This is a genomic window from Allomuricauda sp. NFXS6 (assembly GCF_040148835.1).
Classification (GTDB): Bacteria; Bacteroidota; Bacteroidia; order Flavobacteriales; family Flavobacteriaceae; genus Flagellimonas.
Genome location: NZ_JAGEMG010000007.1, coordinates 173014 through 230560, shown reverse-complemented (window position 1 = coordinate 230560; position 57547 = coordinate 173014). Strand labels below are relative to the sequence as shown.

Sequence of the window (57547 nt, the reverse complement as noted above, 5' to 3'; positions counted from 1 at the left end):
CTTCATACGCATATAGCACTGCCATGCTAGCAGGTTGGTAAATGGACTGATCGTTTTTGCAATATTCGGCGTAAGCTGCAATAAGCCGGTCCGCCTCTTCTTGGAAACCCATTTTTTCGTAAGTAAACCCAACTTTTATATCCTCTTGTGGATAAATGTTCAATCCCTTGGATTTTTTTATTTCATTGAAAGGTTTGTAATAATGGTATGCGCTATCAAATTCTTTCTGAAAGTAGTGCAGTTTTGCCACTTCCTGTAAAATGTCCAATCGGGTGGTGTCTTTCCGAAGTTCTCGTTTTACGGCATTCAATGCCTGTTTGATGTCCTTGTTTTTCGCATAGCGGATATAGGCTTTAAGATATGGAGCGTATGGGTTTTGTGGAAATAGTTCAAGTGATTTGTCTATATATTCCAAAGCCTCATCCGTAAACCCAGATTGAATCAAGGCATTGCTCAAATGCAGGTAAATATAGCTCTTGTTGGTATCATTGTCCACCACATCCAATTGAATGCCCCTTAGAGCATATTCCAAATATTTTCCCGTATCGGGCAGTGCATTGGAGTAAATGGACGATAAAATATTCACCACGCCCGAAGCATTGGGGTTGTATTCCAAAGCTTTTTCCAAGTGCGGAACTGCCAACCTATAATCACCGATGTGCATATAATACAAGGCCTTTGCAATTAAGCTTTCTGTCAGTTTGGAGTCATGCAGCAGGGCCTTGTCCGCATAATTATTAATAGTTTCAGTGTACTTTTTTTCTTTTTTATAGAGATCGAGATAATAGTAAGTTATGGCCAAATCCGCATAGACCAGTGCAAACCCAGGATCTTCTTCAATGGCTTTTTCAAATAAAGGAATAGCTTCTAAAAGGCCTTCTTCCGTTTCTCGATTAAAGGGTTCTTGGGCCTTTAGGTAATAATCGTAGGCCACAAGATTCTCGGTTGGCTTTTTATCGATTTGTTCCAATTCCGAAGGTGTGACCCTTGCCTCGATAGCGTCGGCAATCTTTTTGGCCACTTCTTTCTGTACGGCGAAAACATCGACTACTTCGTGTGTGTATTGTTCGCCCCATATTCGGGTATCGGTAACGGCATCGATCAATTGAATGTTGAGCATAACCTGGTCGCCCACTTTTTGACCGCTACCTTCCACAATATAGTTTACATCCAGTTCTGCGGCAATTTCACTGATATTTTGATTGGAATTACGGTATTTTTCCACCGATGTACGACTGATCACACGCAAATCCTCAATTTTTTGTAGGTTGCCCAAAGATGCCTCCATCAAACCATTGACAAAATATAGGTTGGTGGAATCGTTGCTCTCATTTTTAAAAGGAAGCACCGCAATGGATTTTTCCAAACTTATTTTTTGTGTAACACCAGCAGTAGGAGGGGAGGAGGGCATCCATAGATAAGCAACACCACTTAAAATCAATATCGCCAAGGCCATGATGGCCCATTTGTATTTGTTTAAAAAAGAGTTTGACGCATTTTCATTGGATGGTTCAAAATCGGCTTTGCCTACTTCACCAGGAGGATGGCCATAATGCTCCCGGAAACACTTGATAAAATATGAAGTGCTGCCAAAACCTACCCGATACGATACCTCCGAAACCGTAAGATCGGACTCTTGGAGCAATTCCATGGCTTCTTCCAATCGGATTTGCCGTATAAACTGACTGGCCGATAACTGTGTCTGTTTTTTGCATTTGCGCAGCAGACTGGAACGGCTCATGTGCATGGCATCTGCCAATTCGGAAACGCCAAAGTGCTCATCGCTTAAGTGATCTAGGATGATGGCCTTAGCCTCATCGGTAAATTTCTGCCCTTTTGGTTTGTCTAGCATTTTGGTTTACAGATTGGTAGATATGCTGTTGCAAACAAATATAAGCGATTCCTTTCCATGGTAAAAATACCTGTATTGCCGCATAATTTATATCGATGCATCATAATTTTTATGGACCGTACAGGACTTATATACAACGCGGCATAGCTGATTAGTGCTGCATCAGGATTTGGGGAATCTTTGTACCATAAAATTTATTGTTCAACACTTAAAACGAAAAGTCATGAAAAATTTTAAAGACAATTCAATGAAACATCTAATGTATGCAATGCTTATTCTAATGATGAGCCTATCCGCCTGCGGGCAAAAAAAATCAGGACCAGATACGAAAACAACTGCCAAAACCGAAGTAAAGGCGCCGGATATGGCACTTTCAGCTGCCGTGGTCACCGGAAATTTGGAAGTGGTGGAACAACACATTGCAGCAGGAACGGACATCAACGAGAAAGACCCTTTGAGCGGCTCAACACCTTTGATTACCGCCGTAACCTTTGATAAGAGGGACATTGCGCAGGCCTTGATCGATGCAGGAGCCGATTTATCCGTTAAAAACAATGACGGTTCCACCGCTCTGCATGTGGCCGCATTCTTCTGCAAGGTAGAAGCAGTTCAAATGCTGATGGATGCCGGTGCGGACAAGAATGTGAAAAACAACTACGGTGCAACCGCGCGAGAAACCGTTGTTGGATCTTTTGCCGAGGTAAAACCCATCTACGAAATGATGCAACAGCAATTGGGCCCCATTGGCCTGCAGTTGGATTTGGAAGAAGTTGAGAACACCCGTCCAACGATTGCCGTAATGTTACAATAATTCATCAAGAAAACGACAGAGATCATGAAAACAGCACGTAGAAACGATATTGATTGGTTACGGGTAATTACCATTGCCTTGTTGCTGATCTATCATATTGCCATCATTTTTCAGCCTTGGGCCATGTTTGTGGGTTTTGTACGAAGCGAGCAATCGCTTGAAGGTTTGTGGACTCCAATGAGCATGCTCAATGTATGGCGTATTCCAATCTTGTTCTTTGTATCGGGAATGGGTCTCTTTTTCGCCATGCGCAAACGCAACTGGAAACAATTGATAGGGGAACGGGCCAGACGTATTTTGTTGCCCTTGTTATTTGGGATAGTGGCCATTGCTCCGCTGCACATGTTCATTTTTCAAAAATTCTATAAATTACCATTGGGATACTATCCACACATGGGCCACTTATGGTTTTTGGGGAATATTTTTGCCTACGTGCTGTTGTTTTTACCTATTTTCTATCTCTTAAAACAACGCGTGGGAGGAAAATTCCAGCAAATTTTGGACAAGTTGATGTCCAACCCGGGTGGACCGCTGTTGATCTCATTGTTTTTTATGTTGGAGGCTATACTTGTGAAACCTCAGATTTATTCGCTTTATGCGGAGACCTGGCACGGGTTTTTTCTAGGGGCATTGGCTTTCTTTTTCGGGTATTTGTTCGTGTATAGTGGTCAACAATTTTGGAACACTGTAAAAAAGTGGCGATGGGCCTATTTAGCACTTGGCCTGGTGCTGTTCGCCATACGCTATTTGGAATTTCAACTGGAGGCACCGGGGTATCTTATGGCCTTGGAATCCAATTGTTGGATTTTCGGTGTCTTTGGACTGGGATACCGTTATTTGAACAAACCCAGCGGTCTGTTGCGCTATTTGAGCCAAGCGGCCTATCCCGTGTACATCATCCATATGTTTGTGATGTATTTGGGAGCTTGGTTGATCTTACCTTTGAAGATCCACCCGGTATTACAGTTTGTAGGCGTTACAGCATTCACTTTTGCCATGTGTTATCTGATGTATGAGTTCTTGATCCGGAGGATATGGTTTTTGCGGCCTTTGTTTGGTTTAAGGAGTAAACAAAAGAAAGAAATAGAAACCAAGGTATTGGTGAGCGAATCATAACTTGAATCCATCACCCTGAATGACGTTCTTTGTTCAGGGTTTTGTTGTTTTAGTTCAAATTACGTCAAACCCCTAAAAATCAACAACTAAATCCATGGAATTTTTAAGGTATTGCAGCAACTGGGTCTTCCTATAAATCAATATATTTAAGTGTTTTTATTGGATTGGTTTAATTGTTGTACATCCGTTCCCCACAATATTTAGGTTCAAAAGGTTTCCCGTATATAATGTAGAACATCTTTAAAACGAAAATTATGTGGTACACGGATCTTAGACCGGACGAAGAGCTCAATACCAACCGCTACTTTCTGGTAATGCTCGACAAATATAACAACTACGCCCGGTTGTTGGATAACGAAGGTAAGCAACGCACCATCAAAGGACTGCTACAGCTAAAGGAAGGCCTCCTCAATAAGGTGCCGCCGAAAGGGGTGGACAAAAATCTGCTATTGGCCTCTTGGAACATCAAAAATTTTGGCAGATTAAAGGATCGAACAGCGGAATCCCTTTTTTATATAGCGGAAATCATTAATGCTTTCGATATTGTTGCGCTGCAAGAAATCAATGGGGACTTGGATCATTTCGACAAGATCATGAGCCTTTTGGGAAGCGATTGGAAATATACCATTAGCGATGTAACCGAAGGCAGTGCGGGCAACGAGGAGCGTTTTGGTTTTATTTACGATTCACGGCGGGTGACCCATTCGGGCCTCTCGGGAGAACTGGTGATTCCGGATGAGTTTATTACCGCAAATCCCATCATAAAACAACTGAAACGTACCCCTACCTTCACGGGTTTTGAAAGCGGCTGGAAAAAATTCTCCATTGTCAGCTTGCACTTGCACCCAGGGGATGGTGCCAACGACCCCGGCGAACCCACGGACAAAGAAATCCGAAAAGAGGAAGTGCGACTCTTGATGCAGCTTTTGGAGTTGAAACTGAACCGCTCCTCCTTCGAAGAACGAAACTTGATCGTTTTGGGCGATACGAATCTATATGAAGAGGACGAGGATATTGTGGAATTAATGAACGACAAGGGTTTTTTTGAGAGCGATGGCCTCAAAGGCAAATACACAAATACCAGCCTCAACCAGATTTATGACCGTATCTTTTTGCACGTAGATAAATATTTTAAGATCGGCATAGACGAAAACGGGCAGGAGCGGGGAGGAGTTTTTAAACTGTTCGACTACGTGTACCAAAACACGCCTGGCGCCATTTCAAAATACCACGAGTTGATGTTGAGCCATAAAGATGACCCGTCCACATTGACTTCCGATGAAGCGTTCCAAAGCTATTTTAACCGCTATTGGAAACGGAACCAAATCAGCGATCACCTGCCCGTTTGGTTGGAAATTGAAACCGACAGCACCCAAAGCTTTCTGCAGAACAAATTGGAGGCTTTGGAGTAGCAAAAAGGTGTTAAACCCTTATTAAAACCCAGCTTTTTGGGAAACGAATGGGCAACTCCTTCGTTAAACCATTTTATACCTTATATATTTGCAACGTTTTGATTTTAAAACTATAAACAAAAATTATGAGTAAAGTAAAAGAGAATGACACTGTAAAGGTACATTACACGGGCAAGCTAACTAGTGGACAGGTATTTGACAGTTCGTTGGAAAGAGAACCGATGGAAGTAGCCTTGGGTCAGGGTCAACTTATACCAGGTTTTGAAAAAGGACTTATTGATATGGCCGTGAACGAAAAGAAAACCATTACCATTGATAAGGAAGATGCGTATGGAGAGGTCAACGAAGCACTTTTTCAGAAAATCTCCAAAACACAATTGCCCGAAGACCTTAAGCCAGAGGTGGGCATGGGGTTGGTAGGTTCCAATGCACAAGGGCAAGAACAACAGTTTCGCGTCGCTAAAGTAGAAGCAGAAGAAATCATCATAGATGCCAACCACCCGTTGGCGGGCCAAGATTTGGTATTCGACCTAGAAGTGGTTGAGATACTGTAATTATCGATTTACATATAAAATCGGAAAAGCCACCCTTTGGGTGGTTTTTTTATGGAAAGCAAAATATGCTTAAGGAAATTTCAAAATCAACTATTTCTTGAATAGTCTGGAAAGTTGTATCCACTATCGTTATATTTAAAGGTGAAAACCAATTATTAAATCCAGTCCAAGTATTGAGAATCCTTGGACTCGATGGATAACTACCTTAAAAATTGAAAATGAAACTTTTATCAACCTTTATTGTCCTGCTCACTTTCGGAAGCGTGCTGAATGCCCAAGACCGATTGACAGGTGAAACCTTTACCACGCGTTCTGAAGTTTTGGCTCAAAATGGCATGGCGGCAACAAGCCAACCCTTGGCCACTCAAGTCGCTTTGGACATCTTAAAAAAGGGAGGTAGCGCCATGGATGCTGCCATAGCGGCCAATGCGGTTTTGGGACTTGTGGAGCCTGCCAGTTGTGGTATTGGCGGCGATGTCTTTGCTATAGTTTGGTCCGCCGATGAACAGAAATTGTACGGTTTAAATGGCAGTGGCAGGGCACCGAAATCCTTGTCCATTGATTATTTTATGGACAAAGGGATGAAATATGTTCCCCTTTATGGCCCCTTACCAGTATCGGTTCCGGGTTGCGTGGATGGATGGTTCAAATTGCATGAAAAATTTGGCAAGTTATCCATGCAAGATATTTTGCAACCCGCTATAGATTATGGCAACAATGGATTTCCCGTATCAGAAGTCATAGCTTACGAAATGGCATCGAGTTATGAAGGGCTAAAGGACCAACCCGGTTTTGCCCAAACCTATATGCCTGCTGGAAGACCTCCCATTAAAGGCGAAGTATTTGTAAATCAAGATTTGGCCAATACCTATCAGCTAATTGCCAAAGAAGGTCGCGATGCCTTTTACAAAGGTTCCATTGCAAAGACCATTGATAGTTACATGAAAAAACACGGTGGGTTTTTGAGCTACGAAGATTTGGCCGATCACACCTCCAATTGGGTAACGCCCGTTTCTGTGAATTATCGAGGATATGATGTTTGGGAACTCCCGCCCAACGGACAAGGTACCGCTGCATTGCAGATGCTGAATATTTTGGAAGGATATGATATCAGCGAAATGGGCTTTGGCAGCGCCGAATATTTGCATGTGCTCACCGAAGCCAAAAAGTTGGCCTATGAGGACCGAGCCAAATTTTATGCAGACCCCGAATTCAACAAGATTCCTTTGGAAACACTCTTATCCGATGAGTATGCATCGCAGCGTAGAAAACTTTTGAGTCTGGACGAAGCTGCCGATAACTATCCTGCAGGAGATATGGAAATAGAAACAGGGAATACGACCTATCTGACCGTGGCCGACAAGGACGGCAATATGGTTTCTTTCATACAAAGTATTTATTCCGAGTTTGCATCGGGTATGGTGCCTGATGGTTTGGGCTTTGTGCTTCAAAACCGTGGACAAATGTTCAATGTGCAAGATAGGAGCCATGCCAATGCATTGGAGCCTGGAAAACGACCGTTTCACACCATTATTCCTGCATTTATCACCAAAGATGGAAACCCTTGGGTAAGTTTTGGTCTCATGGGCGGAGCAGTCCAACCTCAGGGCCATGCACAGATTGTAGTGAACATCGTTGATTTTGGAATGAATTTGCAAGAAGCCGGGGATGCACCAAGAATGCGGCATCGTGGCAGTTCGCAACCCACGGGGTCCAAAATGACCAATGGGGGTACCTTATATCTTGAAACCGGTTTTGAACCGGAAACCCTAAGGGAATTACGAAAAAAAGGCCATCGTATTGGCTTTGGTGTGGGAATGTACGGTGGGTATCAAGCCATCGGTGTTGATTTGGAAAACAAAGTATATTCCGGGGCTTCGGAATCCAGAAAAGATGGTCAGGCTGCTGGATATTAAACCAAAACTATGAAACCTCGATTTATATCAACCAGAATCCCAGTTTTAATTGGCTTACTTTTTCTATGCGCGTGCAACGGGCAGACGAAGAACAGTGCGGGGGATTATGTGTATAAGCAAGGAGACCCAAACGGTATCGGAAAATGGTATATGGGTCGTGAAATAGCCCACGTCATGGGTTTTCAAGGAATGAACTGGTTGGAAAGACCAGAGCGTGAGGAGGAGGAAAACACCGCTATTCTACTCAAGAACATGAATATAAAGCCTACGGACATCATTGCCGATATTGGTGCGGGTTCTGGCTATCATGTCTTTAAAATGGCACCCATGACAAAAAGAGGAACCATTTATGCGGTAGATATTCAGGATGAAATGCTGGAGGCGTTACGTGCAAAAAGAGAAGCCCGTAATATCGAAAATATCAAAATAATTAAGGGTAGTGAAAAAAGTGTGAATCTTCCGGTAAATAGTGTGGACAAGGTGTTGATGGTAGATGTCTATCATGAATTCAATTACCCAAAGGAAATGATCGCATCAATAAAAAATGCTTTAAAACCGAAGGGTAAATTATTTTTAATAGAGTATCGGGGCGAAGATAGGACGGTGCCCATAAAGGAATTACATAAAATGACCGAGGCACAGGCTGTCAAGGAAATGAAGGCCGCCGGTTTAACCTTGCAACGAAATGATGCTAACCTACCTTGGCAGCACTGCATGGTTTTTAGTAAAGAGTAGTGGAACCATCTAACTCTGAAAATCGTGCTTAATTGGTTTCAAATACTTGTGTAGGATAGAGCCAAAAAAAGCCAACCTTAGGATTGGCTTTTTATCTATTACTTTCTGCCGTCTACAAATAGGCTTGCAATACTTGGCTGCGCGAACGTTTTCTAAGAACCCGTATCGCTTTTTCCCTAATCTGCCTAACACGTTCCCTGGTAAGGTCAAAAAGCTCACCAATTTGTCCTAAACTCATTGGGGTTCGTTAGCCAATACCATAATAGAGCCGTATAATTTCACTTTCTCTTTGCGGCAGTGTTTTTAACAATTCATCGATATCAGAACTAAGGGATTCTTTGATCATGTTGGCATCGGGACTTGTTGATGATTTGGATTGTATCACATGGTACAAATTTGAAGACTCCCCCTCATTAAAAGGGGCATCCATGGACAAGTGTTTTCCCGAATTCTTCATGGCCAATTTTACCTTGGCTGAACTCATATCAAGTTCATTTGCTATTTCCACCGCACTTGGCGGTCTTTGATGCGTTTGCTCCAAAGAGGAAAAGACTTTCTTTATTTTACTGATTTCCCCAATCTTATTCAAGGGCAACCGCACCATACGGGAGTTTTGTGAGATGGCCTGTAGGATGGACTGTCTGATCCACCACACCGCATAGGAGATAAACTTAAATCCTCTGGTTTCATCAAAGCGCTTGGCAGCTTTCACCAAACCAATGTTTCCTTCATTGATCAAATCGGAAAGCCTTAAGCCACTGCCTTGGTATTGCTTTGCTGCGGAAACAACAAAACGCAAATTGGCATTTACTAACTTATTTAGGGCAACCTGATCTCCTTCACGTATTCTTTTGGCCAGTTCCACTTCCTCCTCAGCGGTAATTAAATCAATTTTTGATATTTCTTGAAAGTACTTTTCCAAGGATTTAGTGTCTCTGCTTGTAATCTGTTTGGTAATCTTTAGTTGCCGCATATATCTTTTTTAGTGTTACATTCTCTATATAATAAGTTAATCATATTTTGCAGAAATCCTAGTAAAAATGGATTTTCTTTGAAAATGTTCTATAAAAAAGTACGTTTTCACCCTATTTTGTATTGAAAATTTAGCGTTTACCCCATTTTCTTGTCAAGAACACTGTCTAACATCCATTAAAAATGGAATAAAATACGGTTTTGCGGCACCAGTGCCTGTCCTGAGCGAAGTCGAAGGGGAGTGGGGGCTGAACGCTTTTGATTGGGTGAAAACCCCAGAATTTTTAAGGATTTCGTGCAATTATTTTTCAGAGATATGGGTTATCTTGTTGGTCTCCAAGTTATTGACTTCCTACGAGTTACTTTCCCCCGTTGAATACCTTCATATGGATTCAAAGTTTATGGCAAGAGGATTTTATTTAAATCAATCAAAATATGCCACTATGAAAACTAAAAAAAGAAAATACTGTTTTGCTTATAGTACTTTGCTAGTTGCTTTATTCTTATTATGTGGAACAGAGATGTTTGGTCAGCTACCAGCAATAAGGGAACAACGAAAACTACCGTTACAAGATAAATCAGTAAATCAGAGTGAAAGTTTTTATTATAGTAAAGCTAAGTTAAAAGAAAACAGTGATTTATACTTTGGTAGAAAGGACTATCTAAAAGTTATGGAGTCAAGTGAGGACATCGATTCAATAATTGAGGCTTTTTCTGTTGATACTAGTTTAGTTAAAAAGGATTTGGAATTTACGCGTCGCCTGCAATTATTCAATAATGCTTTTACATTTTTTGAAGATTCTGATAGCGTGCTTATTAACCCAGAGGTGGATGATGAGTTTATTCAGGCATTGTTGGAAGAAGTTAAAACGCCAATTGATACTATTTCTAATTTTTACTACAATTATTATAATAGGCAAGTTCAAAGGTTAACTAGTGAAATTAATTTATTAGAAGAAGACGCAAATGGGAAAAATTTAGAAGAATTGATTGCATTGGAAAAACAGATCATAAGGAAGAAAGAATCACTTGATGACTATAATGGTGCAATAGAAAAAATTGAGAATAATTTTAAGGACCCAAAGGTTTTACTTCCAACGTTTAAAGGAGAGGAAGAGAAAGAGCACGCTTTTAATCGTATTTATTCAAAACGGTATGATAAATCTATCTATCTAGGAAATAGTGCCGCGTTGCAAATCAATGGAACAGGTGCGATAATAGAGGCAGAGTTATTGTCGGCTTTCATGTCAGGTTTAAGAGTTTCTTTTGGGAGTTTGATTACGAATTCAGATGTTGATGAATCTGAAAATGGAGAGGATAATACAGAAATAACGACTTCTAATACTGAAGCTTTCCAAAGACTTTTAGCAGGAGGTGGGAACCTTTATTTAGGCGTTGAATTACCCCTTCTTTTTTATCAAGATAAAAGGTTTTCCTTTTATACAAATACCACCGGAAGGCTTAATCTTGAAGTTTCTGAATTTAGCAATGAAGTGGACTCGTCCACCGGTAATGGGAATATTAGAATGAATTTTTATACCAGTATTTCAACTGACAATAGAGAATTTACATTTTTCGGATTATTTCAATATGGACTTTATTTTGGAAGCGATGCATTCTATGAAAACCTTCTTTTAGATGATAAAAAAGAGTTTGCTTTTGGGGAGTTAACCGCAGGATTTACAATAAATAACAGTATACGAGTAGCACTGATATTCAATACATTCAGTTCTGAGGAAAATTTGCGAAGCGGCAGGGTTACAATCGGAACTCAAATTCTTTCTGGACTTTTTGATTGATAATTATACAAATAAAATTTTTACGAACCCCTAATACGAGGTTAAGGTGATATATTGTTTGTTAATCACATTTATTTTGCTCAATATGGATTTTGATGACAGCTTCTTTTAGCTCATTAAGCACATGAGAAACATTTTGCCGCTCAATTTCTGAAAAAGTATCTGTCGGAAGGTAATGGAACATATAAATGGCCTTGTCCAACCATTGTGTAAAGGAAAGTATATCTCCCTCATGGCATTCTTCAAAGTAGGAGAGTAGGGGGAGTAGGTTAGTATTTGTCATTAGGTATAATAAATTAAGAATAAGTATTCCGATAATCGGAACAAATATACTTAAAAACGGATATAATTCATTGATTTAGTTCTGTTTTTCAGATAAAAGGTTCATAAAATCTAACTTTATTGAACGAAAATCAGATAAAAATGACTGAATTAGGCTTGTTTTTGGCTAAGAAATCTGTAAACCGTTCAGAGGTGGCTAGAAAAACTGGAATAAGTAAAACTCGTTTAAGCGAACTTTCAAATAGTAAAAAAACAAAGCTTCGCGCTGATGAGTTGTATTTGATAGCATTAGCCATTGATGTTGATCCATGTGAAGTTTTAAATGAAGTATGTAAAGGTTTAAAACTTAAATGAATTCATTTATGAGGTACGATATTGTGAGTATTATAATTGCAGCAGCAGTTGCAATCTTATTATTGGTTTTTAATGCCAGTTTAAGTAAAGACGACAAATACTTTATGTCAGCTATAATTGTTATTTTGATTCTTACTGGATTATATTTTTCAATTAAAGATACCAACATCAAAAACAAGGATTCTGAAACACAGAGCGTGAAACTTGACACAACAATTACAAACACAAAAATATTAAAAGAGAAATCAGATTTTATAATAGCCGATTTAAATCAGAATTTGGACAGAGTAATAAAAATAAATGATGACTTAAAAGGGTTTAATGGTCAACTTCAATCAATTGAAAAAGAAGTTGAAGAACAAATAGGATTACTTAGAAATACATTAAATCAAACCAAAGTTTTTGAAGAAAAAGTATCTGAGCAGCTACGTTTGGAAAAGAAAAAATTTGCACTTGATAGACCAATAATTAAGGCATGGGTTGATGGGTTTGTGCCAGCAATTAAAGAAGGAAAACTAGGGATTAAATACTCATATATAAATGCAGGTAAACGTGGGGCCATAGATAATATAAACAATCATATGGTCCTTTATTATAATTCAAAAAATGGAATTTACCATAGAATTAAAAGAGTTGGTGAGAGTAGTAAAATGGTTGATTTAGTAGCTGGGGGAGGCAAGACAAGTTTCACTTTTAATACCGATATCGATGAAGAAATTTTAGGGAAAGAAGTTGAAGTTTTAGTTCTAGTGTTAGTAGTAGAATATAAAGATGAAGCTACTAAGGATATATACTATGAGACCTTTACATTTTATTGTAATAATTTAAAATATGGTGATAAAACTTTTAACGTGGCAAATCCCTCTTTTATTGAAATATCCAAAACATATTTAAAAGATAACGGCTTCACGGATTTTTACAAATAATGAAATCATCATTTTATAAATAGTGCTAAAAAGCAGAGCCAAGAAGAAAATGCGGGCGAGCGTCTACGTTTATGTATATTCATTGTAATTAAATTTGAACTTCGAAACTTCATATGTGTGAAATTTTGAGTGATTATTCGTTAGCGAACCCGTTGTGGTTAGGTATTTTGATCGTTACTGGCGGATTCGGATTATGGTTAGGCTACGATAATAACAGACTCAAATTATTGAGAAGGCTCTATCAATATGTATTCTAGTTCGATTGTTCTATAATTTACATTATGTAAAATAGTATATTTCAAAACCCACATAACTATCCCCCAATCCCTTATTTCGGCAAAATCAATAACGGCACCTTTATTTTTCGAATTACAGCCTTAATGGGATTTGCTTTAAACCAAAATCGCTTGCTTCCTTTTTTGGGCACACACAACAACTGTGTATGGGTTCGTGACACATAATTTACCAATCCATCCATGGCATTGGTACTTTTACCGAATTTATAGGATACCGTTTTGTTCCAGGGAAATATCCGTTTTTGTGATGTATCTTCCGAAATCTCAAAATGACGCACCGGTTTCTCGCTGTCCCGTTGTAAATCTTTGATTACCTCTAAATCCGATTCCTCCAGCTCCGTTCCAAAAAAGCCAAGGTTAATATCCTTAAACGTATGGAATTTATCATCCTCGCCCAGTATCAGGACATTGGTGTTTCGGGTCTGGTTGATGACAAAATCCGTGATACTTTCAAAAAACAAACCCATTCTAGGCCTGCGTTTACCTAAAACCAAAATATCCGGTTTTTGCAATGCCAGATAATCCCGTATTCGGTGTTTTACATGGCCATATTCCAATTTATACGTAATCGGCAGCTGTCTCTCCTCTCCCATTTGGTTGATCATTTCTTGGATTTCGGCCTTAGTGGATTCAAAGTTTGGGTTGGCTTGGCGGATGGCTCTTCCCGGTTTTACATGAACAACCTCAATGGTACCATCCATTTGTTTGGCCAATTCCACAGCACTGGTCAATACAAATGCCGAACTTTTGGACATATCCAATAATACCGCTATGCGATACTTTTTTTGTGTGGCTTCCATAGGCGTTTATTTAATGGTCACTTCTAAAGTTAGCATCAAACTACCTATGCGTCAGGGATTTAACTTTTGTTTAGCAAATAAATGTGATTTTGTTAAATACCATGCTCAAAAATTGACGTATTAGCAACGAATCAGAATAAATGTTTGATTTTTTTAACCAAACTCAACGAAAGATTGTAAGGTGCATAACGCAGTGGAGGGTCCAACCAGGTGCCTCTTTTGGCTATGGATTTATGGTGAGAGAACAGGTCAAAGGTGTGTTTTCCGTGGTACCCCCCTATCCCCGAAGCACCCACACCGCCGAAGGGCAAATTTTTATTGCTGATGTGCACCACGGTATCGTTAATGGCCCCACCACCAAAGGAATAGCAACGCATCAAACGTTTTTGAAACTTTTTATCACTGGAGAATACATAAAACGCCAACGAGTTTGGGTATTTGGAAATATACTGGTCCAGTTCGCTTTCATCTTCATAACTGATCAGTGGTAAAATGGGACCAAATATTTCCCCTTCCATAATTTCGCTGTCCAATGTGGGCTCATCCACTAAAGTGGGCGCCAAATAGCGGTCCTTATCGGTAAAAGTGCCCCCGAACAATACCTTCTGTCCTTCAAGCATTGCTTTAAGCTCCTCGTAATGTTTGCTCGTAGCGATTCGGGCAAAATCGTTGGAAGCTTCCATCGCCTCCCCGTAAAATTCCGTGATATGTTGTCTAAGGCTGTTTACCAAAGCATCCTTTACGCTCTTGTGTACCAAAATATAGTCCGGCGCAATACAGGTTTGCCCTGCATTTATGAATTTCCCCCAGGCAATCCGTTTGGCAGCGAGTTTTATGGAAGCTGTTTCGTCCACAATGCAGGGGTTTTTGCCGCTCAGTTCCAAAGTAACCGGTGTTAAATGCTCCGCAGCACTTTGATAGACAATTTTACCCACCCTTGTGCTACCCGTAAAAAAGATGTATTCCCATTTTTCGGCCAACAATGCTTGCGAGGCCTCTACGCCCCCCTCCACCACGGTAACATATTCGGGCGGAAATACCTTGCGAACGATCTGCGCCAATATTTTGGAGGTATGTGTACTGAACTCGGAAGGTTTCAGTATCGCCGTGTTGCCGGCGGCCAAGGCACCGATCAAGGGGGAAATGGCGAGCATAAACGGATAATTCCACGGTGAAATAATAAGCACTTTGCCATAAGGCTCCTTCTGAATCCATTCTTTGGAAGGAAAATTGGACCACGAAGCCGATACCCTATTGGGCTCGCTCCACGAGTCGATATTTTTTATGGTATGCTTCAGCTCTGCCAGCGCAAATTGGGTCTCCGTGGCCAGACTTTCAAATTTCGGTTTTTTAAAATCGGCATATAGGGCATCACAAATAGCATCTTCCTGATCTAGAATCTCTTGTTGCAGCTTTTTGAGATACTTTTTTCTGTATGCGACATCTTTGGTTTTTTGTGTGGCAAAAAAGTCATTCTGAGCAGCCACCAATTCCTTTACCATAAATAGTTTGTTTCATTAAATATAACCAAACAAAATAGGAATTATGGTAAAATAAAAACTTACTGAAGAGACAAGCCTCGGGGTATTACCCTCCCAGAATAAACCATGTCATCAGGTCCTCCCTTAATCCCTCCAAAGGAGGGAAACCTCTCCCCCTAGGGAGACCGGAGAGGGGACCATCCATAAATTTATAGAAAGTAACTACAATAAAACCTGACTGCCGTCAGCTAAGTTTACAGGCTTTTAGCCTTTAACTAGATAATAAAGAAACCGTCCAAAAAGCAACAAAATTTTGATTTGTCAGGTTGAGCCTGTCGAAACCGATATTGATTATCGGTAAGTTGAAAATATTTCGACAAGCTCAATATGACATCACCTTACTTTTTAGACCTCCCTTCAGTTATATTTTAAAGGTATTACAAAGTAATCTCCTCGGTAGCTCCGTTTGGATAGATAATCGTTGCCACATCGTCGCAATCTCCATTACCAAAGTCAACCGTAACGGCCAATCCATTTTTGGACACGACCATAGTTCCACTGGTAATGTTTTGGCAAGTGGAATTTCCTTGAAGGCCATCCAAGATTTCCACAGCATAGGTATTTTCATCGGCTTCCACAGTCCATGTGCCAGTAAGGGTGAATAGGGTGCTTTCCGCATTCTGATCAAAGCTGATGGTCAATGTTTTAGTGCCCATTTCGGTAATTGTATAGCCATCCTCCAGTTCGATGGACATATTGCTGGTTACCGTAAAAGAACCCGTAGTCTCGGTACTATTGGCTGTTATTTGGTAGGTTCTGGTGCCATTTAGTTTGATGGTTCCAACATAAAAGTCCGTAAACGTTGCTGTAAAGGAAGCGTTCCCTTCACCGGTCTCGTAGGTTACGTTTACAGTTCCATTTACATTATCTGTTCCGTTGAGCACACAGTTGTTGAACGTTGCGTCAAACCCAGAATCGGTATAAGTTGCACTGTAGCAATCATCTTTTGCTGTTGATGCATTTTTAGCGGTTGTATTTCCATTGTAGAGCTCTGCTATGGCAAAATCCGCAACCCCTCCAATTTCATCGGTAGTTAAAATAGTTTGTAATTCAGTTTCCGTAATGGCTTCGCCTTCACCGGGCATACCATCTTCACTACAAGATTGCAAACCAATGAGAGCAGTCGCAACAACAGTGAAGGATAAGATTCTTAGGCTAAGTTTTTTCATAATTATTTAGTTAAGTAATTTTGATAAAAAACGAAACATGAGGTTTTTTAGTGTGGTTAAGGGGTCTTAATCGATGAAATGCATTCGGATTTGAAGCATTATTCTTGAAATTATGTTATTTTCATCCAATTATAAATTGTGGTCCCATGAAAAACATCAAGTTACTTACCTTTTTGATTTTACCTTGTTTTATGATGATTTCCTGCAGTGAAGACGGGGATGATGGAGAATCTGGGTTCAGCAGCGCCGAGCTTGTGGGCACTTGGAACTTGGTTGAAGTCAATCTAAGTGCCAATGTTGATATCGATGGAGATGGAACATCATCTGCCAACCTATTGGACGAGTTGGATTGTGTTTCTGGAACCCTTGTATTAAATGCTGATACCACTTATCAATATGAACAATCCAACTTTACCATAACCGCTATCACCAACAACCAGTATTTTGCCGATTGTAATGGCACCAATTTGGCAACTGGAGCCTGGGCCAGTGATGGTTCCGAAGTTGCTTTTCAAGGGAGCAGTGTTTTGCGAGGCAGCTTTCAGTTGATGGGCAATAGAATTATTTGGAGCGAAGATGAGGAATTGCCCGGGGTGGAGTCCTTTATCTATGAAAAAAGGGAGTAGGCACCCTACCCTTCTTCTGATTCCGAACCTCAAATTATGGGCAAACTTTCTGTTTTAAGAGATACCATCAAAGCGCATTTATTGTTGCAGATTCAAAACGGGGAATTACAAGTGGGCAAAACCATTAATTTGGCGGCACTTTCCAGAGCTACAGGGATAAGTGTGACCCCTATCCGAGAAGCGTTGAGCCAATTGGAGCATGCACAAGTATTGCAGGCTGTGCCCAATCGCGGCTTTGTTGTCGCCAAACTTTCCAAAACCGAAGTCAAAAACCTTATCGAAATCGTTGCGCAATTGGAAGTGATGGCCTTAGAGCACGTTGAGTTCAATGCCGATGAGATGGATGTTTTAGGTCAACTGCAATCTAAAATGGAAATGGTGGATAGTTTGGCCGAAGGGCTCACGGCTCGATTCCATTTTCATAATCATTTAGTGCAGCATTGCACCAATAAAGTGCTTTTGCAAATCCTAAAAGACCTTAAACTTAGACTTCACTTTTACGAATACGACTTTATCCAGGATTTTGATTTTTTCAAAAAGCTGAGCAACCAAACCCGCTCTGTAGTCGAGGCCATCGAACAAGATAATGTACCTACTGCTGCACTGATTTTACGCATGCATTGGATGTCCATTTTAGAGCATATCGAAGGACAAATCAATCTTAAAAAAGGTTAATCTTCTGATTGTCAAAATAAAATAATAGTAATTTCGTTTTAGGTAAAATACTTTTCCAATGAATTTTTTAAATAAGGAAATAGCATCACGTACCAAACGAAAAAATTCAAGATCATTGGTCAAAAGACAAATTTCGTGCGGAACCTTCCAAGACCTCGAAACTTTGGATTTGGACAATCATAAAAGAGCCAAACCAAGAAACTAGCCCCTCTCCCGCTCTTCCAACTTCTTTTTTACAACATCATGGTCTGATGGTGAATTCGCATTGAACAGCACCTGCGCATCCTTTGAATGGACCAATTTGATATCCGTATCCATCAAAAACCTTTTTGGACTAGGATTATTTGTGTTTTCCAGAAACACCAAGGCTTTATCCAACCCTTTGGACTCCCAAATACACACCAAAGGCTCTGGTTCACCCGTTTCTGAATTTGCAAAGCTCGTTGCGGACTTTTCAGGATTCCGTTGTTCAATCAATTCCTGCAATACTTCCAAATCTATAAACGGGAGGTCACAGGCCAGCACTAGCCAAGCTACATCTTTATAAGCTTCGTGTGCACTTAAAATGCCGTTGAATGGTCCTTTATACGTGTTTTGGTCCACTATGGTTTTGATTCCAAGCGGAACTTCATCAAGCTGTTTTTCCTGAACACTCAGGAATACATCGTCACAAACCTTTTTTAAAAGTTGATATAAATGCTCCCGTTGTGGCGCTCCGTGATAGTTCAACAGTCCTTTGTCCTCTCCCATTCGTGAGCTCGCACCACCCGACAATACCAGTCCAAACAATTTGGATGATTTTGTGCCAGATATTTTGGAACTTGGTTTCACGATTTAGATTTGTTCAGTACATGCATCAAATTCTCGGTGGTGGAATCAAGGCAATTTCGTCGTAAGAATTAATTTTTTCATTGTCCGTTGCATAATTTTGATTCACGGCAACGGTCACCTTGGAAATGGATTTGAGTTCTGGGTATGTATTTTCAAGAAATTTTTTGAGTTCCCCTACGGTACTTGGGATTTTTCGGCCCGTCAAGCTTGCTGTTGGAACCGATAAGGTAGGTGTTCCAATAATATCTTTGGTAGCTCCGAACAAAAGTATAGTCATAATATCAACCTATTAGCGTTATTGTTTGTTATTGGTTTTGGTTAGATAGGTTGGTGTGTTTTGTTGGAGTGAAATTATTAAAAATTGCTTGGACCCCCACTATTTTAACAAGCCAATATTTCTTTTAACTTTTCTTTAGTTCAATTCTTTTGATTGTGAATACTTTTCGACCAAATTAAGCGTTGTGGATGCAGAACCTTAACTTTATATGAAAATGAAACGCATACTTCAATACACATTCCTTTTATCCTTTAGTCTTATTTTATTTTCCTGCGGAAATGCAGATGATGATGTCAATTTTGACATCAATGACAGTGAACTTGGACTTGGTGGCGAGCCGGATGATTGTTTGGGTTTTGGTGAAAACGAGGTGCTATTATCCATTCAAGATGAGTTTACGACCTTGCCAGGTAAAGTTTCCGTGCTCTTTAGGGTTTCGGATTTGATGGGCAATCCAATTTCAGGATTAGCTGCGGATCAATTTTCCATTTATGAACAAGGACGAAACGATGATTGTTTCAATTCCATATCCCCTTCGGAATCTTTTGCGCGGATTTCCCCGAACACACAAGTATTCAACAATAACACACTTTTAGTATTGGATTTGAGTAATAGTGTATTGGAAAGCAGCTTGGATGAATTAAAGGCGGCTACCACCAGCTTTATCAGCAATGTAATGCCGACACCAGCTAATGAATCTTTCAAAATGGCGATTTATTGGTTTGATGGTGAGGACGAACTTCATTTATTAAACCCATTAACGTCATCTGCAACCGAATTGACAGCCTCCGTAGATGGTATCACAACGGATATCAGCAACGACCCTTCAACAGATTTGTACGGGGCCGTGATCAAGTCAACCAACATTGCCGAGGATTTGCTCGATGAAAATTCAGAAGTAATCAACGCGGCATCATTGGTTTTGTTCACCGACGGTACCGACCAAGCTTCCCGATACAGGGAATCCGATGCATTAAAAGCTGTAGAAAAAGCCGATAGAAATATTTCTTTTTTCACGATTGGACTTGGTGCGGAAATAGATACCGAAGTTTTAGAACAAATCGGTAAGACTGCCAGTGTTTTTGCCAGCAATTCGGAAGAACTGGAGAACACCTTCAACGATATCTCCGAACGTGTAGAGGAGCAAGCCGGAAGCTATTACCTATTTGAATATTGCACTCCAAAACGTGACGGCAGTGGTGAAAGCAATTTGGTAATTCAGTTGACGCACAATGGACTCCAAGGTGCCGTGCAGACCAAATTCAGCGCCAACGGTTTCACGGGTGGTTGCGAGTAGATCCAAGCACTTTACCGATCAGTTAATTTTTGGATTATACGTATCTTGTTCTGCAATAAAACTAAACAGATATATGATGACCCAAAGAAAAACGATGTACACTTTCGTTTGCACCTTACTTTTAGCTTTTACAAGTAGTCTTTATGCACAGCAAATTAGTCCTTTGGAGGGCAGATGGGATTTGGAAATGGACTTTATGGGGAAGACCTCCCCGTCTTGGTTGGAAATCAGACATTCGGGAACCGCTACGCTTTTAGGCCGTTTTGTCTTCGCTTTTGGTAGCGCAAGGCCCATCGCGGAAGTGGAAACCTTCGGAGACAACAAGTTTACCTTTAGTATTCCCAATCAATGGGAACCCAAGGGCAGCGATATGATTTTTCACGGCGAATTGGATGGCGATGCATTAAAAGGGACATTAATTTATACAGATGGTTCTATCATCAACTGGACAGGCGTAAAAGCCCCCGAACTGGAATATACCGAAAACCCAAAATGGGAAAAAACCATTGAAGTATTCAACGGAAAAAATCTTTCTGGATGGCACGTAGATGGTGAAAATAACCAATGGGTGGTAAAAGATGGTATTTTGACCAGTCCTGAGTCTGGCTCCAACCTAATTACCGACGAAAAATTCCAAGATTTTAAGCTCCATGTAGAATTCCGTTACCCAGAAGGAAGTAATAGCGGCATCTACCTACGCGGACGGTACGAAGTACAAATTGTGGATAGCGAAGGTTTGGAGCCTTCTGATATTTATTTAGGAGGAGTTTACGGCTTTTTGGAACCTAATCAAAACGCTTCCAAACCTGCTGGCGAATGGCAGACGTATGATATTACCTTGATTGGACGAAGAGTAACGGTAACCCTAAACGGTAAAACTGTTATTTCCGATGCTACCATTCCCGGAATTACAGGAGGCGCATTGGATAGCAAAGAAGGAGAGCCCGGTCCATTTATGATTCAAGGCGATCACGGCCCTATTGAATATAGAAGCTTTGAAGTGACTCCGTTGAAAAATTAGGGGTTTGAAAAATATGTAAGAGGCCGTTTGAAATCGTCTTAAACGTCAACCTGAACTTGTTTCAGGTTCTCATAGCGCTTGTACGCAATATGATGAGATTCCGAAACAAGTTCGGAATGACGACAATCCAAACAGCCTCTTTTTATTTTAGTCCAAAGGAACCAGTTCTATGTTTCGCCATTTTACGCGAATACCACCTCCATCGTGTATTTGGAGGGCAATGGCACCTTCACCTTCGCCTATTTTTTCATCTTCCAGATGCACCATTTCCACATCGTTTAGCCAAGAAGTGACTTCAGGACCTTCCACTCGGATTTTCATCGTGTTCCACTCCCCCATTTTCAGGGCCTTGTCTTTCTCGGGATTGGGTTTTATCAACCAACCTCGCCCGTAAGACTCATAAATTCCGCCCGTATCTTTGCCTGGAGGGGCTACTTCCACTTGCCAGCCCGTTACTTTGGTGCCTTCAAAGGTGGAACGGATAAAAACACCACTGTTGCCGTCGGCTTCTTGTTTAAATTCTAAAGTCAACTCAAAATCCTTGTAGAATTTATCCGTGGCTAAGTATCCATACTCGCCTTTTGGGCCACTCTCACAAATTAATAAACCATCTTCGACAAACCACTTTTCTTCTCCGTGATTGATCCAACCGTCCAGATTTTCTCCATTAAAGAGTTTAACGGTTTCTTGTGCGAATGTCAATTGTGCTGCCAACAGGCATAATCCTACTAAAATTTGTTTCTTCATTGTTATGTGCTAAAAGGGTTATTTACTTGTTTTAATAATTTTATTTGCCATTGATCAGTCCATTGCCCGTATGCTGCTGGTTCAAGGGTTTGGAAAGGTCAATCAAAAAACCATTGATTACGGCGTGCGTCAACTTGCCATCTTTCTTTAAAAAGAAGTTGGGGTTGATACCAGGTTGTATGCTAAAGTTTTTCAATTCAAATCCATCATTGACCAAAACCAATGGGAAATGAACAAACTCACTGTTATTGGGCTTTTCTGTTTTTACATAGGCCACACCGTTCCTTAATAAACTCATGGGCTTTTCAATACGTTCCACTTTTGCCACCTTTGGTGGAACTATGGTGTACCCCTTGGCATCAAAGGTTTTGTATGCATAATAGGTGGATAGATCACCTTGGTCCGCCACGGTACTTTTGTAATAAAATTCATTGTGATTTTTTAAATCGACTTCTTGGTTATAAATGCCAAGGTCAAGAATGTAGGCATCGCCCAAAAGTTCGTAGGTGACGTTTTCAATTTTTAAATCGAGCAGCATTCGGTCGTTGCGTGGAATTTTTTCGTATTCCTCTATTGGAATATTCTTAAAAGATTCATTGGCAATGGTATACAAAGCAGACAGGATTGAAACATAGTTCAATTTTCGGATTTCCTGCTTCTCCGGGTCACCCGGATATCCGCCAGATTCAATCAAAATTAAGCTGGTGCCCCATTTGGCAATATTATCTCCAAAAGCGCGAGGTTCAAAATCGTCGCTGTACCGCCCTACTTGTCCAGGAGCATAGTTTTGAATGATTCTATCCATAAACACAATGACCTTCATCGCATTGGCGCGCACTTCGTTAATGTCTTTTTCATAATTGTAGGCCGTGGCCAAATAAGAAATGGTAGCGGGCTTGTTAGTACGTTCGGCATTGTAATATTTGCTTTGGTCGTGCAGGTTAAATCCAAAATCGGCATCCAAACTGTCTCGCAGCCTTTTTAAGGTCTGCCCTTCTGGAGATTGTAATCGCAAAGCATCACGGTTAATATCGATGCCCAAGGCATTTCTTCGGGTAAACACTTCTGCCCCATCAGGATTGAGCATGGGTAAAAAGTGAAGCTTCAATTTGGAGAGTATGGCCTCCTTTTCTTCTTGAAACTCCGGTGCATTCAAAAAATTCAGGATATCAAAAATAGCTTGGGTGGCTGTTGGCTCATCGCCGTGCATTTGAGACCACAAAAATATATTGCTGTCCCCCGACCCAATACTGATCAAATGTAAATCCCTGCCTTGAATGGACTCCCCTACTTTTTGCACTTCAAACTTTGGATTGGCCTTTAATTTTTGGATTAACGGCTGAATATCAACGTGTTTTATTCTTCGCTTACCTATGCTCGGCTCTTTGTAATTCTCATAAGTTTCATACAAGTTGGAGGTCAATTCATCTTGTGCGCGCATGGAAAATGCAAACATTAACAAGATTGCGAAGGTCATTGATTTTTTTATCATTGCTATTGCTTTGTTGGAACAGGCTTAAAGTTAAATTTTTTAGTGGCTTTTCGCACCTTTTCCACAAAATCCATTCCCGGGTCTGTTTTTTCGGTTCGATAGCCATCATCCACTTCTAACCATAGCGGATGCCCTTCAAATGAGGTGTATTCTTGATGCCCAATCACGTAATCGATATCATATTTTGAAGCCAGGTACTTCACCAAATAAATATTGGATTTGAGCTGTTGTTTGGTCAATGGAGTTTCTTCCGTACCGCCAACATTTTCAATGCCAATGGCACAATGGTTCAACCCTATCGTGTGACGGGCCATGGTGGTTTCGGGTATCAATCGGTAAATGGTGCCGTCTCGGTCCACCAAAAAATGTGAGGATACGTTCAAACCGCTTGCGCTCTCAATATTGGGACGCCAAATGGGCAGTGTGGAACGATTGAACACTTCAAAGGACTTCTTCAACGATGGGGTGGCGGTCCAATGCAGCACCACCATTTTCGGAGTGATTTCGGGAGTATTTTGGTCCAATCCATATCTGTTCAATAGATATTCCTTGGTCAACAGAATGCGTTGTGTATCAAAAATAATGGGGATGTCCACAATTTCCTTTTGCGTGGAGCATGCTCCCAGAGCTAAGGCAAATACTAGTAAGCTAATTTTCTTCATCAGGTAAATTTATTGAACTCGCAGTGCATTAAATAATTTTTTATTTTGAACACAGTCAATTCGAGTGAAATTTTGCAAAAATTTTGTATCGAGAATTAAGTTTTCAAAGAAAAAGTGCTGTTCTCGATACTCATTTTCTACACTTTGTTTCGAAAATAAACTCGAACTGACGAGTTTTTCATTAAAATCTACTATTGTTTTATTGTGTCAATTGGAACGGCATAGCAAATAATAAGTCTTTTTTTGCCCCATTCCCGAGCTTTTTTCACGTCTTTCCCCATATAGATGTCTATTCGGTTGCGCCAACGTCGATGCATTTTATCCTTTACATAAAAAGTATCTGGAAAGGTATCGATTCGAACCATGGTATTATGGGTCAACCCCATTTTTATAAGATCTCGGGAAACGGCTATACTTTTCATACCAGGTTTTAAGGTGTCTCCCCAAGCGGCTACGGATGGGTTTATGCTATCCGTTTGCCAAAAAACGGAATTGTATGCTGATGCGGTTACCTCATGGCCATACCACTTGTATTTTGGGAACGGTTCCACCGGCTTTTCATTTTGGGAACACCCCATCAAAACTATAAACCCTATGAAAGTCCACTTTTTCAATACAATACGTTTTCCAAGACCATGATATCCACATTATTGTTCTTCCAACGTTCGGTCAATACTTTGGGAACTGGAGTAAAGCCTAAAGTTAAGGAGCTTAAGACAATATCCTCATCGCCATCATTATCAATGTCCGAAGCATCCATTAAAAACCAGCGTGCTTTGGAGGGGTCTTCCAAAATATTGGTAGTAAAGGTGTAATTCTCGGAATTCTGATTTTCCAGAAAAACAAAACTAAGCTCTGGAAACTCTTGATAATTGGGAAATGTGCTGATCAAGGCAAAATCCAGGTCTCCATCTTGATCAAAATCTCGAGAGAGTACCCGAGTCGCCCCGTACATGGGGTAAAAGAAAGCTTTGGAATAGGTATGGTCCCCATTATTGAGATAGATTCGCATACCATGATAAGGTTTGTGCACATAGGAAATATCCGCGTTATCGCCCTGCACCGTAATAATATCCTCGAGGCCATCACCATTGTAGTCTACCAATTCAAACCAACTAGTTCCAAAAACAGGACTGAACTCCAATATATTTTTGGCCTCAAAAACCAAATTTTCCGTTTGATAAAAAACAGTAATGCTCTCCCTGCTTTGGGTCATTAAGGCCACAATATCTTTTTTTCCATCATTGTCCATATCCCTGACCACGGTTTTAATGGCACCTGGAAGATTTAGCAATACTTTTTTGTAGTAGCCTCCGGAATCATTCGCTACCATAAGTGATAGTTGTCCCGACTCATTGCCAAATTCACTGACGACAAGTTCATTTCTGCCATCATTGTTCATATCCTCCAAAAGTGTATGCACCGGTCTATGAAAATTATGGTCCATTGTGAGGGTGTCATCACCTATTTTTTGAATCATTTTTCCCTGGACTGCTTCAGAAGGACGAATAATGCCCACTTCACTGATAACTTCCATGGAATCCTTTTTACTGTACCAGGTTACCGGACTTTTTCCTTGGTAAATTGCGTTTGATTTTTCTTCACTAAAATTATAAACACCCAGGTTTCCTGAAAGGTCACCATAATAAATTTCGTTATCCTTATCCAAAAATTCCAGATAAGTGATCATAGCCCCGTTTTTATCATCTACGGAATGGGCTTTTGCTTTAAATTGCTTTAGGGTATCGGCCTGCTGAATGGTGATCGCCTCCAAATATTCAGGAGCATTGGAAACGATATAGTTTTCCAGCTGTACCCACTCTTGAAGGGTTATTTTTGGCCTAAAACCATTTTGAGAGGTATTGGAATCTTGGTACAAGCCTTCCACTTCCATACGCTCCATCATGGCAGGAAGCACCGAGTTTTTCCAGACATTCTTGGGCAATGCATCAATTTTGGGCGGTAGGTGGCAACTCGCACAGTATTTGGTGTAAAGTTGGGCTTCTTTGGTGTCTGGTTTTTCCTTTTTGCAGGAACCCATCAAAATAAAAAGCACAAAAGAGAATAAGGGATAAAAAACTACCGGTCTGTTTGGCATTGGTCGGTCAGGGTGTCGAGGTTTTTGATTCGGATTTAGTTGGGCAATGGCACATAGGTGTCATCGTTTTCCATCATCACAAAGGTTTTATCGGCCCAAGCTTTTTTGGCCTGATCCAATTTTTCTTTGCTGGAAGAAACGAAATTCCAATAAATATAACGTTCCTCGGGAAAAGGTTCGCCCCCGAACAGCAATAAATGCGTATTTGGTTGTAGTTTGATGTTGCAGGTGTCCTCGACCTTGGAGACCAAAATGTTTCCCTCCCCCACCGTTTCTCCACAAGCTTCAATGCTGCCTTCCACGATGCAGATACCGATTTCGCCTTTTAAATTTCCATTGACATTGAGGGTGTAGGATTCCTTGGCTTTCACTTCTACCATAAAAAGATTGGAATGCACCGGCACGGGTGATTTTTTTCCGTACCCATCCCCGGCGACCAATTTAAATTCGGTACTGCCATCGGCCCATTTGGGAATGTCTTTTTCATCAATATGATGGAATTGGGGCTCCATATCCTCCAGTTCCTTTGGCAGGGCTACCCAAATCTGATAGCCATGTGCGGTAAAAGTGTTGCCATTGCGCATATCTTGTGGAGTACGTTCGGTATGGGTCACTCCCTTGCCTGCGGTCATCCAGTTTACGGAACCGGGTCTTATCCGTTGATGGGTGCCAAGACTGTCCTCATGGATAATTTCTCCTTCCAGCATAAAGGTCAAAGTGGATAAACCCATATGCGGATGCTGATTCACATCCATATACTTTTCAGGCCCTAACCGTGTGGGACCCATATGGTCTATAAAAATAAAGGGGCCGATCATGCGCTTTTTACGGAAAGGAATTAGTCTTCCCACTAAAAAATCGCCAATATCTCTACTTCGCTCTTCAATGATCAATCCGATGTTGGACATGTTTAAATGTTTATATTTAGATGCAGAAAGTTACAAATACATCCTATACCATGAAACTACTTAAGCGTATTTTGCTGCTCCTCCTTGTTGTGATCGGAGTGGTCGTTTACCTGAATTACCCTAAACTGAACATTATTTCTGGTTATGCTGCCAAAAATGCGGCTTCTGGGGTCTTTGTGGCCGATCGTTCAGCGGCGAGTATGAACCAATATGACAATAGCGCCCCATTGATCGAATTGGCTTCCACAGAAGTTAACCAAGCAGAACAATCAGCATCATCGACCGTTTATGGTTTGATGAAGCGTACCGCTGTGTATCGTGATGGATTGGGTGCGGTTTTGATAAATGATGATTACGACCCCGAGGCATTGACCATTAGACCGCAAAGAAATCAACCTGCGGATACCATTCCCTATCCCTATGGGCAAGCTGCTCCAATGGATACCGTATTGCCGGAAGTGGATATGGATCAAATCAACAAAGCGATGGCAATGGCATTTTCCGAGCCCGAAACACAAAAGACACGGACTATGCTCATTTTGTACAAGGGGCATTTGATAGCTGAAAAATATATTGATGGCTTTGATAAGGACACCCCCATTTTGGGTTGGTCCATGACCAAAAGCGTGCTGGCCGCCTGTTATGGTATTTTGGAACATCAGGGCAAGTTAGAAATGGATTGGCCTGCTCCTATTCCTGAATGGAAAGATGACGAACGCCAGAACATTACATTGAACCATTTGTTGCGTATGCAAAGTGGGTTAGAATGGGACGAGGATTATTCGGGCATATCCGATGTTACCCGTATGTTGTTTTTGGACAGTGATATGACACAGGCGCAGCGCAATAAAAAAGCAGTTGCTGAACCAACCGAAATTTGGAACTATTCCTCGGGCACCACCAATCTATTATCTGGAATTCTACGGCAGCAGTTTCGAAGCCATCAAGAATATTTGGACTTCCCCTACTCCGCCTTGATCGATAAAATTGGAATGTACTCTATGATTTTGGAGGCTGATATTGCAGGGAACTACGTGGGGTCTTCCTATGCATGGGCCAGTACTCGTGACTGGGCTCGTTTTGGGCAATTACATTTGAACAAGGGCAATTGGAACGGAGAGCAACTATTTGATTCTACTTGGGTGGATTACATCACCAAGCCCACGATTAATTCTGACGGTACTTATGGCGCACACTTTTGGCTCAACGCCGAAGGAAAATATCCTGATGTGCCCAACGATATGTTTTCTTGCAATGGTTTCGAAGGCCAACACGTATTTATGATTCCTTCCAAAGATTTGGTCGTTGTACGAACAGGTTTGGCCGAGGAACCGTATTTTGATGTGAATGGCGTGCTGTCAAACATCGTAAAAGCAGTACCATAAATCGATGGGATATACTAAAACTCCCGAAAAACCACAGAATTAGGACACTTCACAACAATAATTTCGTTTACGGGAACACTCGTGGTAGTTTTATAATGTAATTAAAACGAAAGTAATTTTTTCATTTTCATATAGTGTTCTCGTAAAAGAGTCCTGACCCAAGTGGCAGGGCTCTTTTCAATTTAGGACTATCTGTAACAGTTGGCTTGACACGAATTTCACGAAACACACTAATAGTTGTCATTCTGAGCGCTGCGAAGAATCTCACGATTGCATCAAAAGCCAGAAAACCGCATAAGGTGCTTAGTGTCATTTCGAGCGCAGTCGAGAAATCCAGATTCTTCAGTCGCTTTGCTCCTTCAGAATGACAATTAACTTTAATGGATACAATCTTGGTATTGATTGACACGAATTCCACGAAACACACTAATTTAATCCGATGTCATTTCGAGCGCAGTCGAGAAACCCAGATGCTTCAGTCGTTCCACTCCTTCAGAATGACTACGCCAGGCAATAATTGACCAAGAATTACAAGAAACACCCCGCTGACAACAGTTGACAGCTACTTCACAACAATAATTTCAACAGCGCAGAGTTGCAACCTACATTTACATTGTAATTAATCAGAAAGTAATTTTTTCATTTTCATATAGTGTTCTCGTAAAAGAGTCTTGACCATAACGGCAGGGCTCTTTTCTATTTGGGGCTATCCGTAACAGTTGGCTTGACACGAATTTCACGAAACACACTAATAGTTGTCATTCTGAGCGCTGCGAAACATCTCACGATTGCATCAAGAACCAGAAAACCGCAGAAGGTGCTTAGTGTCATTTCGAGCGCAGTCGAGAAATCCAGATTCTTCAGTCGCTTTGCTCCTTCAGAATGACAGTAAGTAATTGTAAATTGTTTATTGTAAACTGACTACTGATTTACGGAATCCACTTATCCTTGCCAAAATCGGGCTTACGCTTTTCCAAAAACGCATTTCTACCCTCTTTGGCCTCTTCGGTCATATAGGCCAATCGCGTGGCTTCACCTGCAAAAACCTGTTGCCCCACCATACCGTCGTCGGTAAGGTTCATGGCGAATTTGAGCATTTTTATGGAGGTCGGTGACTTGGCCAAGACTTCCTGTGCCCATTGATAGGCAGTGTCTTCCAGTTCGTCGTGCGGAATTACGGCATTTACCATACCCATTTCGTACGCTTCTTGAGCAGAGTAGTTTCTTCCCAAAAAGAAAATTTCACGCGCTTTTTTCTGTCCCACCATTTTAGCGAGATAAGCTGAGCCGTAGCCACCATCAAAACTGGTCACATCGGCATCGGTCTGTTTAAAAATGGCGTTTTCTTTGCTGGCAAGGGTCATATCGCATACCACATGCAGACTGTGCCCGCCCCCAACGGCCCACCCTGGAACCACGGCAATCACCACCTTGGGCATAAAACGAATCAATCGCTGTACCTCCAAAATGTTCAGCCGGTGATAACCATCATCCCCTACGTAGCCTTTATGACCGCGTGCCTTTTGGTCCCCACCACTACAAAAGGCCCATTTGCCATCCTTGGACGACGGCCCTTCGCCAGAAAGCAGCACCACCCCAATGGAGGTGTCTTCCTGGGCATCGTAAAAAGCCTTGTAAAGCTCGCTGGTGGTTTTCGGTCGGAATGCGTTGCGTATATCGGGACGGTTAAAGGCGATGCGTGCCACGCCGTCACATTTTTTATAGGTGATATCTTCAAATTCCATGGCGGTTTGCCAGTTGGGTGATTCCATACTAATAGATTTTGCGGTATCACAAAATAACGGAAATTCTTCGTTATGGCCATTTCAACTAGGCCCCTGAGCGGAGCCGAAGGGGCTCTTTCTTAAATAACTCGATATACCTCAACACTTTAGTGTTGATAACAGCTTACAACAATTGTTGGTTGTGAACGAAATTTCTACGAACTTGGCTTTATTGTTACCATTTATTCTGAATAAAGAACAATTCAAAAAAGCATAACCATTTGAAAACGACCAACCTCCTTCTTCCTTTATTAGTACTACTTTTTTTAAGCTGTCAAACCGAAAAGAAAGAAGAAAGCACTCAAAATCAAACCAAAACCGAAAATTTCACTTCCAACGATTATCAAGGTTTAGTTGCATTATTTAAAACATGGAGAGCATTTGAAAATCCACCGCTGCTTGAAGGGGCACCTGATTATACTACAGAAACCTTTGAAAAGCGTTGGCCACGATTTAAAGAGCTACAGTCAAAATTACAATCCATAGACACCACCAACTGGTCCTTGGAGCATAAAGTGGACTGGATGATTGTTTGGGCGGAAATGAACGGTTATGATTTTAACCACCGTATTTTAAAACCTTGGGTGCGGGATCCAGCATTTTACAAAAACGTTTGGACCTATAAAAGCGATGTGCCCGCCCACGAAGGACCAACCAATCATAGTACAACGGAACTATGGACCTACACATTTCCGCTATCTTCGGAAGAAAGGTCTAGACTCTTATCCAATTTAAAGGTGATTAGACCGCTCAATACGCAAGCGAAGAAAAACTTAACAGGCAATGCCAAGGATTTATGGGTCGCAGGAATTCGGGATATTCAAAATCAGAGTAGCGTGCTTACTGAATTAAAAAACAGAACTTCCGTTAAAGATGACGCTGAATTGGTTGCCGTTATTGATGATGCCATAGCTTCCACCGATGATTTGGTTTCTTGGTTAAAGGCCGAATCTGAATCAAAAACGGGCCCCTCGGGCATTGGCAAGGATAATTATACTTGGTATTTACAAAATGTACACCTCGTGCCATTGACATGGGATGATGAGGTGATGATTCTTAAACGTGAGCTTGCCCGTGCTTGGACGGCGTTAAAATTGGAAGAACATCGAAACAGAAATCTACCGGAATTGGTTGCTGCGGATTCCCCCGAAGCCTACGATAAAATGGCGGATGAAGCTGCCAACAGCTTAATGGATTTTTTGGACCAACAGGACATTGTTACCGTAAAACCCTATTTTGAACCCGCCCTACGTGAACATTTGGGCGAATATATCCCCAAGAAAACCCGTAACTTTTTTGTGATTGGCGAACATTACGATCCAAGGCCACTATATTCCCATTTTTACCATTGGTTTGAACTGGCCCGTATGGATACCGAGCCCCACAAAAGTGAAATACGAAAAGGCCCTTTGTTGTATAACATTTGGGATTCCAGAAATGAGGGAACGGCCACCGCGGTTGAAGAAATGTTTCTGCAAGCCGGATTATACGATGATAGTCCAAGAACAAAAGAGATTGTGTACATCATGATCGCACAGCGAGCTGCACGAGGTTTGGGATCCTTGTACGCCCACGCCAATGAAATGACCATGGAGGAAGCGGGGGGAATTCACAGCGAATACACCCCTCGTGGTTGGATGAAAACCGAAAAAGAGCTGCTCATTTTTGAACAACACCTGTATTTGCGCCAACCAGGATATGGAACCAGCTATATTACGGGTAAATACTTGTTGGAAAATGCTTTGGCCGACTATGCCAAACTAAAAGAATCGCAAGGCGACCCATTTGTGGTAAAAGATTTTTTTGATACCCTGAACAGCATCGGAAGCATCCCAATTTCATTGGCACATTGGCAAATGACAGGCGCTAATGATGATTTGGAGATTATTTATAGATAAAGTATAGGAGATAATGTCACCCTGAGCAGAGTCGAAGGGTTATTTTAGCATCTAACTACATACCCAACAACACTTTAGTGTTGATAAAAAGTGGAGAACCTAGTGTGTTTGATTAGGTTTGATGGAAATTACAGCAAAATTTGTGATTGCAGTTGAACTTTTTTGGCGCCAATTGCCATAAATTATTAGGGTTGATAGCTAATTTTTCAGATATTTAAAATCAAAACAGAAACGAAATGGCGACCATTGATAAAATACGAAATGAATTGATTGACAAGATATTGTCCATTAGAAACAAGGATTTTCTGGAGGCACTTGATAAATTGGTCTCCTCCAGTGCATCTGAATCGGATGTTGTGGAACTGACGATCGAGCAAAAAAAGATGCTGGAAATGAGTGAACAAGATATTAAAAGTGGAAAACTCATTTCACAAGAAGCAATGGACAAACGTAATCTGGAATGGCTGAATACAATGTAGTTTGGACGAGGACGGCCGACCTTCATTATAGTTGTTTCCAATTGTCCCCTGAGCGGAGCCGAAGGGGTACCTAGAAATATAAACCCATAGCCCCCAACACTTTAGTGTTGATAATGCTTGATAAGTCTTTTCCTTTGTAAGCGAAAATTATGCGAACTTCGTTATCTGTCGCTAAAAATAACTTTGTGCTGAGCGTAGTCGAAGTATTAATTAAAAGTTAGCATTAATTGAAATAAAGAGACCGAATGGGGAAAAAACTGACAGTATACATGATTGACGGAACTGCTTACGGTCCTAGATTAAGCGAAATTGGAAATTGGGTTGGAAAAGCTATTTATTCGCCAAGAGCAACGGTTAATAAAATCATGAATAGAGCAGAATTCGATAACCCAGGAATATATTGCTTAAAAGGAGACCCAACGGACGATGCTTTTGACGAAAAAATTTATATCGGAGAAGCTGAGAATATAAAATCACGATTAAAACAACATTTAAGCGACTCCAATAAGGACTTTAAAGAACTAATCTTTTTCGTGAGTAAAGATGAACTACTCACGAAAACTCAAATTAGATATTTAGAATCAAGATTAGTACAACTTGCTCTTGCAGCAAAAACTGCACAGATTGACAATGGTAACTCTCCCAGTTTGCCGACTCTTCATGAAGCGGACATCTCCGATATGGAGTATTTTCTAGAACAAATAAAGCTGATTTTACCAGTAATGGGGTTCAAATTCCTTATCTCCTCAACTGCTGACGAGCGACCTATTGAGACTAAAGAAGAAAGTAAAGTCCATGAAACTTATTTCATAAAAACAAGAACATTTAAAGCACGAATGACCGAAACTGACCAAGGTTACATAGTCGCGAAAGGAAGCGAAGCAAAAAAGAGTCTTTCAAAATCATGCACAGAGACTTACAGAAACATGAGAAGAAAGTTAGTCGAAACACAAATCATGGTTGAGAGTGGTGACAAGCTGATTTTTGCTGAAGATGCTGTGTTTAATAGTCCAAGTGCTGCATCCAACATGGTTCTTGGACGGAACTCAAATGGATTTACAGAATGGGTTAATGAAAAAGGGCTAACATTTAAAGAAGTTCAAGAAAAAATAAACAACTAATGTCAACAACTATACGCAATGCCTTTTGGGACACTGCGCATAGCCAAACCGATAACGAACTCTTTTTCCCCCCAAACCCCTAACTTTACCCCAACAAAACAACACCTTATGGCATCCGATTGGCATAAAAAGTGGAATATCAAGTTTGGACTGGCGGGGTACGCATAAGACATACAATCCAAAAAATACTTAAAAGAAAAAATGGAATCGATAATCAAGTGTAATCCAATTCCAATTTTTCCTAATCGGTTATATGGCCAAGCATTCGGCAAATCTTGGACATAACAGTGGCAATAATACCCAGACATGGATAAAGAAAAGTACAATAAATAGTAGTCCAATGATCAAGGTATGGCTTATATACACTTCATCGCCTTCAGGTTTTATTTTGGGCCATAACAAGCCAAAAACTCCTGCTGCAAACAACAAGAAAGGTACACCAGAGAAAAAAACCAGAAAATTTAAATCAAACTGCTCTCTCATAGCGCCATAGATTATATAACCAATTACTATCGATACTATTATCAATATCCAAAAAACCTTTTTTCTTGGGCTGTTATTACCATTTTCCATGACTAGTGTATTTTAAAATTACTATTGGTTGAAATTATTTGATTCATCCTAAATATTCCATGACTAGCATCAGTTTGTGAATCATAATCATCATTTTTGTGTGTTACTTTAAACAATTCCCCTAATTTTATGACTATTATCTCTTATAAAAATGACAAGCGACTGGCTTAAAAAGTGGAATACCAAGTTTGGGCAAACCGAATATGCCTACGGCACCCGACCCAACAACTATTTAAAAGAAAAACTGCAGACCCTGCCAACAGGCTCCATTCTTTTTGGTGCAGAGGGCGAGGGACGCAATGCCTTATTTGCTGCCCAATTGGGCTGGGATGTCTCCGCATTTGACATTAGCGAAGCAGGACATCAAAAAGCCTTGAAATTGGCAGATAAAAACAAGGTATCCATTGACTATCTGGTAGGAGAACTCCCTGATTTGGGATACCGCGAAGAACAATTCGACGCCATTGCCTTGATTTATGCCCACTTCCCTCCCAACATCCGTTCGGGCTATCATAAATTGTTGCACAGCTATTTAAAAAAAGGCGGGACCATCATTTTTGAAGGTTTTGGTAAAGATCATCTAGAATACAAAAAGAACAATCCAAATGTTGGAGGTCCGGGTAATTTAGAATCCTTGTTTTCCATAAAAGAATTGCAATCCGATTTTCCCGATTACGAAATCCTAGAACTTAAAAAAACCACAGTGGAACTCAATGAAGGCGATGGTCATGTGGGCACGGGTTCCGTAATACGATTTTTGGGCAGGAAGAAATAGTTGATACTGCTTTTCCATAGGGTTTATCCAAACTTGGGTCCAGTTGGATTTTTTGGACACCAAAATCCTTATTTTTATCGCATAAGTGCCGATTTTACTGTGTATGACATAAAGGTGACATCTAAATGTCGTGGTGCTGTCATGACCCCAGGGATACCTTTGTTCATGAATCAAAATCAAAAATTATGAGCAATACATCAATCGGAGAACGACTCAAGTATCAACGTAAACTGAAAGGGTATTCCCAAGAGGAACTCGCCCACAGAACCAATGTCACGGTACGGACTATTCAGCGTATCGAAAAAGAAGAGGTCGCTCCGCACCTAAATACCGTTAAACTCTTGGCAGTAGCCTTGGAGATAGAAGTAGATGAGCTAGTTCCATTGGAAAATCCGAAAGAAGAAACCATTAAAAAGAAATGGTTGCTCTTAATGCACGCTACTCCCCTGGCCGGAATATTTCTCCCTTTGCTCAATGTCCTCATCCCACTTTTTCTGTGGATTCATAAACGGGAAGACAACCCATTGTATAACGAGCATGGCATTAAGGTAATCAACTTTCAAATCACCGTATTGATTTTGGCGGTGCTGTCGTTTATCAGTTTACTGACCATCGAGAAATGGGGATTTATCATTTTTATTTCCGTGGTACCCATTTGCATCGGCATTATCATCTTCAACATCATTTACGTGGTACAGAAAAACAAGTGTTACTATCCCTTTTCAATTCCTTTTTTAAGGTTGAAGAAGAACCAGACGTTTGGCCTATTGCTCGTAATAGGCTTATCAATATTCTGCAGTTGTTCAGGTCCAAAACAGGAAGGCATTGAACGTTTGGATGGCTCTATAATCACCAAGGATTCCATTACCAAAAAAATTGACCAATTAATGGCCGACTCAGAAGTATATGGTATGGCCATTTCCATTTTTGATGATAATCAGCCCGTGTATCAAAGGGTTTTCGGGTATAAAGATTATCCCAATAAAATAGTACTGACAGATTCCACAAATATCTACGGAGCATCTTTCAGTAAAGCCGTATTTGGAGTTTTGGTGATGAAATTGGTCGAGGATAGCGTGATTGATTTGGACACGCCCTTGGAGTCCTACTTGCCCAAGAAAATATACGAATATGAACCACAAACCCGTTGGCACGATGATTTTTCCAGTTTGAAAGAAGATTCAATGTACCATAAAATTACAGCAAGGATGTGCCTCGACCATACTACTGGGTTCAAAAATTACAGATGGTTTGAAGAAGACAACAAATTAAGGGTGCACCATACTCCCGGAACAAAATACGGCTACAGTGGGGAGGGCTTTATCTATTTACAAGTAGTTCTTGAAAAATTGACAGGCAAAGGATTGGAAGAGCTTGCCCAAGAAAATATTTTTGAACCCTTGGGCATGGAAAACTCTGCCTACGAATGGAAAACAAGATTTGACCAGGATTTTGCGCTTGGACACAACGAAAAGGGGGAATCCCTCAAAAAAGACAAGGATAACGAGCCCAGAGGTGGTGGAACTTTGGAAACCACGGCAAAGGACTACACCAAATTTTTGACTGCGGTGCTCAATCAAAAATTGATCAGCAAGGAATCTTACGATGAGATCTTTAGTCCGCACATCAGAATTCGTTCTGAAAAACAATTTGGAGAGAAGGCCAATACCATCACGGATAAATATGATTCAATACGTTTGGGGTATGGTCTGGGCTGGGGCTATTTTGAAACACCGCATGGCAAAGCTGTTTTTAAAGAAGGGCATGGAAGCGGATTTGTACACCACTCGGTGCTTTTTCCAGAAACGGGCAAAGGCATTATGATCATGACCAATTTTGAACGGGGCAATAGTATTTTTAAGGAATTGCTCGAAATCACTCTAAAAGATGTGTACACGCCTTGGGAGTGGGAGAATTATATTCCTTATAATGCGGTGAAATAACATTAAAGAAATTCAGGCAATCAATACGATTGCCTGAATTCTTAACTAAACTGGGGAACTACCTAATTAAATCTTTATTTCCGTTGATTTTTTAATATCGCGTGATGAAGCTCCAGCCTTGATCAAATATTTTCCGGGCTCCAAGGTCCATTGTGAACCGTTTTCATTCCAATAGCGTAACTCCTTCACAGGAATGTTTACTCGTAAGGTATCGGTGGCTCCTGCCGATAACAGGGTTGTTTTGGCAAAAGCTTTCAGTTCCTGGGTAGGCCTGTCGATTTGGGTGGAATCCTTGGACACATAGAATTGCACTATTTCTTTACCCGCAATTTCACCCATATTGGTTATGGGAACAGCAACTTTGAGCGAATCATTTTCATGGACCAGCTCCATGTCGCCGTATTCAAAGTTGGTATAGGACATCCCAAAACCAAAAGGATAGGAAACATCCAAGCCCGCTTTGTCAAAATGGCGATATCCTACATAAATGCCTTCCTCGTATTCCGTGTAATCCACATTTTTCACCATTTCATCTTCGGGTACGTCATCCTTGCCAAATAACATGTCAGTCATCTGCATGGGCAGTCCATTCTGTGGAAAGTTGGCGTTGCTTGCATGATCATCAACCTGTACGGGAAATGTCATGGTCAGTTTTCCGCTTGGATTCACATTTCCACTTAAAATATCCGCTACGGCGTTGCCCCCTTCTTGCCCACCTTGCCAAGCCAATACAATGGCGTCCGGTAAATCTTTCCAAGATGCCGTTTCAATGACACCTCCAATATTCAAAACCACGATTACCTTTTTGTTGTTGGCATGAAAAGCTTTGCAGGTAGCGTTCAACATGTTTTTTTCTTTGTCCGAAAGCAAAAAGTCATCGGTAACCACCCTGTCCCCGCCTTCTCCACTATTGCGACCAATGGTGATAATGGCCAAATCGCTTTCCGCTGCAATCTCTTGCATTAAAGTTTCATCATAAGTCATCTCAGGCGGAAGGTAAGGATTGAACATAGCAGACATCCCTTCTGGTTTTTCAAAAGCTTCAGGATTACTGTTTTTATGGTTTTGGTAAGCTTCTTTTGCTTTTTGACTTACTGAAAAGCCCGTATTGGCAAGCCCTTCTTCCAAGGAAACCGTATAGGCTTCGTTTACATCGCCAGAACCGGTTCCTCCAGCTATAAAATCGTAGGAATACACACCGATGAGTGCTGCATTCTTGCCTTTTTCCAAGGGCAATACATTGTCATTCTTCAATAAAACCATTCCCTCCGATGCCGATTTTCTTGTGATTTCGGCATGAGCTTCCAAATCTGGGTTTTCACTATAGTCATACCCCTTCATCTTCTTGCTCTTGAAAATCAAAGTTAGGATTCGTTTTACCGAAGTATCCACAGCTTTCATATCCAAGCTGCCATCCTCATACCCTTCAGTTAGGGCATTCCATTGTTTTTTGGTGCCGGGCTCCAATAAATCGTTCCCAGCGTTTATCATGGCCACGGCATCGTTCCCGCCAAACCAGTCAGACATGACAAGGCCTTCAAAACCCCAGTCATCACGCAAAACATCGGTGAGCAAATGCTCGCTTTCGGAGGTGTATGTGCCATTTACTTTATTGTATGAAGACATTATGGTCCACGGTTGGGCATCTTCCACAATAATTTCAAATCCTTTCAGGTAAATTTCACGCATCGCACGATCAGATACCCGGGTATCGTTAAAGTTCCGGTTAGTTTCTTGATTGTTGGCCACAAAGTGTTTTACCGATGTTCCTATTCCATTGGATTCAATGCCATTGACCATGGCAGCTCCTATTTTACCTGTTACCAAAGGATCTTCGGAATAATATTCAAAGTTTCTTCCGCAGAATGGGTGACGGTGGATGTTGGCTCCTGGTCCAAGAATTACATCAATTCCATATTCCAAAGCTTCATTACCCATGGCATCACCGACTTTGTAGGCCAAATCTGTGTTCCAAGTAGATGCCAAAAGTGTGGCAATGGGGAAAGCGGTACAATAAAAAGTACGGTCAATTCCTTCGCGTGTGGGCTCAATACGGAGTCCTGCAGGCCCATCGGAAAGGTTGAGTGCTGGTATCCCCAATCTTGGTGTGGCCACAATGGTCCCCACTACCCCGGGAATGCCTTCTTCGGGGTTTACCATACCCATTCCGGAGGCCATCCCCGAACCTTTTAAAATATGGATTTTCTCCTCTACCGTCATCTGGGAGAGTAGGTCCTCTACCCTATCGGCAATGGATACGCGGTCATCTTCATAGACATCCAAAGCGCCATTCTCGTTTCGGTCCAAAAAAGTGTAACCTTCTATAGTGAGTTCTGGTATTTCTTTCTTCTCGGTGTAATCATCTTCAAAACTTAAAAATTGTGAACTCAGGTACCACCATCCCAATAGTCCACCAACAATCAAGATGACCAAGATGATGCCTAAGGTTTTTAGTGTTATGCGAAGTAATTTTTTCATAATTGTTTGGTTTGTGACAATGCGACACAAATTTATAAAAGATTTTCATGTGGCAAAATGACACAAATTATTATTTTTGTAATATGGACTTTCAGGAATTCATAACGAAGGGCAAAAAAACCTATCTCCCCAATCTTTCGGTGGATATGGTCATCATCGCTTTTCATGAAGAAAAGCTTAAGTGTCTTTTGCTTCAAATCAATAATAAATGGCTTTTGCCAGGCGGTTATATTCTTCGGACGGAATCCGTTGAGGACGCCACGGTACGCATTTTACGGGAACGTACAGGATTGTCAGACCCTCATTTTAAGTTTTTATCGGTTTTTGGAGACCCCAACCGGAAGTTTACCAAGGAATGGCAGGATTTTTTTGAGAATCATGACCTTCCTTTTAAAGAAGATACTTGGATAAACGACCGTTTTGTGACGCTGGCACATTACTCCTTGGTAGATTTTGAAAAGACCAAACCCGTTGTAGGTAATTTGGATGAAGCTTTTGCTTGGTTCCCTTTGGATGAACTTCCCGATATGTGGATGGATCATAAAGAAATTGTGCTTGTTGCCAAAGAACGCCTCAAAAGGGATATTCAACAGGAGCAGTTGACCTATAATTTGCTCCCTTCGGAATTCACTATGCCGCAGCTTCACCAATTGCATCAAACTATTTTGGAAGAAAACTTGGACCGAAGCCGTTTCCAGAAAAAAATGATTGCATCAGGAGCTTTTGAGCGACTGCCCAAGCTTAAAAAAGAAACTCCAGGGCGAAATCCATATCAGTATCGAGTTAAAAAGACTTAGTATCAGTCCGTTCCTTTTTGGTTTGCCATGAAAATAACATAACTTGGTTAGCTCACTAAATAACCAGACTATGAAACCAACCCACTATTGCTCACTACTTACCTTTTTATTGATTTTGGCCAGCTGTTCCCAGCCCCAAAATTTTGATGTACTCATCAAAAACGGACAAATTGTGGATGGGTCCGGAAAACCTTCTTATATCGGTGATGTTGGTATCAATGCCGATACCATTGCCGCAGTGGGTGATTTGGGCGATGCTACCGGGACTCAAGAAATTGATGCTTCGGGTATGGCCGTAGCCCCCGGATTTATAAATATGTTGAGCTGGGCCACAGAATCCTTGATTGAGGACGGAAGATCTATGGCGGATATTAAACAAGGGGTGACCTTGGAGGTTTTTGGTGAGGGCTGGTCCATGGGTCCGCTCAACGAATCCATGAAAAAAGAAGAACAAGAAAGTCAAGGGGACATTACCTACGATATTGAATGGAACACTTTGAACGAATATTTGGAATATCTGACCAACAAAGGTATCTCTCCCAATATAGCCTCTTTTGTGGGAGCCACAACTTTACGGATCAACACCGTAGGTTACGAAAACCGTGCCCCTACTCCACAGGAATTGGATACTATGAAACTGATGGTGAAACAAGCCATGGAAGAAGGCGCTATGGGTGTTGGTTCTTCTTTGATCTATGCACCAGCGTTTTATTCCAGTACCGAAGAATTGATTGAACTCTGCAAAGTAGCCGCCAAGTATGATGGCATGTACATCAGCCATATGCGAAGCGAAGGTTCTCGTTTGTTGGAAAGTTTGGATGAGTTGATTCAGATTGCAGATAAAGCGGGCATACGTGCGGAAATTTATCACTTAAAACAAAGTGGAAAAGAAAATTGGAGCAAGTTTGATGATGTGGTGGCCAAAGTAGATTCTGCCAATGCTGCGGGACTTCATATTACCGCAGATATGTACAATTATGTTGCAGGAGCCACAGGTTTGGATGCCTCAATGCCACCATGGGTGCAAGAAGGTGGATACGATAAATGGGCAGAACGTTTACAGGACCCGGCAATCCGAAAAAAAGTAAAAGAAGAAATGTCCAAGCCAACGGACGAATGGGAAAGCTTGATGCAAGCTGCGGGTGACCCCAGCAAAATTCTATTGGTAGGATTTAAAGCAGATTCCCTAAAATATCTCACGGGAAAAACCTTAAAAGAAGTAGCAGAGATGCGTGGAACCTCACCCGAAGAAACCGCTATGGATTTGGTAGTGCAGGATGGTAGTCGCGTGGGAACCATCTATTTTTTGATGTCCGAAGAAAATGTAAAAAAACAAATAGCGCTACCGTGGATGAGCTTTGGTTCCGATGCCGGTTCTCCAGCTACCGAAGGAGTTTTCTTAAAATCTAGCACACACCCAAGAACTTACGGAAACTTTGCTCGCTTATTGGGCAAATATGTGCGGGATGAACAAGTGATTTCTTTGGAAGAAGCCGTATACAAATTAGCAAAATTGCCTGCGGCTAATCTTAAAATTGAAAAACGTGGGAGCCTCATCGAAGGAAATTATGCCGATGTAGTGGTATTTAACCCCAAAACCATTACCGATAAGGCCACTTTTGAAGACCCCCATCAATATTCCGAAGGAATGCAGCATGTCTTTGTAAACGGCACCCAAGTGCTAAAAGATGGGGAGCATACAGAAGCAATGCCAGGGCGCGTTGTTCGTGGACCGGGGTATAAAAAGAAATAAAGAATATACAACTGTGAAAAAAACCATTCTTTTATTGATTCTACTATTGCCAATATGTTGTTTTTCACAGTACAAAAGCTCACAATTTGTCTTGTTTGATGTAACGTTTACCTACACCAAGCAAGATGCAGATACTTCCACACCCAGCAAGTCCCATTATTACGTGACCCATGATCAACTGGGCCCCAATGTTCCAAAGGATTGGACAAGCCCTGTGGATTATCGAAACGGAACGGTGCATATTCGTATTGAAGTATTGGACAAACCACCGGGCAAGGAACCTACCCAATGGACGCTGTGTTACATTCCCAACAAAGGGCAGGGTAATGGATATGGTTGTACTGCTACCGATTTATTTTTGGAAGAGGGCATATATGAAAAAGAAGTTTCCATGACCGAATTTTGGGAAAACGAATCCATAATTTGGGAGGAAGGCATCAAACAGATGGATTTAATCATCAAAGATGATAGTGGTGGACAAGGCCATGCCCATAAAAGAGCCGACCATAAAAAGTTTTTCCCCACTAAAGTGCGAATAACCATGGTGCAAGTGGCCAAAGATGCTACTTTTGACCCATCAATTTTGAGTCAATGAAGAAAAGTGTAAAGCTATTGTCCTTTCTACTTATTGTTTGTTTGTGTGCTTCTTGCAAAAAAGAATCGAAGAACGCTTCTTTATCAATTAGTTCAACGGGGCAACAGGTTGATTCGGTCTGGATTCAATTATACCCTTATGACGCCCCTGATAGGAGCAATACTCTTAAACTTAAATTTGAAGAGGGTACTGTCAGTTTTGATACGCTGATCACCACACCGCATTTCGGATGGGTAAAGTTTCCAACTAAATTGGACAATGGAAAACTGGAGTACACTTTTTCTCAACATATTGAATTCTTAGTAAAACCAAAAGAAAATCTGCATTTCAACGCATCATTTTCCAAAGATGGATTTAACTATTCAATAGATGGAAACAGTTTTAATGCGGAATTAAGAAGGTATAATACTCAAATAGCTGAGGAGACTGATAATATTTACGCCATATATCGGGAGATTTATAACCGATTTCCAAATAACAAATACGATTGGACATTACCTGGAATAGATAGCTTGTTGCAAAAAAGAAAACCCTTTAGGAATGACATAGAAAATAAGAAAGACCGTTTTATTCTAGATAATTTAGAGTATGAGATTGCAGCCTATTTAATGTATTATTTTCCAAAGGAGAAAGTTAGAAGGTTATATCCTTTACTTAGTGAAGAGGCTAAAAATTCCACCTACGGAAAGCTTGTTGATAAGAAGATGGACTTTTGGGAAAGTTTGGAAAAAGGCGCACCTGCACCAAACTTTAGTTACAAAACCCTAAATGATAAGCAAATAAGTCTTGACCAATTTAAAGGAAAGTATGTCCTATTGGAATTTTGGGGGACTTGGTGCCCTCCGTGCGTCAAGGAAATACCTGAATTAAAGACCTTTTATGATTCAAACAGGGATAACATAGAAATAATCGGCATTGCTTGTAATGATAAACATGATTCCTGGAAGAATTTTGTGACTAAAAACGAATTGAACTGGATTCAAATACTAAATGATTCAAAAAAAATGGATTTGACCAAAACTTATGATGTCAAAGCTTTCCCTACCAAAATTTTAATTGACCCTTATGGGAATATTGTACAAACTTTTAAAGATTCAGGAAAAGAGACTTTTGAACAAATGAATAGACTAATTAAAGATTCCAAAAGTCAATGACTTTTAAGAAAACATTTGAAATTCCTTTACTGCTTCTTCAATTTTGGTTTCGCCGGTTAAGATTTCGAATGCCTGGTTTTTGGAAACATCGTTTTCAAGACTTTTCACCAAGGTTCGGGCCACATCCCATCTTGGAATTTCTCCGCGTTCGTTTAATTTTTGTGAAAGTTTTATTTTGCCTATCCCCTCTTTGTTATTCAAAGCTCCGGGTCTAACAATGGTAAACGTTAATCCACTGATGTCGAGATAATGGTCAGCATTTTGTTTGGCCTGTAGGTATTCTTTGAGTTCGCCACGTGGATTGTCCACACCCATGGAACTGAGCATCACAAACTTATTTATATGCTCTTTCTTCGCGGCATCAATCAGTCTTTTGGCTCCTTCTTGATCCACATTGAACACATCTGTACCTCCGGAACCTGCTGCAAAAATCACTTTGTCCATCCCTTTGGTGGTGTTGGATACATCCTTTGATAAATCTCCCATCACGGTAGCTATTCCTTGCGATTCAAATTGGGCTTTTTGCCCTGCATCTCTAACCATCGCAACGGGATGATAATTTTCTGCTTCATTCAATAATTTTATAATTTTTTCTCCGGTGGTGCCCGTGGCACCTGCAACTAATACTTTTTCCATATGTAGAATATAAGGCTATTTGGATGCCATCCAAAGCAGTTAACGTATTTTAACGCTGACCAAAGGTTTGACAGCAAGTTGGTGCTACCTTATCAAACGCTTGTGATTTTTACTTGTAATTGTTGAAGAATACGGGATAATGCAGTTTTAAAAGTATGGAGGTCTTGAGACACTTTAATTTTGTTATTTGTTTGAAATAAAGGCGGTTGTATCCATATTTTTACGAAATTTAGCACACTTCCCCCATTAACCAACACCACCGTGCTATAATGAAACACTTCATACGTTGCTTCTGCGCCCTAGTTTTTCTTATGGGTTGTGATTCCAAAAACGCTAATACATTTGACTTGGTTATTGCCAATGTGAATTTAATTGATGGCACAGGGAATCCAATGCAAAAAAAAGTGTCCATTGGTATTAAAGATGGGAAGATTACCGCAATTGACTCCATATTATTAGGCTCCAATACCATAAATGGGGAAGGCAAATATCTTATCCCCGGCCTTTTTGATTGCCATGTACATACCGAGGATTTCCAAAAAGACTTTCCAAAGTATATGCATTACGGAGTCACCTCCATTTTTATCACCGGCGGCAGTATTTGTACCCATGAAAATTATAAGATTATGCGAGAACTTGGAAATCAGGACTCGGTTCCGGCTCCCTATGTGTTTCATACCAGCCAACATTTTACCTCGGAAGGTCGGCATCCTTCCAAAACCTATGTGTCGGAGAAATGGCGCGATGGCATCTCCCTATTCTATCTGAAGGATACGGTACAGATTGAAAAATTGGTTCAAGAAGTAGCGCAATATCCCATTACCGGGATAAAGGTCACCATTGAAGAGGGTCCCGCACCGCCTTTTGTGGAACGGATTCCTCAGGAATTTGTGGATAAAATAGTAGAAGAGGCCTCAAAATATGATTTAGAGGTGTTTGCCCATGTCAGCGACAATATTGAACTTAAAATGGCCGTAGACGCAGGTGTGCAGAATTTGGTGCACTTCACAGGTGTTGATATTATTCCCGAGGATAGCGTTCAAGTAGCGCTTTTGAAGAAGTTTAGGCAAAGAAAACCTTCCTGGGTCACGACTTTAATGATTGACAAAGCGTTTTTATATCCCTTATTTCCCCAATGGTTTGATGAAGAATATTTATTGCCCGAATACCGAAGGAAGAAGGAGAATATTACTACGGATTACATAGTACGGGCTAAAATGACCCGTTCCCTATTGAAAGAGATATATGGTATTGAATCCAATGATTTTTCTGATTTGATGAAACCACAGGTGGCCGATGTGCAATTACTCTACGAACAAGGATTCAATATGGTACTGGGTAGCGATGTGGGTGATGAATTCAATCTTTTGGGATATAGCTTGCACGAAGAAATGCAGATTTTGGAAGAAGGCGGTATGAATCCTTTGGATATTATTAAAATGGGCACCTTAAATGCAGCCAACATGCTACATGCCCAAGATAGTTTGGGCTCCATTGAAGTAGGTAAAAATGCCAATTTGGTCTTGCTGGACGAAAACCCCTTGGAATCCATTCGCAATACCTTGACTATTACTAAAGTGATTAAAAATGGTGTGGTCCAAGATAGGTTGATTGAATGAGTCATAAATAAAAGCCATGCCCAAAACCGAACTCAGACCCTTTTGGAAAAAACGCTTCAAGTTCAATTGGAAATTTGGACTCTTTTTGATTGCGTTGATTTGCATTCCACGGTTCATCTTGGTACTGAAAGCCAATCAAACGGGTAACTACGCCGCTATTGGTGCCATTATGCTCCTTTCTGCTTTGGTGCCCTTTATCTTTTTAAATAAAAGTGGCCGAAGAAGCATTGGAATTACGGGAACTCAAAAAATTGGGGCATTGGTTTTTGCCTTTATCATCGGGATTGCCCTTAGTCTGACCCTATACTGGATAGGAAAGGAACTTTATGGCGGTTCGTATCAAAATTGGTACGAATACATTGCCAAATCCTATCAGATTCCAGAAGGTATTGCTGGGAACAATAAATTGATTCTGTTTTCGGTAATGGCCCTAACCGGAATGATTTTCAGTCCCATCGGTGAAGAACTTTATTTTAGGGGCATTGTTCACGGGAGCTTCGCAAAATCCATTGGTGAGCAAAAGGCTTCCATCGTGGATAGTTCCACCTTTGCCTTGACCCACGTTGCGCATTTTGGGTTGGTTTTTGTTGGAGGAGGATGGAGCTTCTACCTTATTCCAACCCTAATTTGGGTCATGGGCATGTTCCTTGTGAGCTTTATTTTTTTATGGGCAAAAAAACGGAGCGGTTCATTGTTGGGCGCAATTGTTTGCCACGCAGGCTTTAATTTGGGAATGATTTACAGTATTTTTTACCTACTTTAAGACCATGAAAAAACTGTTGTTCCTGCCCACCTTGTACTTGATTGTGAACTGTTCAGGGAAAAATATAGATAAGGCCGAGCAAATAAAAAAGTACTATGAAGGCTTCCAAAATTCCGATTATGATCAAATCATGGGAGTTGTATCGGACAGCCTTACCATTACCGAAGGGGATTATGTGATGAACTTTGATCGAGAAAGTTATTATGAGCAATTTAAATGGGACTCTGTTTTTCAACCCGATTATAAATTGATTTCGGTTGAAAATTTAAACGGGGAATTTACAGCTAAGGTTGCTGTGGAATCGCTGCGTTTTGAATTTTTAAAAAATAATCCGTTGACCTGCGAACACCGGTTTCACTTTAACGCTGGGAAAATCAACAAAATTGAAAATCTTGATTGTAAAGATGCTGATTGGCAAATTTGGGCACAAGAACGGGATTCACTCGTCAATTGGATCAAGAACAACCACCCGGAACTCGATGGCTTCATTAATGATTTGAGCATGAAAGGTGCCCAGAATTACCTTAGTGCAATTGCATTGTATCAAAAGCGCTAGGTAAAACAAAAATTTTATATATCCAGGTCTTAACGGTGATTTGTTTCAAATCGTAGGAAACTTCCATCCGTTGGTGTATTCTTCTCTTAAAAAAACATCGGTTTCTTAAAAAGGCACCCATTCGTCAATTCAAATAAGGCATCCGTCAATCTGTACCTGAATTTTCCGTTCCACTGCCCCATCTTCGCTACCAGAATCAATATTGATTTTGTTTAAGAAATAGTTCGCTGGCAAATCAAATAATCATAAAGTAAATATTATTTAAAAAATGAAGAAATTTTTATTTCTAGGTTTCACAATTGTTTTCAGCAATGTAATTACTGGTCAAACAAATTTATTTGAACATCCTGATTTTGATGAAATTGCAGAAAACCATAAGATTATAGGTGTCATTCCCTTTGAAGCATCGGTTACATTAAGACCAAAACATATGAAAGACATTTCTCCTGAAAAATTAAAAAGAATGGAAGAATCAGAAGGAGAGTCTATCCAAATGGCAATGCATTCGTGGTTTTTACAAAGGAAAAAAAGAGGAACGTTGAAAGTTGACGTTCAAAGCCCTTACACTACCAATGCAAAACTAAAGAAGGCAGGAGTTACGTTTGAAAATTATGACACCTTTACTCCATTGGAATTAGCAAAAATTTTAAAAGTGGATGCTATAATAATGGGAACATTTGAAACCAACAAACCTATGTCCGAAGAAGCATCTGTGGTAGTAGGACTTTTAGTTGGTTTCTGGGGGCCAACTCATTCCGCGACAATAAACCTTAATATTTATAATGCCCAAGACGGAGAACTTTTAGTAAACTACAATAAAAAAGTTAGGGGCAGTCTGGGTAGTGACAATGACCAATTAGTCAACCGTGTTATGCGCAAAGCATCAAGAAGAATTGCCTACACAAAATAGAGCGAAAAGTTACTAATCATACTTAACCTTGTTTATGCCGGAACGAAAAGTCTTCGAACAAACAATTTGGTAATTCCGGAAAAACTTTGTTTAATGTTTATCTTAAATCATTATAGTCAACAAAATAGGTGTAACACATAAATGTTAATCCTTATATAAAAATCAACTCAACCAATTTTCGGAAACTCCCAACCGTTGTGGTATTCATTGGTCAACAAAGCATCCGCTTCGGAGTGGTTGAACCTATCGTTTTCGGTATCCCAGAACAAGCGCTCCCCTGTTTTGTAGGCAATGTTGCCCAAATGGCTTACCATGGCCGCATCATAACCTACTTTAATGGGTGCTTTTAGCATAGACTTATCACGGGTTTTTACGGCTTCCAAGAAATTTTGGGTATGCAATCCCAACCCTTGCCCTACTCCTTGTTGTACGGGAACGGCTTCTATTTTAGGTCCCAAATCCTTGCTCCAATGAGGACGGTCGTGCTCGGGGATCACTTCCCAGCCACCGCGGTCCAGCACCAAGGTGCCGTTGTTGCCAATAAAGGCGATTCCATGGTTTCGTCCGTAGTTGCCACCATCAATTCCCGTGGCGTGTTCCCAAAGCAGGGAAAAATCACCAAAGTCGTAAACGGTCTGTAGCGTGTCGGGGGTTTCCGCGGCATCATCGGGATAAGCAAATTTGCCGCCCATCGCCATTACGGATTTTGGCGTGGAGGCTTTCATCCCATACAGGGCATAATCGATCAAGTGTACGCCCCAATCCGTCATCAAGCCACCTGCATAGTCCCAGAACCATCTAAAATTAAAATGAAACCTATTTTTATTGAACGGACGGTGCTCCGCTGGGCCCAGCCACATATCATAATCCACACCGGCAGGCACTGGACTGTTGGGAACCACTGGTATGGATTGCATCCAACCTTGGTAGGCCCAGGTTTTTACCAACCTGATCTGTCCCAATTTACCGGAATGCACATAGTTGATGGCATCCACAAAGTGGGGTTCACTGCGTTGCCACTGCCCTATTTGCACCATTCGGTCGCTGGCGTTCACCTTGGCAAGCATAGCTTGGCTCTCGGCAACAGAGTTGGCTATGGGTTTTTCACAATACACATCTTTGCCTGCATCAATGGCATCGGTAAGTTGCAGACAGTGCCAATGGTCCGGGGTCCCGATAATGGCGATATGGATATCCTTGTCCTCCAGCAGTTTTCGGTAATCGGAATACCATTTTGGTTTTTTGATGCCCCCTTTTTCCAGTTCGGCCGTTTTTTCCCGAAGTACATTTTCGTCCACGTCACACAGGGCAACAATTTCCACTTCGCTGTTTTGAAGCATGGAACTTAGATCGGAAAAGCCCATGCCCTTACAGCCAATAAGACCAACTTGTACTTTATCGTTAGGACTTATGTTTTTCCGAATCGATGCCAATAATTCGGTAGGAAACACCATTGATGCCCCCAAGCCTGCCACATACATTCCACCACGCTTTACAAATTGTCTTCTTGTTCCCATATTTTTTCAAAATTTGGAATAAGATACAAAAAAAACGTCCCTTGAAGTTTAATTTTCAAGGGACGTTCTTAATTTAATGTATGTTGTTTTCGCTTACTTTTTTTCGGCGGGGGGAGTGTTCAACTTTTTGCTCATTTCCATCGAAATGGCTGATCGGTCAAACTTTAAGCGCCCGGCCATAGTTTCAATGACACAGGAAAAATCCTTGTCGTTCAACTCTACAACTTTGCCGTGCAGCCCACTCTTGGTGATGATTTTATCACCTTTCTTTAATTCTGAAGCGAATTTCTTCTCATCCTTCTGACGTTTCATCTGCGGGCGAATCATAAAAAAATACGCCACGGCAAAAATCAATATCAGCGGTAAAAACTGTCCTATATTTTCCATTCAGGTCTTTTAATTATTTAACAGGACCAGCGGGTGTAGCTCCTGGTGCTTGCACAAATGCTTTGATTCTTAAAATTTCAGAACCCTTAGCTGTATTTGCATTTACGGTAATTGTTTTTGTTACCTGGTTTTGACCAGATCCGTTGAACTTGACCAACAACTCCCCTGTTTCACCTGGTGCGATAGGGTCTTTTGGAGGATTTGGCACTGTACAACCGCAGCTACTTTTAGCGTCCGTAATGATCAAAGGAGCATTACCTGTATTTGTAAATGTAAAAGTAGTCTCTTGTGGAGTTCCACGTTGGATAGTACCAAAATCGTGTTCCATTTTCTCAAAAGACATTACGGGAACGTTTTTAGCTGCTTCATCTCTGTCCACAGCAGTTTCAACATTGTCAGCAACTATTTTCTTTGATGCTTTGTCCTTGCATGATACGCCCATTACGGCAACTACCATGATCAAACTTAAAATTGTTGTTACTCTTTTCATGATTAAAATTTGTTTTTCCAAAATTAAGGAATTATTGTTTATTGCAAACCTCTGCCAATTTTTTGAAGCCTACCGTCTGATTTATACTCTTTTGCCAACTTGTCCAACACCCCGTTTATAAAGATACTGCTCTTGGGCGTGGAGTACTCTTTGGCTATTTCCAAATACTCGTTCAAGGTTACTTTCTCGGGTATGGATGGAAAATTTAGCAATTCACATATGGCCATTTTTAAGACTATGGAGTCAATTTCCGCGATGCGGTCGTTGTCCCAATTGGGTGTTTTTCCCTCGATTTCCTTTTCCCATTTGGCATCGTTGAGCAACGTCTTGGTCAAAAGTTCGTTGGCAAAATCCATGTCCTGTTGGTCTTTTAGCAAAGCTGGTAAAAAGAAACGGTCCCCAGAATCCGGTTTGGCCTTTTTTAAACGTTTTACCAAAAAGGTGTTCACAATGGGAAAATCATCGACCCAAGTCAATTTATCATCTTCAAAATAATCGTAGATTTTCTCGTTGGGCGCTATAATTTCCTTGAACAATTGAATGACCACATTGCGGTCGTCCGCGTAGCTATTCTCTCCATTGGACATGTATGCTTTGTAAACATCACTGGAAACTACGGCTTTATGAATGATTTTTACGTATTCATCATTCATGTACCAATTGTCCAACTTACGCTTGGAGAGCTCGTTTTTTAAAACTTCATTGTTCACCAATTGCAAAAGCAATCGATTTTTCACAAACTTTTCAGGATCGGGGTAGCTGTCCGCTTCGGTGGCCACATATTTTTTGGAGGCGTGGCTCGTATGTTTTTCCGCCAAACGATGGAGTTCGGCCAAGAGGCTTAAAATCAAAAGGTATAGAACGTACATGTTTTCTATACTAACTCTCAAAAACTTTTCCTGTTTTTGCAAGGAATCATCCTTGGATTGCACCAATGCATAAATGCACTGCATTACTTTTACTCTAATGTGCCTTCGGGTAAGCATGTCTAAAGAACTTTTAAAGTCATTGTTTGGCTTTCACTCCGCAAAAGTAATCTTATATTTGATTCTTACCTACCAAAGTTGTTTTCTTATCAGTTTTATAACGTTTACTTTGTGTGGTATGGTATATATTTGCGGGATTGTCACCTTAGATTTACCTTAAAAATCACCATTTCCCCTTTTTATGAAGGAACTGAAACACCTTAATAAATATTTTAAAAAATATTGGCTCAAACTTTTTTTGGGGGTCCTCATTACCATAATTGCCCGTATTTTTTCCTTGGTAATGCCTTCTTATGTGAACAAATCCATACAGGCAGTAGAAGACTTTGCATCAGATGTGATAACTCTTTCGGATGCCAAGGGATTATTGCTACAGTATATTCTGATTATTGTCGGAGCAGCCATCCTTTCAGGGCTTTTTACTTTTTTGATGCGACAGACCATTATTAATGTATCCCGTTACATTGAATATGACTTAAAGAACGAGGTCTTTGACCATTATCAACTTCTTAGCCTTAATTTTTACAAGAAAAACAGGATCGGGGATTTAATGAACCGAATCAGTGAAGACATCAACCAAGTGCGTTTATACGGAGGGCCCGCCATTATGTACGGCATACAAACCTTGACGCTTTTTGTATGTTTGGTGCCATTAATGTTTATAAAGGCCCCTACCCTGGCCGCCTATACCTTGTTGCCGCTCCCTGTTTTATCGGTTTTGATTTATCAAATCAGTAAAATTATCCATAAAAGAAGCACCAAGGTCCAAGAATATTTGTCGACCCTGTCCACTTTTACGCAAGAATCCTTTTCGGGTATTTCCGTAATAAAGGCTTACAACATTGAGCCCAGAATAAATGGCGAACTGCGCGAATTGGCGCAAGAGGGAAAAGATACCAGTATGGCGCTGGCAAAGGTAAACGCTTGGTTTTTTCCATTGATGATCTTATTGATCGGCATCAGTAATATTTTTGTGATTTACATCGGAGGACGCCAATATATCAATGGAGACATTGAAACCATTGGGATCATTGCCGAGTTCATTCTGTACGTAAATATGCTTACTTGGCCCGTTGCGGTGGTCGGATGGTTGACATCCATTGTACAAAGAGCCGAAGCTTCGCAAAAACGTATCAACGAGTTTTTAAAGGAAGAACCGTCCATTCAAAACCAAGTTAAAACGCCGACCCCGATCAAAGGTGGTATTGAGTTCAGAAATGTGACCTTTACCTACGAAGACACCAACATCACCGCCCTCAAGGATGTTTCATTTACTGTGGAAGCAGGTCAAACCGTGGCAATTTTAGGAAAAACAGGCGCAGGAAAATCTACCATATTGGATTTGGTGGCCCGTTTGTACGATACTTCTTCGGGAGAAGTTTTGATTGATGGTGTTCCGGTCCAAGAACTAAACCTCTACAGTTTAAGAAGTTCCATTGGTGCCGTTCCGCAAGATGCCTTTTTGTTTTCGGACACCATTGAGAACAATATTCGTTTTGGAAACGAAAATGCTACGCACGACGATATTGTGGAAGTAGCCAAAAAAGCAGTGGTACATAAAAATATTGAAGGCTTCGCGAAAAAATACCAAACTATATTGGGGGAACGTGGCATTACACTTAGCGGTGGTCAAAAACAACGCGTTTCCATTGCCCGCGCCCTTTTAAAAGACCCAAGAATCTATTTGTTCGATGATTGCCTTTCTGCGGTGGATACCGAAACGGAAGAGGAAATACTGAACAACCTAAAGCGGGTTTCGGAAAGCAAAACCACACTAATTGTAAGTCATAGGGTATCATCCGCTAAGAATGCGGATAAAATTATTGTGTTGGACAACGGTAGTATCATTCAGGAAGGTACCCACGAGGAATTGAACAGTACCGAAGGGTATTACAAAGACCTCTACATCAATCAACTCTCGGGTAAAGAATCATAAAAAAGTTGCTGAATTAGCTTTTTTTTTACATTTTTGGTAACATAATTCAACACAGTACTAAATACACTACACCAAATGGGCCAGAAAGATACAATGGATCAGGAAGAGATTTATTCGAAAGTCTTAAGAGCAGGTAGAAGAACCTATTTTTTTGACGTAAGAAGTACCAAGGCCGGAGATTATTACCTAACCATCACCGAAAGTAAAAAGTTTACCCACGATGACGGTTCTTTCCATTACAAAAAGCACAAAATTTATCTATACAAAGAGGATTTTAGCGCTTTCCGTGAAATTATGGAAGAAATGATGGATTACATCATTGATGAGAAAGGTACCGAGGTGATTTCCGAACGCCATCAAAAAGATTTTAAAAAGGAGGAAGACAACATTAGTGAAAACGGGACCGCCAATGGTAGCTTCACCGATGTTAGCTTTGATGACATTTAAAAAGTAGAATCCTTTAAAATTTAAGCGGCCTGTATTTTTGCAGGTCGTTTTTTATTTTTATCATACAGTAGTCCACCCTAAAACCCAGAAACAATGGCAAGAACTCCAAGCAATATGCTCCCCTTAGGGACAAAGGCTCCAAAATTTGAATTATTGGACACCGTTTCCGATAAAAAATGCTCTTTGGACGATTTGAAAGGCGAAAAAGGAACGGTCATTATGTTTATTTGCAATCACTGTCCCTTTGTGATACACGTAAACCCGATGATTGTAAAGTTGGCGAAGGAATATCAGGAAAAAGGAATTTCCTTCGTGGCTATTTCCAGTAACGATGTGGAAAACTATCCGCAAGATGCTCCACATTTAATGAAAGATAAGGCCCAAGAGGAAGATTATACCTTTCCTTACCTTTATGATGAAACACAGGAAGTGGCCAAAGCCTACGATGCTGCATGTACTCCCGATTTTTATCTGTTTAATTCAGAAATGAAATTGGTGTATCGTGGCCAATTGGACGATTCCAGACCAGGTAATGGCGTACCGCTCACTGGAACCGACTTAAAAAATGCAATGGATGCAGTTTTGGATGGCAAAGCGGTAGTTGCCGAACAAAAACCAAGTCTGGGATGTAACATTAAATGGGTAACTACCTAAGTAAGTTATTGAATGAACTCGACTATTCTGAAAAATACGGTGATTTTGGAGCCGGCAACTCAAGTTAACCTAAAAGAATATTTGACTGTTGGTGTAAAATCCTATTGCGAACATTACCTCCACCTGTGGAAGGACGAAGACCCAACACCTTATATTTCGTTTGGACTGACCAAAGAAGTTGTTGAACGCGAACTTCAGGATGCGAATGCGCTTAATTATTTGATTAAGATGAATTCGAAAACAGTTGGTATTTTAAAACTTGTTCAAAATTGCGGAATTGATGAAATCTCGGATGACGATGCGTTAAAAGCTGAAAAAATCTATTTGTTAAAGCAACATTCTGGCAAAGGCATTGGTAAACAGGTGCTTTTGTTTATTGAAGACATCGCGAGAAAACGGAATAAAAAGTACATTTGGCTGGATGCTATGCAAAAGGGAAATCCAGTTCATTTCTATCAAAAAAATGGATACACAATTAAACGAGAGAGTGAAGTGACGCTCCCTAACGTGAAACCTGAAGAAAAAGCTATGTGGATTCTGACCAAGAGCCTATGATCTACCATCCTTCGCGTTTCACTAAATTTTCAATGTGCGCATAATGATGGTTGCTATGCCAAGCGTAGCGTGCAATATTTTCTTTTAAACTTGTCTTTTGATTTCCGACCGGATGGATAAAACTTCTATTTAAGTCTTCCTCGGAGAGCCCCTTCAATAAATAAACCAACTTGGCATGAATAGCGCTCAAATGATAAAGGGACATCAAAATAGGTGCCGTTCGGGTATCGAACAATTCAGCCCATGCTTTTTCGTCATATGCTTTAATGATAGGGGTATTCTCCGTAAGAGCCCATTTAAAACGAATATAGCTATTATGATGGCTGTCAGAAATATGATGGACCACTTGACGAACCGTCCAACCTCCTGGTCGATACGGGGTTTCCAGTTGCTCATCTGAAAGCGGAGTGACCAAATCACTTAAACGTTGGGGCAATTGTTCCAAAACGGTAATCCATCCCTCCAAATCATTTTCCGTAATGACTCTGGGAATTTCAAACTTTCCGATAGGGTAACGCAGATGTTCCAAAGTATCTTTTTCCATTCTGTAAAAATAGGAACTTTGAACGGTATTCGCTCCCATGCCACCTCCGCAAATTTTAATACACTTTTAACTGATTTAAAATTTAACAATCAAATAATCTAGTAATTTTATAGAGTAATAATTAAAAAAATATATATGGCAACTTTAAGATTAGGAGATACTGCACCGGATTTTACCGCGGTTACTTCGGAAGGAACACTTAACTTTTATGAATATCTTGGCGATAGCTGGGGGATTCTATTCTCCCACCCTGCGGATTTCACCCCTGTTTGCACTACCGAACTGGGTACTGCGGCGAAGTTCAAAGATGAATTCGATAAAAGAAATGTAAAGATGATGGCTTTAAGTGTCGATGGGGCGGCCTCCCACATGGAATGGATCAAGGATATTAACGAAACCCAAGGAACCAAAGTTAATTTTCCGATTGTGGCCGATGTGGAAAAAAAGGTTTCAGACCTGTACGATATGATTCATCCCAATGCGGACGATACACTTACTGTACGTTCGGTATTCATCATAGATCCGAACAAAAAAGTGAAACTTACATTGACTTATCCCGCCTCAACAGGCCGAAATTTTTACGAATTGCTACGCGTTGTGGATTCTTTACAGTTAACTGCAAACCATAAAGTGGCAACCCCGGCCAATTGGAAAAATGGGGAGAAAGTGGTGGTAAGCCCTGCTATACCTACAGAAGAGGCTAAAAAAATCTTCACGAAAGGTGTGGAAGAAATCAAACCCTATCTGCGTTTGACCCCTGATCCGACGGCCTAATAATTTTATTTGAAGAAAAAAACTGATTCTCAATAAATTAAATGTACCTTTGTAGTCAATTAATTATTTTCAATTTATATTATGAGTAAAGGAACAGTAAAATTCTTCAATGATTCTAAAGGTTACGGATTTATCACTGAAGATGGTTCAAACACAGATCACTTCGTACACATTTCAGGTTTAATCGATGAAATTAGAGAAGGTGATGTTGTAGAATTCGAACTACAACAAGGTAAAAAAGGATTAAACGCCGTTAATGTACAAGTTGCGGATTAAGTTATAACATACTTTTTTATAGACCAAGCCCGGGCATTGCCCGGGCTTTTTTTATTTTTTTTCAACCCTAACGCAACCCTTTTACTTTTTGCTATCTAAATAACAAACACTGTTCCCCATAACCATTAAGCCAATATAAATGAATACCTTTTTTGGAGTGCTCTCGTTTCTTTTGATTGTAAATGCCCTATTGTTGGTTTGGAGCGTAAACGGTTCCAAAAAGTAATTTACATAGGCCACGGAACAATAGGTAGGGTTTTTTACCGTTTGACTGTTACGTAATAAACACGTACAACCATGACCACTTTTTTTAGCGTTTTAATTAGCCTGTTGGCCCTTAACCTTTGTTTGCTGTTATTGAGCGTAAACAGATCTAAATAAAAAAAGTTCCCATTTCTGGAAACTTTTCTCATTTACTTGTCGCGATGAGCGAATTATTTCACGTTCATTAATTCCACATCAAAAACCAATGTTGCATTAGGAGGTATTACCCCTCCTGCCCCGGTTTTTCCATAAGCCAAATGCGAAGGAATCACAAAACGGGCCTTGTCCCCCACTTGCAATAAACTTATGCCTTCATCCCATCCTGGAAT

Annotated in this window: 57 protein-coding genes and 1 pseudogene (2 of these 58 running past the window's edge); 34 read left to right on the top strand and 24 right to left on the bottom strand. The window is 40.7% G+C overall.

The window, feature by feature from the left end:
• Positions 1-1852 carry the 5' portion of a helix-turn-helix domain-containing protein gene (locus tag J4E06_RS12315; protein WP_349524227.1) on the bottom strand. The gene continues 212 nt to the left of window position 1, outside the view, so the window shows 1852 of its 2064 coding nt (coding positions 1-1852); its start codon is at positions 1850-1852; its stop codon lies beyond the left edge, outside the window.
• A 223-nt stretch (positions 1853-2075) separates the two neighbouring features.
• Between J4E06_RS12315 and J4E06_RS12310 the strand changes: the two genes are divergently transcribed.
• From J4E06_RS12310 to J4E06_RS12285, 6 genes are all read left to right on the top strand, one after another.
• Positions 2076-2663, top strand: a complete 588-nt coding sequence (locus J4E06_RS12310) for an ankyrin repeat domain-containing protein (protein ID WP_349524226.1) — start codon at positions 2076-2078, stop codon at positions 2661-2663.
• 24 nt (positions 2664-2687) lie between these two features.
• Positions 2688-3779: an acyltransferase family protein gene (locus tag J4E06_RS12305; protein WP_349524225.1), complete on the top strand. Its 1092-nt coding sequence runs from the start codon at positions 2688-2690 to the stop codon at positions 3777-3779.
• Positions 3780-4033: 254 nt separating this feature from the next.
• Positions 4034-5191: an endonuclease/exonuclease/phosphatase family protein gene (locus J4E06_RS12300; protein ID WP_349524224.1), complete on the top strand. Its 1158-nt coding sequence runs from the start codon at positions 4034-4036 to the stop codon at positions 5189-5191.
• A gap of 125 nt (positions 5192-5316) precedes the next feature.
• The gene (locus tag J4E06_RS12295; RefSeq protein ID WP_349524222.1) at positions 5317-5745 is read left to right on the top strand and encodes an FKBP-type peptidyl-prolyl cis-trans isomerase; all 429 of its coding nucleotides are present in this window, start codon (positions 5317-5319) and stop codon (positions 5743-5745) included.
• 218 nt (positions 5746-5963) lie between these two features.
• Positions 5964-7661, top strand: coding sequence for a gamma-glutamyltransferase (gene ggt, locus J4E06_RS12290; protein WP_349524221.1), 1698 nt, complete (start codon positions 5964-5966; stop codon positions 7659-7661).
• Between the two features lie 9 nt (positions 7662-7670).
• Entirely contained in the window at positions 7671-8396 is a 726-nt protein-coding gene (locus J4E06_RS12285; protein WP_349524220.1) for a class I SAM-dependent methyltransferase, read from the top strand.
• A gap of 112 nt (positions 8397-8508) precedes the next feature.
• Here the strand turns inward: J4E06_RS12285 and J4E06_RS12280 are convergent.
• Positions 8509-9369: pseudogene (locus J4E06_RS12280) on the bottom strand (sigma-70 family RNA polymerase sigma factor).
• 442 nt (positions 9370-9811) lie between these two features.
• Between J4E06_RS12280 and J4E06_RS12275 the strand changes: the two are divergent.
• Positions 9812-11167, top strand: coding sequence for a hypothetical protein (locus J4E06_RS12275; protein ID WP_349524218.1), 1356 nt, complete (start codon positions 9812-9814; stop codon positions 11165-11167).
• A gap of 61 nt (positions 11168-11228) precedes the next feature.
• On the opposite strand, the gene J4E06_RS12270 is transcribed toward J4E06_RS12275, so the two are convergent.
• The gene (locus J4E06_RS12270) at positions 11229-11450 is read right to left on the bottom strand and encodes a hypothetical protein (protein ID WP_349524217.1); all 222 of its coding nucleotides are present in this window, start codon (positions 11448-11450) and stop codon (positions 11229-11231) included.
• 140 nt (positions 11451-11590) lie between these two features.
• Between J4E06_RS12270 and J4E06_RS12265 the strand changes: the two genes are divergently transcribed.
• Positions 11591-11803: a helix-turn-helix domain-containing protein gene (locus J4E06_RS12265; protein WP_349524216.1), complete on the top strand. Its 213-nt coding sequence runs from the start codon at positions 11591-11593 to the stop codon at positions 11801-11803.
• Between the two features lie 8 nt (positions 11804-11811).
• Positions 11812-12729: a hypothetical protein gene (locus tag J4E06_RS12260; RefSeq protein WP_349524215.1), complete on the top strand. Its 918-nt coding sequence runs from the start codon at positions 11812-11814 to the stop codon at positions 12727-12729.
• A 328-nt stretch (positions 12730-13057) separates the two neighbouring features.
• Here J4E06_RS12260 and J4E06_RS12255 read toward each other — a convergent pair whose 3' ends face one another.
• The 3 genes from J4E06_RS12255 to J4E06_RS12245 form a co-directional block, all read right to left on the bottom strand.
• Complete coding sequence (locus tag J4E06_RS12255) at positions 13058-13825, bottom strand: universal stress protein (protein WP_349524214.1); 768 nt, start codon at positions 13823-13825, stop codon at positions 13058-13060.
• A gap of 131 nt (positions 13826-13956) precedes the next feature.
• Positions 13957-15327 carry an aldehyde dehydrogenase gene (locus J4E06_RS12250; protein WP_349524213.1) on the bottom strand — a complete coding sequence of 457 codons (1371 nt, stop codon included), beginning with the start codon at positions 15325-15327 and terminating at the stop codon, positions 13957-13959.
• Positions 15328-15743: 416 nt separating this feature from the next.
• Entirely contained in the window at positions 15744-16535 is a 792-nt protein-coding gene (locus tag J4E06_RS12245; protein ID WP_349524212.1) for a hypothetical protein, read from the bottom strand.
• 146 nt (positions 16536-16681) lie between these two features.
• Here J4E06_RS12245 and J4E06_RS12240 point away from each other — a divergent pair, with 146 nt between their 5' ends.
• The 3 genes from J4E06_RS12240 to J4E06_RS12230 are packed head-to-tail and all read left to right on the top strand — an operon-like array spanning position 16682 to position 18041.
• Positions 16682-17161 carry a DUF5004 domain-containing protein gene (locus J4E06_RS12240; RefSeq protein WP_349524211.1) on the top strand — a complete coding sequence of 160 codons (480 nt, stop codon included), beginning with the start codon at positions 16682-16684 and terminating at the stop codon, positions 17159-17161.
• 36 nt (positions 17162-17197) lie between these two features.
• Positions 17198-17836, top strand: a complete 639-nt coding sequence (locus tag J4E06_RS12235; protein ID WP_349524209.1) for a GntR family transcriptional regulator — start codon at positions 17198-17200, stop codon at positions 17834-17836.
• Between the two features lie 58 nt (positions 17837-17894).
• On the top strand, positions 17895-18041 hold the full coding sequence (locus tag J4E06_RS12230; protein WP_349524208.1) for a hypothetical protein: 147 nt from the start codon (positions 17895-17897) through the stop codon (positions 18039-18041).
• On the opposite strand, the gene J4E06_RS12225 is transcribed toward J4E06_RS12230, so the two are convergent.
• Both J4E06_RS12225 and J4E06_RS12220 read right to left on the bottom strand, forming a co-directional pair.
• On the bottom strand, positions 18038-18667 hold the full coding sequence (locus tag J4E06_RS12225; RefSeq protein WP_349524207.1) for an NTP transferase domain-containing protein: 630 nt from the start codon (positions 18665-18667) through the stop codon (positions 18038-18040). The two genes, J4E06_RS12230 and J4E06_RS12225, sit on opposite strands and share 4 nt — an antisense overlap.
• Before the next feature lie 25 nt (positions 18668-18692).
• Positions 18693-18944, bottom strand: coding sequence for a MoaD/ThiS family protein (locus tag J4E06_RS12220; protein WP_349524206.1), 252 nt, complete (start codon positions 18942-18944; stop codon positions 18693-18695).
• A 214-nt stretch (positions 18945-19158) separates the two neighbouring features.
• On the opposite strand from J4E06_RS12220, the gene J4E06_RS12215 reads away from it, so the two are divergent.
• Entirely contained in the window at positions 19159-20241 is a 1083-nt protein-coding gene (locus J4E06_RS12215) for a vWA domain-containing protein (protein ID WP_349524205.1), read from the top strand.
• A 73-nt stretch (positions 20242-20314) separates the two neighbouring features.
• A complete protein-coding gene (locus J4E06_RS12210) occupies positions 20315-21262 on the top strand; it encodes a 3-keto-disaccharide hydrolase (RefSeq protein WP_349524204.1) in 948 nt (315 codons plus the stop codon).
• Positions 21263-21409: 147 nt separating this feature from the next.
• Here J4E06_RS12210 and J4E06_RS12205 read toward each other — a convergent pair whose 3' ends face one another.
• From J4E06_RS12205 to J4E06_RS12180, 6 genes are all read right to left on the bottom strand, one after another.
• The gene (locus J4E06_RS12205) at positions 21410-22009 is read right to left on the bottom strand and encodes a 3-keto-disaccharide hydrolase (RefSeq protein ID WP_349524202.1); all 600 of its coding nucleotides are present in this window, start codon (positions 22007-22009) and stop codon (positions 21410-21412) included.
• A gap of 40 nt (positions 22010-22049) precedes the next feature.
• On the bottom strand, positions 22050-23501 hold the full coding sequence (locus J4E06_RS12200; protein WP_349524201.1) for a M14 family zinc carboxypeptidase: 1452 nt from the start codon (positions 23499-23501) through the stop codon (positions 22050-22052).
• Positions 23502-23503: 2 nt separating this feature from the next.
• Positions 23504-24163, bottom strand: a complete 660-nt coding sequence (locus J4E06_RS12195) for a peptidoglycan recognition protein family protein (RefSeq protein ID WP_349524200.1) — start codon at positions 24161-24163, stop codon at positions 23504-23506.
• Positions 24164-24354: 191 nt separating this feature from the next.
• A complete protein-coding gene (locus tag J4E06_RS12190) occupies positions 24355-24741 on the bottom strand; it encodes a 3D domain-containing protein (protein WP_349524239.1) in 387 nt (128 codons plus the stop codon).
• A gap of 32 nt (positions 24742-24773) precedes the next feature.
• Positions 24774-26261 carry an FG-GAP repeat domain-containing protein gene (locus J4E06_RS12185; RefSeq protein WP_349524199.1) on the bottom strand — a complete coding sequence of 496 codons (1488 nt, stop codon included), beginning with the start codon at positions 26259-26261 and terminating at the stop codon, positions 24774-24776.
• Between the two features lie 35 nt (positions 26262-26296).
• Positions 26297-27169: a pirin family protein gene (locus tag J4E06_RS12180; RefSeq protein ID WP_349524198.1), complete on the bottom strand. Its 873-nt coding sequence runs from the start codon at positions 27167-27169 to the stop codon at positions 26297-26299.
• 20 nt (positions 27170-27189) lie between these two features.
• Between J4E06_RS12180 and J4E06_RS12175 the strand changes: the two genes are divergently transcribed.
• A complete protein-coding gene (locus J4E06_RS12175) occupies positions 27190-28554 on the top strand; it encodes a serine hydrolase domain-containing protein (protein ID WP_349524197.1) in 1365 nt (454 codons plus the stop codon).
• A 929-nt stretch (positions 28555-29483) separates the two neighbouring features.
• On the opposite strand, the gene J4E06_RS12170 is transcribed toward J4E06_RS12175, so the two are convergent.
• Entirely contained in the window at positions 29484-30326 is an 843-nt protein-coding gene (locus tag J4E06_RS12170) for a 1,4-dihydroxy-2-naphthoyl-CoA synthase (protein ID WP_349524196.1), read from the bottom strand.
• A gap of 233 nt (positions 30327-30559) precedes the next feature.
• Between J4E06_RS12170 and J4E06_RS12165 the strand changes: the two genes are divergently transcribed.
• The 3 genes from J4E06_RS12165 (at position 30560) to J4E06_RS12155 (ending at position 33836) form a co-directional block, all read left to right on the top strand.
• The gene (locus tag J4E06_RS12165) at positions 30560-32236 is read left to right on the top strand and encodes a DUF885 domain-containing protein (RefSeq protein WP_349524195.1); all 1677 of its coding nucleotides are present in this window, start codon (positions 30560-30562) and stop codon (positions 32234-32236) included.
• Positions 32237-32472: 236 nt separating this feature from the next.
• The gene (locus J4E06_RS12160; RefSeq protein WP_349524194.1) at positions 32473-32715 is read left to right on the top strand and encodes a hypothetical protein; all 243 of its coding nucleotides are present in this window, start codon (positions 32473-32475) and stop codon (positions 32713-32715) included.
• 245 nt (positions 32716-32960) lie between these two features.
• Positions 32961-33836, top strand: a complete 876-nt coding sequence (locus J4E06_RS12155; RefSeq protein ID WP_349524193.1) for a GIY-YIG nuclease family protein — start codon at positions 32961-32963, stop codon at positions 33834-33836.
• 249 nt (positions 33837-34085) lie between these two features.
• On the opposite strand, the gene J4E06_RS12150 is transcribed toward J4E06_RS12155, so the two are convergent.
• Complete coding sequence (locus tag J4E06_RS12150; RefSeq protein WP_349524192.1) at positions 34086-34319, bottom strand: hypothetical protein; 234 nt, start codon at positions 34317-34319, stop codon at positions 34086-34088.
• Between the two features lie 241 nt (positions 34320-34560).
• Between J4E06_RS12150 and J4E06_RS12145 the strand changes: the two genes are divergently transcribed.
• Positions 34561-35184 (top strand): class I SAM-dependent methyltransferase, encoded by a 624-nt coding sequence (locus J4E06_RS12145; RefSeq protein WP_349524191.1) that lies wholly within the window; start codon positions 34561-34563, stop codon positions 35182-35184.
• 185 nt (positions 35185-35369) lie between these two features.
• Complete coding sequence (locus J4E06_RS12140) at positions 35370-37127, top strand: serine hydrolase (protein WP_349524190.1); 1758 nt, start codon at positions 35370-35372, stop codon at positions 37125-37127.
• A 66-nt stretch (positions 37128-37193) separates the two neighbouring features.
• On the opposite strand, the gene J4E06_RS12135 is transcribed toward J4E06_RS12140, so the two are convergent.
• On the bottom strand, positions 37194-39605 hold the full coding sequence (locus J4E06_RS12135) for a glycoside hydrolase family 3 C-terminal domain-containing protein (RefSeq protein ID WP_349524189.1): 2412 nt from the start codon (positions 39603-39605) through the stop codon (positions 37194-37196).
• A gap of 83 nt (positions 39606-39688) precedes the next feature.
• Between J4E06_RS12135 and J4E06_RS12130 the strand changes: the two genes are divergently transcribed.
• From J4E06_RS12130 to J4E06_RS12115, 4 genes are all read left to right on the top strand, one after another.
• The gene (locus J4E06_RS12130) at positions 39689-40402 is read left to right on the top strand and encodes an NUDIX hydrolase (RefSeq protein ID WP_349524188.1); all 714 of its coding nucleotides are present in this window, start codon (positions 39689-39691) and stop codon (positions 40400-40402) included.
• Between the two features lie 70 nt (positions 40403-40472).
• Entirely contained in the window at positions 40473-42155 is a 1683-nt protein-coding gene (locus tag J4E06_RS12125) for an N-acyl-D-amino-acid deacylase family protein (RefSeq protein ID WP_349524187.1), read from the top strand.
• Between the two features lie 13 nt (positions 42156-42168).
• The gene (locus tag J4E06_RS12120; protein ID WP_349524186.1) at positions 42169-42750 is read left to right on the top strand and encodes a hypothetical protein; all 582 of its coding nucleotides are present in this window, start codon (positions 42169-42171) and stop codon (positions 42748-42750) included.
• Positions 42747-43904: a TlpA family protein disulfide reductase gene (locus J4E06_RS12115; RefSeq protein WP_349524185.1), complete on the top strand. Its 1158-nt coding sequence runs from the start codon at positions 42747-42749 to the stop codon at positions 43902-43904. The genes J4E06_RS12120 and J4E06_RS12115 overlap by 4 nt, the downstream gene beginning before the upstream one ends.
• A 3-nt stretch (positions 43905-43907) precedes the next feature.
• Here J4E06_RS12115 and J4E06_RS12110 read toward each other — a convergent pair whose 3' ends face one another.
• Entirely contained in the window at positions 43908-44540 is a 633-nt protein-coding gene (locus tag J4E06_RS12110) for an SDR family oxidoreductase (protein WP_349524184.1), read from the bottom strand.
• Between the two features lie 269 nt (positions 44541-44809).
• Between J4E06_RS12110 and J4E06_RS12105 the strand changes: the two genes are divergently transcribed.
• The 4 genes from J4E06_RS12105 to J4E06_RS12090 all read left to right on the top strand — a co-directional run bounded on the left by J4E06_RS12105 (position 44810) and on the right by J4E06_RS12090 (position 48388).
• On the top strand, positions 44810-46159 hold the full coding sequence (locus tag J4E06_RS12105) for an amidohydrolase family protein (RefSeq protein ID WP_349524183.1): 1350 nt from the start codon (positions 44810-44812) through the stop codon (positions 46157-46159).
• Positions 46160-46175: 16 nt separating this feature from the next.
• On the top strand, positions 46176-46922 hold the full coding sequence (locus J4E06_RS12100) for a CPBP family intramembrane glutamic endopeptidase (RefSeq protein WP_349524182.1): 747 nt from the start codon (positions 46176-46178) through the stop codon (positions 46920-46922).
• A gap of 4 nt (positions 46923-46926) precedes the next feature.
• Positions 46927-47478 carry a hypothetical protein gene (locus J4E06_RS12095; RefSeq protein WP_349524181.1) on the top strand — a complete coding sequence of 184 codons (552 nt, stop codon included), beginning with the start codon at positions 46927-46929 and terminating at the stop codon, positions 47476-47478.
• 268 nt (positions 47479-47746) lie between these two features.
• On the top strand, positions 47747-48388 hold the full coding sequence (locus J4E06_RS12090) for a hypothetical protein (protein WP_349524180.1): 642 nt from the start codon (positions 47747-47749) through the stop codon (positions 48386-48388).
• A gap of 167 nt (positions 48389-48555) precedes the next feature.
• Here the strand turns inward: J4E06_RS12090 and J4E06_RS12085 are convergent, their stop codons facing one another.
• The 4 genes from J4E06_RS12085 to nusB all read right to left on the bottom strand — a co-directional run bounded on the left by J4E06_RS12085 (position 48556) and on the right by nusB (position 51768).
• Positions 48556-49905, bottom strand: coding sequence for a Gfo/Idh/MocA family protein (locus tag J4E06_RS12085; protein WP_349524179.1), 1350 nt, complete (start codon positions 49903-49905; stop codon positions 48556-48558).
• Between the two features lie 93 nt (positions 49906-49998).
• The gene (gene yajC, locus J4E06_RS12080; protein ID WP_349524178.1) at positions 49999-50292 is read right to left on the bottom strand and encodes a preprotein translocase subunit YajC; all 294 of its coding nucleotides are present in this window, start codon (positions 50290-50292) and stop codon (positions 49999-50001) included.
• A 13-nt stretch (positions 50293-50305) separates the two neighbouring features.
• On the bottom strand, positions 50306-50782 hold the full coding sequence (locus J4E06_RS12075; RefSeq protein ID WP_349524177.1) for a DUF1573 domain-containing protein: 477 nt from the start codon (positions 50780-50782) through the stop codon (positions 50306-50308).
• Positions 50783-50820: 38 nt separating this feature from the next.
• Positions 50821-51768 (bottom strand): transcription antitermination factor NusB, encoded by a 948-nt coding sequence (nusB, locus tag J4E06_RS12070; RefSeq protein WP_349524176.1) that lies wholly within the window; start codon positions 51766-51768, stop codon positions 50821-50823.
• A 181-nt stretch (positions 51769-51949) separates the two neighbouring features.
• On the opposite strand from nusB, the gene J4E06_RS12065 reads away from it, so the two are divergent.
• The 4 genes from J4E06_RS12065 to J4E06_RS12050 all read left to right on the top strand — a co-directional run bounded on the left by J4E06_RS12065 (position 51950) and on the right by J4E06_RS12050 (position 55360).
• Positions 51950-53704, top strand: coding sequence for an ABC transporter ATP-binding protein (locus J4E06_RS12065; RefSeq protein ID WP_349524175.1), 1755 nt, complete (start codon positions 51950-51952; stop codon positions 53702-53704).
• Positions 53705-53779: 75 nt separating this feature from the next.
• Positions 53780-54151 (top strand): PUR family DNA/RNA-binding protein, encoded by a 372-nt coding sequence (locus J4E06_RS12060; RefSeq protein WP_349524174.1) that lies wholly within the window; start codon positions 53780-53782, stop codon positions 54149-54151.
• 93 nt (positions 54152-54244) lie between these two features.
• Positions 54245-54805, top strand: coding sequence for a thioredoxin family protein (locus J4E06_RS12055; protein WP_349524173.1), 561 nt, complete (start codon positions 54245-54247; stop codon positions 54803-54805).
• 12 nt (positions 54806-54817) lie between these two features.
• A complete protein-coding gene (locus J4E06_RS12050; protein WP_349524172.1) occupies positions 54818-55360 on the top strand; it encodes a GNAT family N-acetyltransferase in 543 nt (180 codons plus the stop codon).
• A 1-nt stretch (position 55361) separates the two neighbouring features.
• On the opposite strand, the gene J4E06_RS12045 is transcribed toward J4E06_RS12050, so the two are convergent.
• Entirely contained in the window at positions 55362-55904 is a 543-nt protein-coding gene (locus tag J4E06_RS12045; RefSeq protein WP_349524171.1) for a YfiT family bacillithiol transferase, read from the bottom strand.
• A 135-nt stretch (positions 55905-56039) separates the two neighbouring features.
• Here J4E06_RS12045 and J4E06_RS12040 point away from each other — a divergent pair, with 135 nt between their 5' ends.
• Positions 56040-56678, top strand: coding sequence for a peroxiredoxin (locus tag J4E06_RS12040; RefSeq protein WP_349524170.1), 639 nt, complete (start codon positions 56040-56042; stop codon positions 56676-56678).
• An 81-nt stretch (positions 56679-56759) separates the two neighbouring features.
• The gene (locus J4E06_RS12035) at positions 56760-56954 is read left to right on the top strand and encodes a cold-shock protein (RefSeq protein WP_014034358.1); all 195 of its coding nucleotides are present in this window, start codon (positions 56760-56762) and stop codon (positions 56952-56954) included.
• A 434-nt stretch (positions 56955-57388) separates the two neighbouring features.
• Here J4E06_RS12035 and J4E06_RS12030 read toward each other — a convergent pair whose 3' ends face one another.
• On the bottom strand, positions 57389-57547 hold the 3' portion of the coding sequence (locus tag J4E06_RS12030; RefSeq protein WP_349524169.1) for a peptidylprolyl isomerase. The gene runs 774 nt beyond the window's last position; 159 of the gene's 933 nt are visible here — the last part of the coding sequence; the start codon falls outside the window, past its right edge — the gene reads right to left on this strand; it ends in the stop codon at positions 57389-57391.

Excerpts from the sequence above, each read along its gene's own strand:
- J4E06_RS12310 (WP_349524226.1), top strand. The coding sequence starts at position 2,076 with ATGAAAAATTTTAAAGACAATTCAATGAAACATCTAATGTATGCAATG.
- J4E06_RS12305 (WP_349524225.1), top strand. The coding sequence starts at position 2,688 with ATGAAAACAGCACGTAGAAACGATATTGATTGGTTACGGGTAATTACC.
- J4E06_RS12300 (WP_349524224.1), top strand. The coding sequence starts at position 4,034 with ATGTGGTACACGGATCTTAGACCGGACGAAGAGCTCAATACCAACCGC.
- J4E06_RS12295 (WP_349524222.1), top strand. The coding sequence starts at position 5,317 with ATGAGTAAAGTAAAAGAGAATGACACTGTAAAGGTACATTACACGGGC.
- ggt (WP_349524221.1), top strand. The coding sequence starts at position 5,964 with ATGAAACTTTTATCAACCTTTATTGTCCTGCTCACTTTCGGAAGCGTG.
- J4E06_RS12285 (WP_349524220.1), top strand. The coding sequence starts at position 7,671 with ATGAAACCTCGATTTATATCAACCAGAATCCCAGTTTTAATTGGCTTA.
- J4E06_RS12275 (WP_349524218.1), top strand. The coding sequence starts at position 9,812 with ATGAAAACTAAAAAAAGAAAATACTGTTTTGCTTATAGTACTTTGCTA.
- J4E06_RS12270 (WP_349524217.1), bottom strand. The coding sequence starts at position 11,450 with ATGACAAATACTAACCTACTCCCCCTACTCTCCTACTTTGAAGAATGC.
- J4E06_RS12265 (WP_349524216.1), top strand. The coding sequence starts at position 11,591 with ATGACTGAATTAGGCTTGTTTTTGGCTAAGAAATCTGTAAACCGTTCA.
- J4E06_RS12260 (WP_349524215.1), top strand. The coding sequence starts at position 11,812 with ATGAGGTACGATATTGTGAGTATTATAATTGCAGCAGCAGTTGCAATC.
- J4E06_RS12255 (WP_349524214.1), bottom strand. The coding sequence starts at position 13,825 with ATGGAAGCCACACAAAAAAAGTATCGCATAGCGGTATTATTGGATATG.
- J4E06_RS12250 (WP_349524213.1), bottom strand. The coding sequence starts at position 15,327 with ATGGTAAAGGAATTGGTGGCTGCTCAGAATGACTTTTTTGCCACACAA.
- J4E06_RS12245 (WP_349524212.1), bottom strand. The coding sequence starts at position 16,535 with ATGAAAAAACTTAGCCTAAGAATCTTATCCTTCACTGTTGTTGCGACT.
- J4E06_RS12240 (WP_349524211.1), top strand. The coding sequence starts at position 16,682 with ATGAAAAACATCAAGTTACTTACCTTTTTGATTTTACCTTGTTTTATG.
- J4E06_RS12235 (WP_349524209.1), top strand. The coding sequence starts at position 17,198 with ATGGGCAAACTTTCTGTTTTAAGAGATACCATCAAAGCGCATTTATTG.
- J4E06_RS12230 (WP_349524208.1), top strand. The coding sequence starts at position 17,895 with ATGAATTTTTTAAATAAGGAAATAGCATCACGTACCAAACGAAAAAAT.
- J4E06_RS12220 (WP_349524206.1), bottom strand. The coding sequence starts at position 18,944 with ATGACTATACTTTTGTTCGGAGCTACCAAAGATATTATTGGAACACCT.
- J4E06_RS12215 (WP_349524205.1), top strand. The coding sequence starts at position 19,159 with ATGAAACGCATACTTCAATACACATTCCTTTTATCCTTTAGTCTTATT.
- J4E06_RS12210 (WP_349524204.1), top strand. The coding sequence starts at position 20,315 with ATGATGACCCAAAGAAAAACGATGTACACTTTCGTTTGCACCTTACTT.
- J4E06_RS12205 (WP_349524202.1), bottom strand. The coding sequence starts at position 22,009 with ATGAAGAAACAAATTTTAGTAGGATTATGCCTGTTGGCAGCACAATTG.
- J4E06_RS12200 (WP_349524201.1), bottom strand. The coding sequence starts at position 23,501 with ATGATAAAAAAATCAATGACCTTCGCAATCTTGTTAATGTTTGCATTT.
- J4E06_RS12195 (WP_349524200.1), bottom strand. The coding sequence starts at position 24,163 with ATGAAGAAAATTAGCTTACTAGTATTTGCCTTAGCTCTGGGAGCATGC.
- J4E06_RS12190 (WP_349524239.1), bottom strand. The coding sequence starts at position 24,741 with ATGGGGTGTTCCCAAAATGAAAAGCCGGTGGAACCGTTCCCAAAATAC.
- J4E06_RS12185 (WP_349524199.1), bottom strand. The coding sequence starts at position 26,261 with ATGCCAAACAGACCGGTAGTTTTTTATCCCTTATTCTCTTTTGTGCTT.
- J4E06_RS12180 (WP_349524198.1), bottom strand. The coding sequence starts at position 27,169 with ATGTCCAACATCGGATTGATCATTGAAGAGCGAAGTAGAGATATTGGC.
- J4E06_RS12175 (WP_349524197.1), top strand. The coding sequence starts at position 27,190 with ATGCAGAAAGTTACAAATACATCCTATACCATGAAACTACTTAAGCGT.
- J4E06_RS12170 (WP_349524196.1), bottom strand. The coding sequence starts at position 30,326 with ATGGAATCACCCAACTGGCAAACCGCCATGGAATTTGAAGATATCACC.
- J4E06_RS12160 (WP_349524194.1), top strand. The coding sequence starts at position 32,473 with ATGGCGACCATTGATAAAATACGAAATGAATTGATTGACAAGATATTG.
- J4E06_RS12155 (WP_349524193.1), top strand. The coding sequence starts at position 32,961 with ATGGGGAAAAAACTGACAGTATACATGATTGACGGAACTGCTTACGGT.
- J4E06_RS12150 (WP_349524192.1), bottom strand. The coding sequence starts at position 34,319 with ATGAGAGAGCAGTTTGATTTAAATTTTCTGGTTTTTTTCTCTGGTGTA.
- J4E06_RS12145 (WP_349524191.1), top strand. The coding sequence starts at position 34,561 with ATGACAAGCGACTGGCTTAAAAAGTGGAATACCAAGTTTGGGCAAACC.
- J4E06_RS12140 (WP_349524190.1), top strand. The coding sequence starts at position 35,370 with ATGAGCAATACATCAATCGGAGAACGACTCAAGTATCAACGTAAACTG.
- J4E06_RS12135 (WP_349524189.1), bottom strand. The coding sequence starts at position 39,605 with ATGAAAAAATTACTTCGCATAACACTAAAAACCTTAGGCATCATCTTG.
- J4E06_RS12130 (WP_349524188.1), top strand. The coding sequence starts at position 39,689 with ATGGACTTTCAGGAATTCATAACGAAGGGCAAAAAAACCTATCTCCCC.
- J4E06_RS12125 (WP_349524187.1), top strand. The coding sequence starts at position 40,473 with ATGAAACCAACCCACTATTGCTCACTACTTACCTTTTTATTGATTTTG.
- J4E06_RS12115 (WP_349524185.1), top strand. The coding sequence starts at position 42,747 with ATGAAGAAAAGTGTAAAGCTATTGTCCTTTCTACTTATTGTTTGTTTG.
- J4E06_RS12110 (WP_349524184.1), bottom strand. The coding sequence starts at position 44,540 with ATGGAAAAAGTATTAGTTGCAGGTGCCACGGGCACCACCGGAGAAAAA.
- J4E06_RS12105 (WP_349524183.1), top strand. The coding sequence starts at position 44,810 with ATGAAACACTTCATACGTTGCTTCTGCGCCCTAGTTTTTCTTATGGGT.
- J4E06_RS12100 (WP_349524182.1), top strand. The coding sequence starts at position 46,176 with ATGCCCAAAACCGAACTCAGACCCTTTTGGAAAAAACGCTTCAAGTTC.
- J4E06_RS12095 (WP_349524181.1), top strand. The coding sequence starts at position 46,927 with ATGAAAAAACTGTTGTTCCTGCCCACCTTGTACTTGATTGTGAACTGT.
- J4E06_RS12090 (WP_349524180.1), top strand. The coding sequence starts at position 47,747 with ATGAAGAAATTTTTATTTCTAGGTTTCACAATTGTTTTCAGCAATGTA.
- J4E06_RS12085 (WP_349524179.1), bottom strand. The coding sequence starts at position 49,905 with ATGGGAACAAGAAGACAATTTGTAAAGCGTGGTGGAATGTATGTGGCA.
- yajC (WP_349524178.1), bottom strand. The coding sequence starts at position 50,292 with ATGGAAAATATAGGACAGTTTTTACCGCTGATATTGATTTTTGCCGTG.
- J4E06_RS12075 (WP_349524177.1), bottom strand. The coding sequence starts at position 50,782 with ATGAAAAGAGTAACAACAATTTTAAGTTTGATCATGGTAGTTGCCGTA.
- nusB (WP_349524176.1), bottom strand. The coding sequence starts at position 51,768 with ATGCTTACCCGAAGGCACATTAGAGTAAAAGTAATGCAGTGCATTTAT.
- J4E06_RS12065 (WP_349524175.1), top strand. The coding sequence starts at position 51,950 with ATGAAGGAACTGAAACACCTTAATAAATATTTTAAAAAATATTGGCTC.
- J4E06_RS12060 (WP_349524174.1), top strand. The coding sequence starts at position 53,780 with ATGGGCCAGAAAGATACAATGGATCAGGAAGAGATTTATTCGAAAGTC.
- J4E06_RS12055 (WP_349524173.1), top strand. The coding sequence starts at position 54,245 with ATGGCAAGAACTCCAAGCAATATGCTCCCCTTAGGGACAAAGGCTCCA.
- J4E06_RS12050 (WP_349524172.1), top strand. The coding sequence starts at position 54,818 with ATGAACTCGACTATTCTGAAAAATACGGTGATTTTGGAGCCGGCAACT.
- J4E06_RS12045 (WP_349524171.1), bottom strand. The coding sequence starts at position 55,904 with ATGGAAAAAGATACTTTGGAACATCTGCGTTACCCTATCGGAAAGTTT.
- J4E06_RS12040 (WP_349524170.1), top strand. The coding sequence starts at position 56,040 with ATGGCAACTTTAAGATTAGGAGATACTGCACCGGATTTTACCGCGGTT.
- J4E06_RS12035 (WP_014034358.1), top strand. The coding sequence starts at position 56,760 with ATGAGTAAAGGAACAGTAAAATTCTTCAATGATTCTAAAGGTTACGGA.